39 protein-coding genes, 1 tRNA gene and 1 pseudogene are annotated in these 43,906 nt (G+C 71.9%); 8 read left to right on the plus strand and 33 right to left on the minus strand.

What is annotated here, in order from left to right; all coding sequences use genetic code 11:
* A pseudogene (locus J1M40_RS01785) lies at positions 1-211 on the minus strand (IS256 family transposase); the annotation flags it as partial.
* A gap of 142 nt (positions 212-353) precedes the next feature.
* On the opposite strand from J1M40_RS01785, the gene rfbA reads away from it, so the two are divergent.
* Entirely contained in the window at positions 354-1,226 is an 873-nt protein-coding gene (gene rfbA, locus J1M40_RS01790) for a glucose-1-phosphate thymidylyltransferase RfbA (RefSeq protein ID WP_070708700.1), read from the plus strand.
* Between the two features lie 26 nt (positions 1,227-1,252).
* Here the strand turns inward: rfbA and J1M40_RS01795 are convergent, their stop codons facing one another.
* The 3 genes from J1M40_RS01795 to J1M40_RS01805 form a co-directional block, all read right to left on the minus strand.
* Complete coding sequence (locus J1M40_RS01795) at positions 1,253-1,897, minus strand: hypothetical protein (protein WP_185194668.1); 645 nt, start codon at positions 1,895-1,897, stop codon at positions 1,253-1,255.
* Positions 1,898-2,151: 254 nt separating this feature from the next.
* Positions 2,152-2,910 carry a glycosyltransferase family 2 protein gene (locus J1M40_RS01800; RefSeq protein WP_070708701.1) on the minus strand — a complete coding sequence of 253 codons (759 nt, stop codon included), beginning with the start codon at positions 2,908-2,910 and terminating at the stop codon, positions 2,152-2,154.
* Positions 2,907-3,791: a glycosyltransferase family 2 protein gene (locus J1M40_RS01805; RefSeq protein WP_168167984.1), complete on the minus strand. Its 885-nt coding sequence runs from the start codon at positions 3,789-3,791 to the stop codon at positions 2,907-2,909. The genes J1M40_RS01800 and J1M40_RS01805 overlap by 4 nt, the downstream gene beginning before the upstream one ends.
* A 196-nt stretch (positions 3,792-3,987) precedes the next feature.
* Between J1M40_RS01805 and J1M40_RS01810 the strand changes: the two genes are divergently transcribed.
* Positions 3,988-4,833: a glycosyltransferase family 2 protein gene (locus J1M40_RS01810; protein WP_141762489.1), complete on the plus strand. Its 846-nt coding sequence runs from the start codon at positions 3,988-3,990 to the stop codon at positions 4,831-4,833.
* A 36-nt stretch (positions 4,834-4,869) separates the two neighbouring features.
* On the opposite strand, the gene J1M40_RS01815 is transcribed toward J1M40_RS01810, so the two are convergent.
* From J1M40_RS01815 to J1M40_RS01860, 10 genes are read right to left on the minus strand one after another with little or no spacing between them, the layout of a single operon-like run.
* The gene (locus J1M40_RS01815; protein ID WP_240756407.1) at positions 4,870-5,982 is read right to left on the minus strand and encodes a glycosyltransferase; all 1,113 of its coding nucleotides are present in this window, start codon (positions 5,980-5,982) and stop codon (positions 4,870-4,872) included.
* Between the two features lie 10 nt (positions 5,983-5,992).
* On the minus strand, positions 5,993-6,955 hold the full coding sequence (locus J1M40_RS01820; RefSeq protein ID WP_136940085.1) for a glycosyltransferase family 2 protein: 963 nt from the start codon (positions 6,953-6,955) through the stop codon (positions 5,993-5,995).
* Positions 6,956-6,971: 16 nt separating this feature from the next.
* Complete coding sequence (locus J1M40_RS01825) at positions 6,972-8,009, minus strand: glycosyltransferase family 4 protein (RefSeq protein ID WP_206450404.1); 1,038 nt, start codon at positions 8,007-8,009, stop codon at positions 6,972-6,974.
* Positions 8,006-9,151 (minus strand): acyltransferase, encoded by a 1,146-nt coding sequence (locus J1M40_RS01830; RefSeq protein WP_052007159.1) that lies wholly within the window; start codon positions 9,149-9,151, stop codon positions 8,006-8,008. The genes J1M40_RS01825 and J1M40_RS01830 overlap by 4 nt, the downstream gene beginning before the upstream one ends.
* A complete protein-coding gene (locus tag J1M40_RS01835; protein ID WP_342356872.1) occupies positions 9,148-10,287 on the minus strand; it encodes a glycosyltransferase in 1,140 nt (379 codons plus the stop codon). The genes J1M40_RS01830 and J1M40_RS01835 overlap by 4 nt, the downstream gene beginning before the upstream one ends.
* Complete coding sequence (locus J1M40_RS01840) at positions 10,278-12,521, minus strand: N-acetylneuraminate synthase family protein (protein ID WP_206450405.1); 2,244 nt, start codon at positions 12,519-12,521, stop codon at positions 10,278-10,280. Before J1M40_RS01840 ends, J1M40_RS01835 begins: the two co-directional genes overlap by 10 nt.
* The gene (locus J1M40_RS01845) at positions 12,518-13,309 is read right to left on the minus strand and encodes an acylneuraminate cytidylyltransferase family protein (RefSeq protein ID WP_161787928.1); all 792 of its coding nucleotides are present in this window, start codon (positions 13,307-13,309) and stop codon (positions 12,518-12,520) included. Before J1M40_RS01845 ends, J1M40_RS01840 begins: the two co-directional genes overlap by 4 nt.
* Positions 13,306-14,427 carry an RNA-binding protein gene (locus tag J1M40_RS01850; RefSeq protein ID WP_144820035.1) on the minus strand — a complete coding sequence of 374 codons (1,122 nt, stop codon included), beginning with the start codon at positions 14,425-14,427 and terminating at the stop codon, positions 13,306-13,308. The genes J1M40_RS01845 and J1M40_RS01850 overlap by 4 nt, the downstream gene beginning before the upstream one ends.
* Positions 14,424-15,485, minus strand: a complete 1,062-nt coding sequence (locus tag J1M40_RS01855) for a glycosyltransferase (RefSeq protein ID WP_144820036.1) — start codon at positions 15,483-15,485, stop codon at positions 14,424-14,426. The genes J1M40_RS01850 and J1M40_RS01855 overlap by 4 nt, the downstream gene beginning before the upstream one ends.
* Positions 15,482-16,405 (minus strand): glycosyltransferase family 2 protein, encoded by a 924-nt coding sequence (locus J1M40_RS01860; RefSeq protein ID WP_206450406.1) that lies wholly within the window; start codon positions 16,403-16,405, stop codon positions 15,482-15,484. Before J1M40_RS01860 ends, J1M40_RS01855 begins: the two co-directional genes overlap by 4 nt.
* Positions 16,406-16,605: 200 nt before the next feature.
* Between J1M40_RS01860 and J1M40_RS01865 the strand changes: the two genes are divergently transcribed.
* The gene (locus J1M40_RS01865; protein WP_206450407.1) at positions 16,606-17,700 is read left to right on the plus strand and encodes a PqqD family peptide modification chaperone; all 1,095 of its coding nucleotides are present in this window, start codon (positions 16,606-16,608) and stop codon (positions 17,698-17,700) included.
* Positions 17,701-17,754: 54 nt separating this feature from the next.
* On the opposite strand, the gene lepB is transcribed toward J1M40_RS01865, so the two are convergent.
* The 14 genes from lepB to rsmI form a co-directional block, all read right to left on the minus strand.
* Entirely contained in the window at positions 17,755-18,501 is a 747-nt protein-coding gene (gene lepB / locus J1M40_RS01870) for a signal peptidase I (RefSeq protein WP_070709771.1), read from the minus strand.
* 2 nt (positions 18,502-18,503) lie between these two features.
* Entirely contained in the window at positions 18,504-19,484 is a 981-nt protein-coding gene (locus J1M40_RS01875; protein WP_070709768.1) for a ribose-phosphate diphosphokinase, read from the minus strand.
* Between the two features lie 116 nt (positions 19,485-19,600).
* The gene (locus J1M40_RS01880; protein WP_087114480.1) at positions 19,601-20,638 is read right to left on the minus strand and encodes a nucleotidyl transferase AbiEii/AbiGii toxin family protein; all 1,038 of its coding nucleotides are present in this window, start codon (positions 20,636-20,638) and stop codon (positions 19,601-19,603) included.
* The gene (locus J1M40_RS01885; protein WP_070709107.1) at positions 20,616-21,185 is read right to left on the minus strand and encodes a type IV toxin-antitoxin system AbiEi family antitoxin domain-containing protein; all 570 of its coding nucleotides are present in this window, start codon (positions 21,183-21,185) and stop codon (positions 20,616-20,618) included. The genes J1M40_RS01880 and J1M40_RS01885 overlap by 23 nt, the downstream gene beginning before the upstream one ends.
* An 85-nt stretch (positions 21,186-21,270) precedes the next feature.
* Positions 21,271-22,764 (minus strand): bifunctional UDP-N-acetylglucosamine diphosphorylase/glucosamine-1-phosphate N-acetyltransferase GlmU, encoded by a 1,494-nt coding sequence (gene glmU, locus J1M40_RS01890; RefSeq protein ID WP_144919119.1) that lies wholly within the window; start codon positions 22,762-22,764, stop codon positions 21,271-21,273.
* 37 nt (positions 22,765-22,801) lie between these two features.
* Positions 22,802-22,873: transfer RNA gene (locus J1M40_RS01895), tRNA-Gln, on the minus strand.
* 64 nt (positions 22,874-22,937) lie between these two features.
* Entirely contained in the window at positions 22,938-24,431 is a 1,494-nt protein-coding gene (locus J1M40_RS01900) for a sugar transferase (RefSeq protein WP_159305442.1), read from the minus strand.
* 142 nt (positions 24,432-24,573) lie between these two features.
* The gene (locus J1M40_RS01905; RefSeq protein WP_070709111.1) at positions 24,574-26,415 is read right to left on the minus strand and encodes an ABC-F family ATP-binding cassette domain-containing protein; all 1,842 of its coding nucleotides are present in this window, start codon (positions 26,413-26,415) and stop codon (positions 24,574-24,576) included.
* Positions 26,416-26,481: 66 nt separating this feature from the next.
* A complete protein-coding gene (locus J1M40_RS01910; RefSeq protein ID WP_070709113.1) occupies positions 26,482-27,450 on the minus strand; it encodes a 4-(cytidine 5'-diphospho)-2-C-methyl-D-erythritol kinase in 969 nt (322 codons plus the stop codon).
* Positions 27,447-28,367, minus strand: coding sequence for a 16S rRNA (adenine(1518)-N(6)/adenine(1519)-N(6))-dimethyltransferase RsmA (gene rsmA, locus J1M40_RS01915; RefSeq protein ID WP_170720494.1), 921 nt, complete (start codon positions 28,365-28,367; stop codon positions 27,447-27,449). The genes J1M40_RS01910 and rsmA overlap by 4 nt, the downstream gene beginning before the upstream one ends.
* Before the next feature lie 60 nt (positions 28,368-28,427).
* The gene (locus tag J1M40_RS01920; protein ID WP_070709104.1) at positions 28,428-30,239 is read right to left on the minus strand and encodes an ABC transporter ATP-binding protein; all 1,812 of its coding nucleotides are present in this window, start codon (positions 30,237-30,239) and stop codon (positions 28,428-28,430) included.
* Positions 30,240-30,272: 33 nt separating this feature from the next.
* Positions 30,273-31,226, minus strand: a complete 954-nt coding sequence (locus J1M40_RS01925) for a TatD family hydrolase (RefSeq protein WP_144860572.1) — start codon at positions 31,224-31,226, stop codon at positions 30,273-30,275.
* Between the two features lie 119 nt (positions 31,227-31,345).
* The gene (locus J1M40_RS01930) at positions 31,346-32,833 is read right to left on the minus strand and encodes an NAD-dependent succinate-semialdehyde dehydrogenase (RefSeq protein WP_144860570.1); all 1,488 of its coding nucleotides are present in this window, start codon (positions 32,831-32,833) and stop codon (positions 31,346-31,348) included.
* A gap of 183 nt (positions 32,834-33,016) precedes the next feature.
* Positions 33,017-33,874, minus strand: coding sequence for a 16S rRNA (cytidine(1402)-2'-O)-methyltransferase (rsmI, locus tag J1M40_RS01935; protein ID WP_101967340.1), 858 nt, complete (start codon positions 33,872-33,874; stop codon positions 33,017-33,019).
* A 154-nt stretch (positions 33,875-34,028) separates the two neighbouring features.
* Between rsmI and J1M40_RS01940 the strand changes: the two genes are divergently transcribed.
* Positions 34,029-34,826, plus strand: a complete 798-nt coding sequence (locus J1M40_RS01940; protein ID WP_241251978.1) for a hypothetical protein — start codon at positions 34,029-34,031, stop codon at positions 34,824-34,826.
* A 68-nt stretch (positions 34,827-34,894) separates the two neighbouring features.
* Positions 34,895-36,733, plus strand: a complete 1,839-nt coding sequence (locus tag J1M40_RS01945; RefSeq protein WP_206450408.1) for an AMP-dependent synthetase/ligase — start codon at positions 34,895-34,897, stop codon at positions 36,731-36,733.
* Positions 36,734-36,804: 71 nt separating this feature from the next.
* Here the strand turns inward: J1M40_RS01945 and J1M40_RS01950 are convergent, their stop codons facing one another.
* The 3 genes from J1M40_RS01950 to J1M40_RS01960 are packed head-to-tail and all read right to left on the minus strand — an operon-like array spanning position 36,805 to position 39,980.
* Positions 36,805-38,025, minus strand: coding sequence for a TIGR01906 family membrane protein (locus J1M40_RS01950; RefSeq protein WP_206450409.1), 1,221 nt, complete (start codon positions 38,023-38,025; stop codon positions 36,805-36,807).
* A 47-nt stretch (positions 38,026-38,072) separates the two neighbouring features.
* Positions 38,073-39,632, minus strand: a complete 1,560-nt coding sequence (ahcY, locus tag J1M40_RS01955; RefSeq protein ID WP_228070633.1) for an adenosylhomocysteinase — start codon at positions 39,630-39,632, stop codon at positions 38,073-38,075.
* A gap of 45 nt (positions 39,633-39,677) precedes the next feature.
* The gene (locus J1M40_RS01960) at positions 39,678-39,980 is read right to left on the minus strand and encodes a DUF3499 family protein (protein WP_020628239.1); all 303 of its coding nucleotides are present in this window, start codon (positions 39,978-39,980) and stop codon (positions 39,678-39,680) included.
* 62 nt (positions 39,981-40,042) lie between these two features.
* Here J1M40_RS01960 and J1M40_RS01965 point away from each other — a divergent pair, with 62 nt between their 5' ends.
* Positions 40,043-40,588 (plus strand): hypothetical protein, encoded by a 546-nt coding sequence (locus J1M40_RS01965; protein ID WP_225348318.1) that lies wholly within the window; start codon positions 40,043-40,045, stop codon positions 40,586-40,588.
* Between the two features lie 55 nt (positions 40,589-40,643).
* Here the strand turns inward: J1M40_RS01965 and J1M40_RS01970 are convergent, their stop codons facing one another.
* Positions 40,644-41,165, minus strand: coding sequence for a WhiB family transcriptional regulator (locus J1M40_RS01970; RefSeq protein ID WP_206450410.1), 522 nt, complete (start codon positions 41,163-41,165; stop codon positions 40,644-40,646).
* Between the two features lie 171 nt (positions 41,166-41,336).
* On the opposite strand from J1M40_RS01970, the gene J1M40_RS01975 reads away from it, so the two are divergent.
* Positions 41,337-41,960 carry a hypothetical protein gene (locus J1M40_RS01975; protein ID WP_020628242.1) on the plus strand — a complete coding sequence of 208 codons (624 nt, stop codon included), beginning with the start codon at positions 41,337-41,339 and terminating at the stop codon, positions 41,958-41,960.
* A gap of 27 nt (positions 41,961-41,987) precedes the next feature.
* Here J1M40_RS01975 and J1M40_RS01980 read toward each other — a convergent pair whose 3' ends face one another.
* Positions 41,988-42,548 carry a GtrA family protein gene (locus tag J1M40_RS01980; RefSeq protein WP_206450411.1) on the minus strand — a complete coding sequence of 187 codons (561 nt, stop codon included), beginning with the start codon at positions 42,546-42,548 and terminating at the stop codon, positions 41,988-41,990.
* Positions 42,549-42,710: 162 nt separating this feature from the next.
* Here J1M40_RS01980 and J1M40_RS01985 point away from each other — a divergent pair.
* The coding region (locus J1M40_RS01985; RefSeq protein ID WP_206450428.1) for a 5-(carboxyamino)imidazole ribonucleotide synthase at positions 42,711-43,906 on the plus strand (1,196 nt) is incomplete at its 3' end.

The raw sequence follows: 43,906 nt of genomic DNA on the forward strand, positions 1-43,906 counted from the left end.
CCTTCTCGTAGCCCAGATGGCTGGTCAGCTCGGCCTGCAGGCCCCGCTCGAGCGCGGCCTTGACCAGCGCGGGCACGAACCCGCCGTCACCGGTGAGCTCGACGCCGCCCGCGTCGATCTGCGCGAACAGGGAATCAAGCTGCCCTGAGGCTTTCAGCTGCTCGACCAGGTCCTGGCCCGAGGGCTCGCCTGGGTTCTTCTCGTCGATCATGGTCATGATTCTTACCGTTCCTCTCGGTACGGCTTACACAGACCATCTGACACGCCCTCCTGCGGGAGAGGCCCACTCGTCTCATCTCAGCCCGGTACCCATGTCAAGAACCTCATGACCCACAACACCTAGACTCGACCCCATGAAGGGCATCATCCTGGCCGGCGGCACCGGCTCCCGGTTGCACCCCATCACGCACGGCATCTCGAAGCAGCTCGTGCCGGTGTATGACAAGCCGATGATCTACTACCCGCTCTCCACGCTGATCTTGGCGGGGATCAGCGACATCCTGGTGATCACCACCCCGCACGACGCGCAGCAGTTCCAGCGGCTCCTGGGCGACGGCTCACAGTTCGGGATCTCGCTGAGCTACGTCCAGCAACCCTCCCCGGACGGCCTCGCACAGGCCTTCCTCCTGGGCGAGAAACACATCGGGGGCGACCACGTGGCGCTCGTCCTGGGGGACAACATCTTCTACGGCCCCGGCATGGGCCAGCAGCTACGCCGACACACCCAGGTCGACGGAGCCACCGTGTTCGGCTACTGGGTGGCGGACCCCAGCGCCTACGGCGTGGTGGAGTTCGACGACGCCGGCAAGGCCATCTCACTTGAGGAAAAGCCTAAAGAGCCCAAGAGCAACTATGCGGTGCCAGGCCTCTACTTCTACGACAACGACGTCGTCGAGATCGCGAAGGGCCTCAAGCCGTCGGCGCGCGGCGAACTCGAGATCACCGATGTGAACCGCGCCTATCTGGAACGCGGCACCCTGAACGTAGAGGTCCTCCCCCGCGGCACCGCATGGCTGGACACTGGCACCTTCCACGACCTGAACGATGCGTCCAACTTCATCCGCACCATCGAGTCCCGTCAGGGCCTCAAGGTCGGCTCCCCCGAGGAGGTCGCCTGGCGGCAGGGCCTTCTCACCGACGACGAGCTGCGCGAGCGCGCAGAGCCGCTCGTGAAGTCAGGGTACGGCGCGTACCTGATCGACTTGCTCCGCTCTGGTCAGCACTGACCTCGCGACGGGCTCGTGGCGGCAACTTACTGGTAGTTCTCGAACTCGAGGAGTAACCGATCATCGACGCGGATGTGGTCGAGGTACTTCAATTGAAGGGGCTGGAAGACCTTCCCTAAAATGTCCGTCCAGGACACCGGGTAGCCGACCACTTCTCCTCGGATACCTCCCGGATATTCCACTGCCTGGGGCTCGAAATAATCCAGGCGTCGTTCGACCTCCGCTAGCCACTCTGCAGTAAGAGGAGTGTGAGACCGCACGAGGAACGCGCTCGTTCCCACCAAGCTTCGGTGATTGAGGGCCAGGTCCAGCCCAAGCCGACCCGGGAGACGTGTCACTGCGGCGGACGACAATTCCTGAAATCCGGTGACCCATGTCGACCGGTCCGGTTGCATGGCTCCTAAGACCGGGGCCCAAGAGTGGAGTGGCGCTTTGAGGTCGCAATATCCGCCACCGTGATGATGCATCAGGTACGCGCGCAGATAATCAGATCGATGCACCAGCGAGAGATGTTCATACGCGGAGTGCAGCGGGTGGCCGTCCACGATCCATCGGTGGATTGTTTGAGGTGTCACCAGCTCCACGGGTAGTCCGATAACGCTGCGAAGCCTTTCGAAGTTGCGTATCCGGTTGGGCGTCATCGGGTTCTCTCCGGCCCAGATCACGAACACGCGGGACGGCAACTCCGAGGGGCCGCCCGGCTCGATCGCAACCCGGTTCAAGAAGGATCGCCGGTAGCGGCTTCGGTCAAAGTCATACGATCGAGTGCGCGGGATAACAGTCGCCATTCGAGCAGCAGCGTCTAAACCTACGAATCGGGCCGCACGAGCGGCCCGGTTACCGCTTTTTGTTAAAAGGTATGCGGTGTGCTTTGCCTTCTTTAACGGTGTCAGTATCACGGATACTACCTCTCCGACTTTCGGCGTTAACGACGCGTGAGCCCAGCTAGGCGATGACGGGCCTCACGCAGAATTTCCACACCGCGCAACCACCGATGCCACCACCGAGTCCCCTCTAAATCCGGCAGGATGCGGTCGGCGACTGCTTGCTCTTCGGTGCGTAGCTGTTGCGCTTCCGGGGACTGCGTAGTGGTCCCCATTTCGGTGGCGAACGGGACACCAACGAGCGCTCCCGGAGGTTTTCCCTGCTGCAGGATCAGCCAGTCATCCCCGCCCCAGATGCGCATCTCCTCCGGAATAGGGTGGTAGTTGTCCCGCCGCATGCACATAAACGTCCCGAAGCCGAAGAGCGTCGTGGACCGGCGGGCCAGTCGCAACCGTGGATGTTTCAAACGGCCCAAGGAAAAACAGGAACGATCCGGGCCCACTACACCAAACCAGCGGAGCCCGCGCGCGGCGAGATCGAAGGCTAGGTCATCGAAGCGCACGTCGTCGTTCACGATAGCCAAGAATTCCCCCCGCGCTTCCCTGGCACCGAGGTTCCATGCTGGGTTGACGTAGATGTTGCGTTCCTGCTGCAGGACGCGGACCTTCGCAGACTCCCACACAAGAGGACGCGGCGAGTTGTTGATAACCAGAACTTCAAACACCAAGGGGTGCGCGGCGCACTGTTTCACGATCGCATCGAGGTCATCGGACCGCTGAAGAGTGGGGATGACTACCGAGAATCGCCCGCTCGGGTTCTCGCTCTGGGACGGGCGATGATCGCTACCTGGGTGGCTCATCGCCGTCCGCCCACCAGGGTGCGGATTCTCGATCCCACGCAACGAGCCCGGGAAACAAGCGCCCTCGCCGGAGCCGTACGCCGGCCCCACACGGCCAGCTCGGCCTTCTGTACCTCGAGCTTCGCCTGTGCCTCGTCGAGGGCTTTGAGAGCAATGGCGAGCATCTTGGCCTCGTGTCCGTGGTTGGCCTCCACCACCGCCGCACGCGTGGCGGCCAGATGCACGATTGAACTCCGAGAATTTTCGCGGATCCTCCAGTGGAAGACGGCCGAGGGAACCCGGCGCGCGAAGCCACCGTCGCGGAGCATGCGGGTCCAGAATTCCCAGTCCTCCTGAGCGGCAGGGTCGCCCGTATAGAACCCCCCGATCTCCTCCCAGCGAGACTTCCGGAACGCTGACGGGGGGAAGATGCCCGACCCCCGCAAGGCATCGACCGCATCTACTTCAGGCGCGGTCGGCTGCTCTCCAGCCACGGCACCAAAAGTGACGCAGAATGGGAATGCCACCACTGTGCCCGTCTGCCCCAAAGTGCGGACCGCCTCAGCGACGTAGTGAGGGTCGATCCGATCGTCAGCGTCCAAGCAGACGATGATGTCCCCCGATGCCGCGGCGATTCCCGTGTTCCTCGCCGACCCGACACCTCCGTTGGGCTGGCGAATTACGCGGACCTCGGCCGGCAGTTGTGCCAGGGCTCGCCTGGTGTCCTCGCGCGTGGATCCATCGTCGACGACTATGACCTCCAGGTTGCCCCATGTCTGAACCACCGCTGAATCCACCGAAGTTCGAAGATGCTCCGGGTCGTCGTTAAAAGTCGGGATGACGATGGTGACTCGGTCCACGCCCTCGGGGGGCGACTCACGAGACGGGGCTGATTCGCTCACGGAGCACTCCTGCCTACGGGATTGGCTGGGTTCCAGCCACTTAGCTTTCGCGAGTGGCATCTGACGGGGCTTTTCTACCGCTGTCATGAGTCTACGTTGTAATTGGCACTGCCCCTCAGATTCACATCTGAATCGACTGCACCTGGATACGCCTCGCACGCGCCACGGGTCGTGTCGAGTCACTAGACTCGTGGTCATGGTGACGTCCCCCTGTGACAGCGGCACGATAGAGCAGCGAGTCGGCATCGTGATTCCAGTCTTTAACACAGGTGGACTGGTGTTGAAGGCGGCCCGTAGCGCGTACGTCGCCCTTGGATCCCGCGGTTCGATCATCGTCGTGGACGATGGCAGCACGAACAGTGCCACACGCACCGCACTGGACGAGCTCCGGCGCGAAGGGTTCACAGTCCACCGCCAGCCGAATGGAGGGGTAAGCGCCGCGAGGAACTCCGGGATTGCGCTCTTGTCAACCCCCTACGTCATCGCCCTGGATAGCGACGACGAGGTTTTGCCGTGGGCACCGCGGAGGATGGCCGATGTTATGGATACGGATGACACCGTCGCCATCGTCACGGGGGCCGCGTATGAAGAATGCGGCGGTGTGGAGACCCTCCAGCCAGCCCCTGAAGAGACTGTCACTCGAGAATCCATGCGTGATTACTCCTTGTTGGCCACGGCATCACTGTTTCGTCGGTCAGCCTGGGAGATGGCCAGAGGGTTCCCGGAGGGGTTGAGCATGGGGGAGGACTGGGTCTTCTGGATGCGCATCCTTCGACTCGGAGGCGTCGTCAAAATCCTGGATGAACCGACCGTGCGACGGCATTTGGGCGACCATCAAGTCACAGCGGGGCGCATCGACGTCCGGCAAAGTACGCGGGCGAAAGCACTAGTCCGATCGGAGAACTCTGACCTCTACACGGGGGAAGAGGTATCTCTCATCGAGCAGTTGAACGCGGCCGAGACGCAGTTGGCGTACTACCGCCATTCCTACCGCCATGTCGACCGCGCGAAGAGGACGTTCAAACGTTGGATCCGTCGGTAGGGCGCCATTCGCGGCTCACCACCAGTAGGGCCGTGTTCAGCAGCCCCCGGCTAAATCACGCATACACCGAGCGAACGCGCCCTCGGAGAACCGTTCGGCGTGCGCCTGCATCGCTGCCCGGTCCCAGTCATGCGCCAGCAGACGTTCCACCCCCTCGGCCACCGCCTCCACCGTCGGCTCCTGCACGAACAAGCCGTTGACGCCTTCCACGATGGTGTCCAGGTAGCCGCCGGCCCGCAGCGCCACGGTGGGCACGCCCCACGCACTCGCCTCGAGCGGCGTGATCCCGAAGTCCTCGTGGCTCGCGGCGATCAGTGCCGTCGCGTGCGCGTACGCCCACCGCAGCTGCGCGTCGGTGAGGTCCTGGCCGAACACCACGTCCTCCCCTGCCATTGCCCGCAGCCGGGCCTCCTCGGGGCCCTTACCAATCACCACGAGCGGCCGTCCAGCACGGGCCGCGGCCTCGATCGCCACGTCCACGTGTTTGTACGGCATGAGCCGCGCGACCGACAGCAGGAAACCGTCCTCCGCCAGCCGTTCGGCGCCCGGGATCGGCTCCTGCGGGCCCTCCGTGCTCACGGAGTGCGGCGGGAACACGAGGTCCACGCCGTCGAGCCCGTAGACGACTTCGATCCGCTCCTTCACCACCGTGGAGTTGGCTACATAGCGTGATCGACGCCGAACGGCCGCGCGGTCCCACCTGCGCAGACCCGGGCGCAGCACGCGGGCGATCCGGCCCTTGATGCTGTCCCGGCCGCCCTCGCCCAGGTAGTCGTCCAGCAGGTACACCCAGCGCGCGGGGGTGTGGCAGTAGACGAGCGTGGCGCCGTCGTAGCGGAATCCGTGCGCCCAGCCGGACGTCGAGACGACGGCGATCGGCTCCTTCACGTGCATCAGTGAGGAGGCCAGGGGCAGCAGCGGCAGTGCCCGCCGCGGGTCCTTTCGCAGCAGCCCCACCCGGTTGAGGGGTGAGGTGATGATGTGCGCGTCCTTGAATTCTGGGAACGTGCCTTCGGCGTCGTAGAACGTCGTGTAGATGGGCGCGTCCGGCCACAGCCGATGCAGGGCGAGCACCACCCGTTCCGCCCCGCCCTTCTGGGTGAGGTAGTCGTGGGCGATGGCGATCCGGCCGCGTGTCATGTCGATCATGGTGCTCCCCTCAGAACTGTCGGCGGGCACGTCCCGGCCGGGTGCGTCCGGTCTCCGCGGCGGCTTCGACCTGCAAGGCGATCAGTTTTCGTGCGACCGGGGCTGGCAACACGACAGCGGCACGCTCGACGACGGCGGAGCCGTACTGGATCGTGCGCTCCGTGCTCAGAGCAGCCACCGCCCGCACGGCGGCGCCCCACGGCCCGCCCGGGGCGCGGTCCCCGCCGAGTGCGTCCGCCCCGTGCTTGGCGATGAAGATCTGCCGGGCGGACCCGGAATGCAGAGCCCGGCGCGCCTTGGTGTAGGTGGTGACCGCCGCCGCGTGGTGACGGGTCTCCAGCTCCGGCCGGATCTCCACCGGATACCCGGCGACGTGAAGGCGGTAGCCGAAGTCCACGTCCTCCCAGCCATAGCGGCGGTAGTCGGGGTCGTAACCGCCGATCTGCTCGTGCAGGGCACGGGGGACGGACACGTTGCCCGCCCAGTGCCGCCACTGCTGATCCGCCGGCAGCGCATACGCGTGCTCGCGGTGCAGGACGTCCTGGGCATCACCGTAGACGCGCTGATAGGCGGAGTCCGGGAGGACGTTGGCCGTCAATCCGATCACGCCGCGCGGCCCGCCCGAGTGCGCGGCCACGTGGTCCCGGATGTAGTAGGGTCCGGGCTCGAGATCGTCGTCCGCGCGGATGAGGATGCGTCCGGACGTCGCGTCGGCGCCGCCGTTGAGCGCGGCGACCCGTCCGCGGTTCTCGCCGAAAACGGTCCAGCTCAGGTCCAGCCCCGGATGCTCTGCGGCCAACTGCGCGAGCACCGCTTTCGACCCGTCCACATCCCCGTCCACGACCACGTGGACCTCGAACGGCGGGGCGTCCTCCTGCGCGGCGAGGGCGCCGATCAGGCGCGGCAGCCGCTGGGCGCCGCCCCGGCTGGGGACGATCACGCTGGCCTCGGGGGTCAGGGGCGTCTCGGTCATGAGTCCTCCGCGGGGGTCATAGGGACAGGTCATCCAGGAGCTCGGCGACGGCGGCGCGGCCGGCCTCGGGTGAGAACAGCGACTCCCAGCGGTGCCGCTGGGAGTGGGTTACCGCGCCCAGATCGACCGCGCGCACGGCCCGCAGGCAGCCCGCAAGCGCGGCAGCGTCCCGCTGCGGAACAACGAAGGGGTGCGCGCTGCCGACCACCTCGGGTAGTGCGCCGGCCTCCGACACCGCCACGGGTACCCCAGAGGCCATTGCCTCCGCCGCCACCAAGCCGAAGGACTCCGCCACATGCGACGGCACGGCCAGCACGTCCACGGAGGCCAGGAACTCGCCGGTGTCCTGCCAGCCGAGCACCTGGACGTCCTCACCGGCTGCCTTCAGGGCGGTGGCGAGCCGGTCGGCCTCATCCTCCGCCACGAATCGACTCTCCCCCGCGATGCGGAACACGAAAGCACCCGGGTCGGTCCTCCGCAGCAGCGCGGCGGCCTCCAGCAGGGTGACGATGCCCTTGTCCTCGGACAGTCGGCCAAGGAAGCCCACGGTCACCGGCTCACCGGGATCGCGGGCCCGCACTGCCTGCGGCGCCGTCGGGGCCGGAACCCAGTTGTGGAGCACGCGGGCCCCGCGGATGCGGTCCGCCGCGAATCGGGACGGCACGAGGACCGCGAGCGCGCCGGGACGTGCCAGGGCGGAGAACACGCGCAGAAGCGGCTTCTCGGGCACCTGATGCAGGTGCACGATCCGGCGCGGCCGGCCGGCCAGCGCCGTGGCCGGCAGCAGCCCGTTGCACCACGCGATGTCGTCCTCGCCACGACCACGGTCCCAGGCCCGGAGGGCGCGCAGGTACCCCAGGCGTCCGGGCCCACCCAGTCGGACCACGTCGAAGCCGTCCGCGGCCAGGCGATCGGCGGTCTCGGCCGGGTGTGCCGGGGCCACGACGCCCACGTCCCGCCCGATCTCGCGCAGGGCCGTGGCGAGGTGGTGCAGCATCACCTCGCCGCCGCCCACCTCACCCTGGTTCGCCAGGATCCAGATGCGTCCGTTCATCGGGCCGGCTCCAGGGATCGGGGATGTCCGGTCCGCGCTTCCACGACGGAGCGGACGCGGGTCAGCCCCCGCTTGGCCGCGCGGCCGAGGTGCTCCTCGCCGTACTTCTGCAGGGCCCAGGCGAGCACGGAGACCACGGCCAAGGCCACGAGCATGGCCATGTTCCGGCCTACGTACGGCCATAGAGCATGGATGACCAGATAACCGGGAATGACGTGGATGATGTACAAGGAGTAGCTGATCCGGCCGTAGAACTGGAAGGGCGGCGTTGTGAGGAGCCACGTCCTTCGTCGGAGGGCCACAGCAGTGAACAGGGTCGCTGCTGCCAGCACCCAGAGCCCAAGGGTCATGTCGCGCAAGACGAAGGGGCTCACGACAGCCGATAGATAGGCTGCGGCCACCGCTCGTCGGTGGCGACCCGTCTCCCGTGCCAGGAACACCACCATGCCCAGGACGAACATGGGCGCATACTCGGCAACAGTGATGTTGTTGACGAGTTTGACCCACGTGGGGTCCCCCGCTGGGCGTGGCGCCGCGGCCTGTGACGTCACAGCCACCACCGTCCAGGACAACACAGACCAACCCAGGCATGCCCACAGGACCAGACGGTCCGACAGGCGACACCGGCTGAGGATGAGGAGGGTCAAGACAAGTGCGTAGAACTGCATCTCGACCGCCAGGGTCCAGTAGACGTCGACCACATCGTCGACCAGCAACCATCGTTGGACCATCGTGAGGTTGACGATGATCTGCCCCGGACTCAGCGAGTACCCCGGCACCTGAACGAGGGCGAGGATCACCACGGCGAATGCAAGCGAGAGCCAGTACGGCGGGTACAGCCGGGCGGCTCGGGAGATGACGAAATCGCTGGGACGCGAGGCCCGGCGCGCGGTCATGAGGATCACGAAACCGCTGATCATGAAGAACAGCTGGACCCCCGTGCCACCCCAGACGAAGTCATGAAAAGCGGGGGGATCGTCGCGGTAGTGGAAATTGTGCGTACCGCCGAAGTGCGAGAACACCACGGCCAGCGCCGCGATCCCCCGAAGACCGTCCAGCTCCCGGAACCGAGGTCCCGGCACTCGCTTCTCGGCCGGGGCCACCGAGGCCGCCCCCGGCTCGTTCGGGCTCGCCGCGGTCATCGGTGCCCGCCCTTCCCCACCCGGCGCCCGAGCACCTCGAGGGTCGCCTCGGCGACCGCCCGGGCCATGGTCTCCACGTCACCCACGCGCACCTCGCCCGGGCCTTCGGCGGCGGCACGCACGACGGCGTCGGCGATGGCCGCCGGCGTGGTCTCGTGGACCAGGCGCTCGGGCGGCAGGATCTCCCCGTTGCCGCCCACGTCCGTGGCGACGGCGGGCAGGCCCGCGGCCGCGGCGTCGAGCAGGGTGTAGCTGAGGTTCTCCCACGCGGAGAGCTGCACCAGCACGTCGTGCTCGGCCATGCTCCCCCACGGCTCCACGAAGCCGGGCAGGTCGACGGCGTGCGCCACACCGAGCGCCTCGGCCTGGGCGCGCAGCGCCCCCTCCAGGGGACCCGCGCCGGCCAGCGTCAACCGCGTCCCGGGGTCGCGCTCCAGCAGGGCGGGCAGCGCCGCCACCAGCTGGTCGAGGTTCTTCTCGGGCGCCAGCCGGGAGAGGGAGAGGATCCGCAGCCCCTCCCCCGGTGCGCGCCGCTGCCCCGCGGCCGCGGCGCGCACCGGGGGCACGTCCACCCCGTTGCGCACCACGGTGAGGGGCGCCCCCGCACCCCACTTACGCCGGAGCACGTCCGCGGTGGACTGCGCCACCGCGATCACGAGGTCCGTGCCGCGCAGCCGGGCGCGGTGCGCGGCGTTCTTCACCCGGGCCGCGGCGGCCCGGTTGTACAACCCGTCGTCCGGGGCGATCCCGTGCTCGGTGCTGAGCAGCGCCGGTGCACCGGGCCGCCGCACGGCCCGCTCCGCGCCCAGCGCCGTGAAGGCCGCGAGGTCGGCGTAGGCCAGGTGCGTGTGGACCGCGGCCGGGCGCAGGGTGCGCACCGCCGTCCGGAGCGTCCGCACCGAGGCGGCCAGGCCGGCGTCGGGCCCGACGTCCCCGGTGAACACCGCCGCGCCCTGCCCGCGCAGGCGCTCGGCGAGCGGGCCCTCGGGGCAGAGCACCGCCAGACGCAGGCCGGGCAGGCCCACGCGCGCGACGTCGAGGACGTGCCGGGCCACGCCGCCGAGGTCGGCGACGGGCACCACCCAGAGCGTCAGCGGGGCCGGAGTGGTCCTCGCGGCCTCGGGGATCACAGCCACTGCTCCAGGCGGTCCAGGGCCGTCCAGAAGCCCTCGCCGTTGTTGATGTGGCCCTGCCAGATCTCCGGGATGAAGCTCACCCCGGGGGCCAGGCGGTCCAGCTGCTCGCACAGCACGGGCCAGTCCACGTCGCCCTCGCCGATCTGCGGTCCCTCCCCGTCCACACCGGTGGCGTCCACGAGGTGCAGGTGGATGGTGTGCGGGGCCAGCTTCTCCACCATCTCCGAGAAGGGGATCCCCAGGAACGTGGCCGAGAGCTTGGAGTGGGAGATGTCCAGGCACAGCGGCACCCCCGTGGCCTCCACGAACGCCACGGTGTCGTCCGGGTCCATGAAGAGGTTGTGGTACTGCTGACCGCCCATCAGCCACGGGAACGGCGGCAGCGTCTGCGCGGCGATCCGGATGCCGGAGGTGTCCAGGCGCTGCACGGCCTCGGCGATGCGCTCGTACTTGGGCAGCCGCTCCTCCGGGCGGATGTGCCGGTCCAGGGTGAACCCGCCCATGGTGATGACCATGATGGGCTCATCCTCGTTCGGGAACCAGCGCTTCAGGTCCCGGGTGATGTCGATCGTGCGCTGCACCTCGGCGATCGAGCGCTCCCACACGGCGTCGTCGTCGCTGGCCAGGTCCACGAGGAAGTCGCCGGAGAAGATGTCCGGCAGGTGGGTGGTGAAGCCCATCGGCATGGGCTCGGTGAACACCGAGTCGATGTCGATCTCGAGGTCCTTGTAGGAGAAGTGGAACTCCAGGAAGTCCGGGGTGCAGTCCTTCGTCAGCGCCTCGACGTCGTGGTAGCGCACCGGCAGGCCCCAGGGGCGCCGGAACTGGAACTGGCGCCCGGTGGGCACCGAGTCCGTGAGGTCGCCGGCGAAGAAGAAGTCACCCTCGGCCATCTCGCGGTGCAGCGTGCGGCCGACCAGACGCGGCAGCTCGTTGGGCTGCAGGCCGCGGCCCGGGGACTTCACGATCACGTCATCGGCGGTGATCGTGACGCCGACCCGCAGCGGACGGGCCGCCACCAGGGACTTGGCCAGGTTGATGCGGTTCATCGCCTCGCCCGTGGAGACCACGCGCTCGGTCCCGACGCCGATCGACTCCTCGATGTCCCGGGTCTGCCGGACCATCTGCGCGAACTCCTCCGGCAGGAGGGAGACCTTGTGGTCGTTGCCCTCGAGCCCCCGGTCCACGGTGAAGTGCTTCTCGATGATCGCGGCACCCCGGGCCACCGCGGCCAGCGCCACGTGGAAGCCGCGCTCGTGGCCCGAGTAGCCCACCGGCGTCTGCGCGATCTCCGCGAGCCGGTCCAGGTAGGCCAGATTCACGTCCTTGTAGGGGGCGGGGTACGTCGACTGGGCGTGCAGCATCGCGAAGGGGACGCCGAAGGAGCGCACCAGGGCCACCGACTCGCGGATCTCCTCCTCCCGGGACATGCCGGTGGAGAGCACCATCGGCAGGCCGGAGGCGGCCGCGTCCCGCAGCAGACCGTGGTTCGTCAGATCCGCCGAGGCGATCTTCACGCCGTCCACCGGGTACTCCCGCAGCACCCGCATGGACGGGGCGTCCCACGGGGTGCACATCAGGGCGACGCCGGTGTCCCGGACGTGGTCGAACACCCGCACCATGTCCTCGGCGGAGAGCGAGAACTTGGCCAGCTCGTCCAGGGTGCGCTGGGCCCCCAGGTCCTCGCCGGCGGTGGCCGCACCGGACTGCCGGTACAGGGCGTCCATGTCCCGCAGCTGGAACTTCACGGCGTCCGCGCCCGCCTCGACGGCCAGGTCCACGAGACGGCGGGCCAGGTCCACGTCGCCCTGGTGGTTGTTGCCGATCTCCGCGATCAGGAACGCCGGGTGGCCCTCCCCGATCCGGTGCCCGCCGATCCGCAGCTCCGCCTCCCGGTTGATCGCCAGGGCCGTCAGGCGGCCGCGCTCGTCCAGCAGCGGCAGGTGCAGCGCCCCGGTGGGCAGGGCTTCGCGCATCTCGGCCGGGGAGGCGCCCAGGGGCGCCGTCGCCGGGTCGCGATGGGCGACGTCGGCCGCGGCCACGTCCAGCGACGCCTCCGGATGCTCCACGAGCCAGCGGCGCACGTCCCCGTCCGTCAGGGAGCCGACGAGGAAGCCGTGGGAGTCCACGACGAACACGGTGCGCTCGCGGTTGTCGGTCATCTTGTGCAGGGCGACCAGGAGCGAGTCCTCGGGGAAGACGAGGTAGGGGGTGAGCCTGCGTTCGATGATCACTGCGCGCCTCCGGGGGTGCGGTTCGGGCCGGTGGTGGGGGTCTCAGCGGTGTGCGGGGCACCGAGGCCGGGGCGGTGCTGGAGCACCTTCTGGACCGCCAGGTACTGGTCCATCTGCTGCTCGGCGAGGGCGAAGTCCAGCTCGGTGTCGATGTCCACGCCCTCGAGGTCGTCGAGCTCCAGCAGGCCGATCCGGCCGCCGAGCCGGTTGTGCAGCCGGTCGTAGACCCAGGGGCGCGTCACGTAGAGGGACCCGTTCTCGCGGAACCGCAGGTCGGCGCGCGACATGTCCTGCCGGCGCTTGCGCGCCGTGACGTCGAAGTCCGGGATCGGCTCCCCCTCGGGGTCCTCGGCGTGGCGCCACAGGAACGGGGACACCGGGACGACGCCGACCAGCGAGTCCACCCCCGTCTGTCGGAACTGCCGCACGGCGCGGTCCAGGGTGCCGGGCAGGCGCAGCGGGCTGGTGGCCTGGAGCAGCATCACGCCCTCGGGTTCGACGCCGGCCGCGCGCTCGGCCGCGAGCACGTGCTCGATCACGGGCTCGGTGGGGGTCGAGTCCTGGGCCAGGTGGGCCGGACGCAGGCCCGGCACGTCCGCGCCGTAGCGGAGGGCGACCTCGGCGATCTCGGCCGAGTCCGTGGAGACCACCACGTGCAGGTCCTCCTCCGCCTCGAGGGCGGCCTGGATGGTCCAGGCCACGAGCGGGTGGCCGCCGAGGAGGCGGATGTTCTTGCCGGGCAGCCCCCGGGACCCGCCGCGCACGGGGATGACGCACAGGATGCTCACGCGGACTCCTTCCAGACGTGCTCGGCGATCGCGGCCGCGGGGTCCGCGGTCGGCGAGGCCAGGGGCGGGGTGGGCTCCGGGGTGCGGCCGGGCCGCCACCGGGTCATGCCGTAGCGCCGCCAGAACCCCTCGAGCCAGGCGGGCGGGTCCGGGTGGACGGCCCACGCGGGTCTGCCGGCCTGCGCGGCCTCGAGGATCCCGGTGGAGAAGACGGCGGCCACGGGCCCGCGCGTGGCGACGAGGGGCGCCCCGGCGTCGTCGATCCGCACACCGGCTCTGCGCCAGGCCGCGTGCTGGCCGCGGGAGAGACGGTCCCGCTCGGCCGGGTGGGGGCGGTAGGCGGCGCCGGTGGCCCGCACGTACTGTTCGGCGGCCGCGGCGAAGTCCCGGCGGGGCAGCTCGGCGCCGTGCAGCTGGCCGAGGAACACCCCGGGGCCGTCGTCCCCGGCGCCCGAGAGCGCGGGCGCGGTCCGGCGGGCCTGCTCCAGCAGCGCCGATCCCACCGGGACGGCCTCCACATCGGCGCGGCCCTGGGTCCACCAGTCCGCGTCCGCGCTCGTGAAGGCGTACAGGGTGGCGTCCTGCGGGACGGGCGGCGTGGACACGGCCAGCAGCCCGTGCTGGACGACGCCGATCTGCGCCCCCCGCTGCCGGGCCCAGCGCACGGCGGCGCGACCCGAGGGCAGGTACTCCCCCGCCACCAGGACGCGGCGGAGCCCGGACAGGCGATCCCTCACGACGTCGGCGGTGGCGGCGTGCTCCCGGTGGCCTGCGGCCCCGGGCAGGGCGGGTGCGTCACCGGCGGGCAGCACCCAGCCGACCCCGGCGGCGGCCTCCGGCCGCACCGTGGCCAGGGCGGCCACGGGCGAGGCCAGCGCGGCCAGCTGCGTGGGGCCGAAGGACTCCAGGGCGACGAGGGTGTGCACGTCCCCCGCCGGCAGGAGCAGGCGCGGGACGTCGTCGCCGGTGAACCGGCGGCGTGTCAGGGCGCCGGCCACGCCGCGCACGGTCGAGCGCGCGGTGTCCGCGGCCCGCCGGGTCAGTGGCCACTGGGCGCGCTGCCACGCGTGCCAGCGCGGCAGGTCCTCGGAGCGCCAGAAGAGGGGCGCGTCGGTCATGCCCACCACCCCTGGGCCATGGCCGCCCGGTGCGCGAACGTGTGCTCCGCGTGCGACCGGCGGCGGCCGGCCTCCCGGATGCGCGCTCCCCAGGCGGGATCCGCGACGACCCGGCGGCCCAGCTCGATGAGGTGGTCCGCGTCCTCGAAGACGAGCACCTCCTCGTCCGGGACGTAGAACTCGGCCACGTCGGCCCGATCGACGAGCTGGAGACCGCCCATGCCGGGCACCTCGAAGGTCCGCATCGCGTGGCCGGCCTGCAGGCCGTGGATGTTGATGGCGCCCGCGGCGGCCGCCTGCACGGCGTACGCCTCCTCGAGGGGGATGTCCCGTTCGGCCGGCAGGTCCGGCCGGGTCAGCTCCCACGTGCGCAGGCGGTCCACCGGGTGGTGGCTCCACTGACGCCCGTAGGCGCGCACCGGCACCCCGGCCGCGGCCAGGCGCGAGAGCAGCTCCACGCGGTTCGGGTAGCGCGAGCCCACGAAGACCAGCTCGTCGCGCCGCGGCACCTGGGGCAGCGCCATGGCCGGGTCGAAACCGTTGGGCATGTAGTGGGCGTCCACGCCCCCGCCGGCCAGCAGCTCGGCCTCGGAGCGGGCGTAGCTGAGCACCGGCCCGACGGAGCGCAGGAACTCCATCGAGTAGTCGTGCCGCGCGAGGTCGTCGTACAGCCAGAGCATGCGGGGCAGGCCCGCTTCGAGGATCTCGGACCAGAAGGCCTCGCCCAGCGAGTCCCCCTTGATGACGAGCACACGGTCCGGCCGGGCCTCCCGCAGCGCGGCCACGGCCCGCCCGGTGTCCCAGACGACCCGCGCGGCCGTGCGGTCCACGCCCGCCTTCTGCGGCAGCTCGAGCAGCCCCTTGTTCCGCAGCTTCATGCCGAGCGTGGCGTAGGCGTCGTAGCAGTGCACCGTGACGTCGAAGCCCTGGGCCGCCCACGCCGCCGCGATGGAGCGGTGGTAGCCGTGGAACGCCGGCGAGACGAGGAACAGCCGTTCCGGTGAGCGGCCGCCCCGCGCGTCGGGCGGCGCGGGCACGGTGTAGCCGGTGGCGCTCATCGGCGCTGCCCCTTCCAGACCAGCGCGTGCTCGTCCCGGAGCACGGCGCGGGCGTCCACGTCCACACCCCGGGCCTGCCGGAGCGCGTTCACGGCGAAGTTCGCCCCCGTCGCCGCGGTGAGCGCGGCCTTGAGGACCCGGGGGTGACCGAACTTCCGGGCGTAGCGGTACCGGGAGTCCACCAGCCAGCCGCGCCGGCGCAGCGGGTCCGAGGAGCCGTGCAGCCCGTGCGGCACACGGACGGCCGGGACCACGATCGACGGCACGCCGCGCTCGCGCAGGCGGCGCTGCAGGTCGACCTCCTCGGAATTCATGAAGTACTCCTCGTCGAACCCGCCGACGGCGCGGACCTGCGCCATCGGCAGGAGCAGCACGGCGCCCATCACCCAGTCGACCGCCACGGGCGAGGCGGACCGGGCCGCCGCGACGTCGTGCCCCACGGCCTCGTGAAGCACGTCCAGGTGACGGAAGCGGGCCAGCGGCGTCAGCCACTCGACGGTCTGGTGCAGGACCGTCGGGAAGTGCCGCCCGGACCACTGCGGCGTGCCGTCCTCGTTGACGACCTGCGGGCTGACCACGGCCGGCTGATACGGGGCGGCTGCCACCACCAGCGCGTCGATCTGCGCCCCCGTGATCTCGGCGTCCGAGTTGAGGACCAGGGCCAGCTCGGTGGTGACCGCGGCCAGGCCGGTGTTCACGTTCGCCCCGAAGCCGCCGTTGCGCTCGCGGCGCACCACGGTCAGACGCGGATCGTGCGCCTCGGGGTACCGGGTGGGCGAGGCGTCGTCCGAGACCACGACGGCGACCAGCGCGTCTCCGGGATCGGTCAGCAGGCGGTCGACGAGGGCGAGGGTGGGGGCCGGATCGCCGTAGTGCGGGATCACCACGGTCACCGCCGCCGTGGGCGACTGGGCTGCCATGCGGGCTCCTCCCTCAGCTCGGATGGACGGCGCACTCAGCGCCCGAGAACCTGTGTCGAGTATAGGGAGGCTCTGGCGAAGACCCGTGCCAGCCAGTGGGGCGGCGCCATGGCCGCCCGCACGGCTCTCAGTACACTGACCGGACAGCCACGGGATGGAAGGGGTGAACCATGCCCGGCGCCCAGGGGGAGGACGAAGCCATGAGCGAGACCACCGCGTTGCGCATCGGCACCGGTCTCGATGCCGTGACGGTGAGCGGCCTCACAGGAGACGAGCGCGCGGAGGTCATCGCGTCCTGGGCCCGGTGCGGTGTGGAGGTCGTGCAGCCGCCCGCCGACGCGGATGCGCACCGGGGCGCCGGCGCCGCGCGTCCGTGGCTCCAGTGGCACGAGGACCTGGTGTTCCTGGCGACCTCACGGGCGATCGAGTCCGCCCGCGGCACCCACCTGCTGTTCCATGCCGCGTGCCTCGCCGCACCGGACACCGGGGCGGCGATGGTCCTGGTGGCGGCGTCCGGGACGGGCAAGACGACGGCCACGCGCCGGCTGGGACCCCATTTCGCCTACCTCACCGACGAGACGGCGATCATCGCCCCGGACGGCCTGGCCGTCACCCCGTACCCCAAGCCGCTGTCCGTGCTGGAGGCACGCGGAGTGCGGCCGAAGACCCAGCGCGGCCCGGACGACCTCGGTCTCGGCCCGACCCTTCCTGACGCCCGACTGGCCCGGATCGCCATGCTGGACCGCGTGCGGGATCCGGCAGGCCCGGTGACGCCGCGAGCGGAGGCCATGGAACTCGTGGCCGCGCTCGCGGCGCTCGTCCCCCAGACCTCCTCCCTCTCCCTGCTCCCCCGCGGCCTCGTGACGCTCTGCCGCGTCCTCGACGCGGTCGGCGGCGCCCAACGCCTGGTCTACGCCGAAGCCGAGGACCTGCGGGGCGTCGTCGACGGCCTCCTGGCGGCCCCGCCCACGCCCGTCACCCCCGCCTGGGAGGCACTCACCGAGGAAGAGCTCTCGGCCTCCGTCGGAGTGGCAACCCCGGGCGCGGTGTCCCGCTGCGCCGTCGACGACGGCATCCTGACCGACCACGGCCGCCTGGTCCTGCTCGCCTCGGACCGCCTGGTCGTGCTCGAAGGTCTGGGCCCGTCCGTCTGGCTCCTGCTGGACGAGCCGCGGACGGCCGCCGACGTGGTGGCCCGCCTCCGCACCGAAGGACCCGTGCCCGAGGACGCCGAGGCCCGGGTGCACGAGGCGATGGACGCCCTGGTCACCGCGGAACTGGCCAGGACCGGCTGAACCGGCCCGGCCCGGAGGCGGCCGGCGCCCAGGACGCCCCGCCCCCTCAGGAGATCAGTGTCCGCCCCAGTGCGTGGGCGGCCAGACGGTCACGAAGACCTCGCCCACGATGTCCTCGCGGGTGACGAAGCGGGCGCAGTCCCCGGCCTGGTCGGCGGGGATGCCGCGGCACGCGATCACGGAGTCGGCCGAGTTCGAACGGTGGTCGCCGAGCACGAGCATCGAGTCGTCCGGCACGGTGACCGGGCCGAAGCAGCGCGCGGACATCACCTCGGACTCGCAGTCCAGCTCGTCCCGGATGAACGGCAGGTCGTTGTGGATGTATGGCTCGTCCACGGGCTCCCCGTCCACCGTCACCGCGCCCTCGGCGGTGCAGCACTCCACGGTCTGCCCCGCGGTGCCGACCACGCGCTTGACCAACGCCTGCTCGTGCGAGCGGCCGATGCCGGTGAGGTCGCCGAACGTGCGGACGGCGTTCTCCACGGCCCCCTCCGGTGGCATGGGGTGCGCCCAGTCCTCGTTGGCCGTGAAGACCACCACGTCCTGGGAGTCGGCCATCCCGTCCGGGTAGGCGGTGCGGTTGACCAGCATGCGGTCCCCCACCTCGAGGGTGTTCTCCATCGAGCCGGACGGCACCGAGTACACCTTCACCCACAGGGCCTGCACCACGGCGACGACCGCGATGGCCACCACCACGTTCAGCAGCAGGGAGGCCCAGAACGGCAGGCGCGGACGGTGAGGCTGCGGCGCGGCGACCGCGCCGCCGTGGTCCCCGTGGGCCGGCTCGACGCGCTCGGCCATGGTCAGGCGACGCCGTCGAAGAGGCTGGTGACCGAGCCGTCCTCGAAGACCTCGCGGATCGCGCGGGCGATCAGCGGGGCGATCGAGAGCACGGTGAGGGTCTCGAAGCGCTTCTCCTCCGGGATGGGCAGGGTGTTGGTCACCACGACCTCACGGGCGCCGCACTCGCCGAGACGCTGGGCGGCCGGGTCCGAGAACACCGCGTGCGTGGCGGCGATGATGACGTCCTTCGCGCCGGCGTCCTTGAGGATCTGCACGGCGCCGGCGATGGTGCCGCCGGTGTCGATCATGTCGTCGATCAGCACGCAGACGCGGCCCTCGACGTCCCCGACCACGGTCTTGGACTCGGCCTTGTTCGGAACGGTGAGGTCCCGGCTCTTGTGCACGAAGCCCAGCGGCACGCCGCCCAGGCGGTCCGCCCACTGCTCGGCCACGCGCACGCGACCGGTGTCCGGGGAGACCACCGTGACCTCCTCGCCCTCCACGCTGGAGCGGATGTGGTCCGCCAGCAGCGGGATGGCGAACAGGTGGTCCACCGGGCCGTCGAAGAAGCCCTGGATCTGGGCGGTGTGCAGGTCCACGCTCATCACACGGGAGGCGCCGGCGGTCCTGTACAGGTCCGCGACGAGACGGGCCGAGATCGGCTCGCGGCCGCGGCCCTTCTTGTCCTGGCGAGCGTACGGGTAGAACGGCGAGACCACCGTGATGCGGCGGGCGGAGGCGCGCTTCATGGAGTCCACCATGATCAGCTGCTCCATGAGGTGGTTGTTCAGCGGCGCCGGGTGCGACTGGATGATGAACACGTCCTTGCCACGCACCGACTCGCCCGAGCGCACGTAGATCTCGCCGTTGGCGAAGTCGTAGGCGCTCATGGGGAGCAACTCGGTGCCCAGCTCCTCGGCGATCTCCTGCGCGAGCTCGGGGTGGGCGCGGCCCGTGGCCAGCACCAGTCGCTTGTCCTCGCTGCGGCTCAGCTCCGTCATGACGTCCTCAACATCCTTCGTGGTTGCACGTTCCATGCCCGGCGGCGGCGCGCGGCCGACGTCCAGCGGGCCGCCTGAAGGGCCCGGTCCTCGCACCCATCCTAGGGCGCGCGGGGTCAGCCCTGAGCGCCGGAGCCCTCCGCGCCGGCGGCCCGCGCGATCCTTGTGATCAACGACTCCAGCCAATCCGCCGCGTCGGACACGCGCGGCTGCAGGAGCCTGGCCTGTCCCTCCGCACCCACTCGTGTCTCCTCCAGCGCATCCAGGTACCCCTGCTCGAGAGTCCGGACGTGAGCGACCGGAGGCGGCCACTCATGCGGTGTGTGTCCTGCCGCAGTCCGGCCGGGTGACCGAAACATGAAAGTACGGCTGACGAGATCTGCGAGCAACGGGATGTCGACACCACCCTCGGCCTCCGCCCCATGCCAGAGCAACTGGATGTCCACGAGATCGTGGCCTCGCGTCTGATGTGGATCCGTGACGGCATGGATCTTCTGTGCGAGCTGCTGCTCGACAGCCATCACGGCCACAGACCGCGGTGTTCCACATCCCAACGCGGTGACCGCCTCCGCGACCTGGGGTGCCACGACCTCGACTGGCTGCGCCAGCGTGCTGCCCTCGAATTCGTCGCGCCCGATCTCGATCGGGACCGACACCCAACTTGTCCTCGGGGAGAGAAAATGCAGGGTCACCTTCGCTCGTGACAGGACGTAGGGATCGGGCACTCCGAGAGGCTCCGCAGGATCGTCCTCATGCACCGTGCCGAAGAAGGCCACCCGGGTCGCAGCCGGGTCGGCCTTGAGTTCTCTCTTGCTCCCGGGCGCGGCCCCCCATCCCCGGTCGACGAACCCGGTCAAGTCCTTCAGCGCCTGCTGGGGATCGCGAGCCAGTAGATCGAGATCCCGGGTCGCCCGCGTCCCGGTGGCTCCATGTCGGAGTCGAACGCCATTTCCACCCTTGACTACGACGCCTTCCGGCAACATCTGCGCCACGATCACTGCTCCCAGCAACCGGCGCGCCCGGTCCACCGGAACGCCCATCGCGTCAGCGATCGCCTCCAGTCGACGGTTGAGTTGGCCTTCGCTCCTGGGCGCACCTCGAGCTCCCAGATCGCCCAGGCCCACGACCACGTCATCGACCGCCACGATGTCCACCGTTCTGCCGCGCCTCCAGGTCCTTCTTCAAGCTCCTCGCCTCGCCCACCGTGAGCAGCCCGCGCGCGCGGGCCTCCTCGATCGCAGCGGCGACGCGCTCGAGAGGGATGCGGTCGAGTGCCTCACGAAGGGCTTGGTTGATCGTGAGGCCTCGCACGCCGCCGTGAAAGGTGAGGTCCTCGTCGCCCGGCGGGGGACGGCGTCGTGTCACTCGTACATGCGCGCGCGGCGAGCCGCGGTACCGCCTCGTCACGCCCACCCGTACGACGGAGGGATCGACCAGGGCGAGGTCGTACAGTGACAGCACTGCGTCCCAGTCCAGGAATGCATCTTCACCGACCGTGGCCACGGCCTCCGCCGCGTCCGTGAACCGGTCGCGGGGAACCTGGCGATGGAGGTACACCCCGTGGGCCAGCCTCCGCAGAACGCCGCGCTGGGCGAGCTTGCGGACCTCGACGGCGGGCACGCCCGCCTCCTCCGCTTCCGTAGTGGCGATGACCCCGTGGTTCCCCGCAGCCACGTCCCACAGATCGTCACGATACGTCACGGGATCACCACCTCATCTCTGGTGTCACAACCGTACCGGAATCGGTACGGTTGTGACACGCCGACCTCTTGTCGGGCGCGCGGGGTCACCCCTGAGCGCCGGAGCCCTCCGCGCCGGCGGCCCGCGCGGCCTCGGCCGAGGAGGTGCCCGGGCGCTTGGCGGGCACCCAGCCCTCGATGGTGCGCTGCGCCACGGCGTTCAGCGCCAGGGCGCCGGCCGGGACGTCGTCGCGGACCACCGCGCCGGCACCGGTGTAGGCGCCGTCGCCCACCGAGACCGGGGCCGTGAACACCGTGTTCGAGCCGGTGCGCACGTGGGCCCCGATCACGGTGCGGTGCTTGGCGACGCCGTCGTAGTTGGCGGTGATGTTGCCGCAGCCGATGTTGGTGTACTCGCCGATCTCGGCGTCCCCGGCGTAGCCCAGGTGGGAGAGCTTGGCGCCGCGGCCCACGGTCACGTTCTTGGTCTCGTAGAACGCGCCGATCTTGCCGTCCTCCCCCAGCACCGTGCCCGGGCGCAGGTAGGTGAACGGGCCGACGGTCGCGCCCGCGCCGATCACGGCCTCCGTGGCGTCGGTGCGCTTCACCACGGCGCCCTCCCCCACCTGCGTGTCCGTGAGGGTGGAGTCCGGGCCGACGACGGCGCCCGTGGCCACCGACGTCGCCCCATGCAGCTGGGTGCCGGGCTTGAGCGTGACGTCCGAGGCGAGGGAGACGGTGACGTCCACCCACGTGGAGGACGGGTCGACGACCGTGACACCCTCCTTCATCCAGCCGCGCAACACGCGGTCGTTGAGCTGGCGGCCCAGGTCGGAGAGCTGACGGCGGTCATTGGCGCCCTCGACCTCCCACACGTCGTCCGTGCCCACCGAGGCGACGCGGCCGCCCTCGGCGCGGGCCATGCCGAGCACGTCCGTGAGGTACTTCTCGCCCTGCACGTTGTCCGTGGAGATCTCCGGCAGGGTGCGGCGCAGCAGGGCAGAGTCGAAGGCGTAGATGCCGGAGTTGACCTCGCGGATCGCCACGAAGGAGTCGTCCCCCGTGGACTCGGCATGGGCGAGGGCGTCCTTGTGCTCCATGATCCGCTCCACGAGGCCCTCGGCGTCGCGGACGATGCGGCCGTAGCCCGTGGCGTCCTCGAGGGTGGCGGTGAGCACGGTGACGGCGTTGCCGTCCGCCTCGTGGTCCGCGACGAGCCGGGCGAGGGTCTCCGGGGTCAGCAGCGGGACGTCACCGTAGGTCACCACGACGGTGCCCTCGAGGTCCGCGGGCAGGGCGGCCAGGCCCAGCTCGACGGCGCGGCCGGTGCCCGGCACGTCGTCCTGGTCGGCGATCGCCAGCGCGTCGATACCCAGCTGGGCCGCAACCGTCTCGATGTGCTCGGCCACGCGGGCCCGCTCGTGCCGGACCACGGCCACGAGGTGCTCCGGCGCGAGCGACCAGGCCGCCGCGAGCGCGTGGCCCACGAGGGAGCGCCCCCCGATCGCGTGCATGATCTTCGGCGTCGTCGACTTCATGCGGGTGCCCTGGCCCGCGGCCAGGACGATCACGGCGGAGGGACGGGCGGACGGCTGGGACATGGGGGCTCCTGCACCGGTGGGGGTCAGAGGACGGGGGTTCCGCCCCTAGGATTCGAACCTAGACCGCACGGCTCCAAAGGCCGGCGTGCTGCCATTACACCAGGGCGGAGCGCCGGACCCCAGGGGGCGGCGACGACGGCCCATTCTTCCACACAGGTCGCGCGGATCCGGGGTCAATAGGCGCCGTCGGCGGCGACCACGGCCTTGACGGTCCGGCCCAGGATCACGAGGTCGCCCAGGATGGACCAGTTCTCCACGTAGTAGAGGTCCAGGCGGACCGCCTCCTCCCACGGGAGGTCGGAGCGGCCGGAGACCTGCCAGAGGCCCGTGATGCCGGGCTGCACCAGGAAGCGGCGGTGCACATACTGCTCATAGGCCTCGACCTCGTGCGGCAGGTGGGGCCGCGGACCCACGAGGGACATGTCCCCCCGCAACACGTTCACGAGCTGGGGCAGCTCGTCGATGCTGGTGCGGCGGATGAGCTTGCCGACCCGGGTGATGCGCGGGTCGTCCTTCATCTTGAACAGCACGTCCGCATCCCCGCCGTCCGAGACGAGCCGCTCCCGGATCTCCTCGGCGTCCACCACCATGGAACGGAACTTGAGCATGGTGAACGGCCTGCCGCCGAGACCGATCCGCTCCTGCCGGAACAGCACCGGCCCGCCGTCCGTGGCCTTGACCGCGATCGCGACGGCGATCAACAGCGGCGAGATGGCGATCAGGCCCAGACCCGACGCGACGACGTCGAACGCCCGCTTGGCGAACGCCTTGCCCTCGGAGAGGCGCGGGGTGGAGAGGTGGATGAGCGGCAGACCCGCGAGGGGCTGCGTGTGGAGGCGGGGTCCGGCGACGTCCACGAGCGCGGGCGCCATGATCAGGGAGACGCCGCGCTCCTGCAGCTCCCACCCCAGTCGGCGGACGTCCCCGGGGACGAACGAGTGGCCTGAGGTGATCACCACGGCTTCGACGTCGCGCACCTCCACGAGGGCGACCACGTCCTCCACGGTGTCCAGGTCCGTGGAGACCGGTATCGGGAGGTAGTCCTCCCGCCGGGCCTTGTATCCGGGGAGAGCCGCCGCCACGGGGGCATAGCCGGCGCCGGCCTCGGAGTCGAGGGTCTGGAAGATGTGTCGGACCGCCTTCGGGCCGCCGACGAGCAGGAGCCGCCGCCGGAACCTGCCGTGGTGGCGCTGCCGCGCCACCCACCCGCGCACGAGGAACCGGCCCAGCAGGAGCAGGAGCACGCCCAACGGCAGAGCCAGACCCACGTAGCCGCGCGCCACTTCGAGACCTGCCGCATAGGCGAGGATCGCGACGGTGCCGAAGAGGTACAGGGTGCCCTGCAGGACCCGCTTGTACTCCTCGCTGCCCACCCCCAGGATCCGGATGTCCCGCGAGCCCTGGATGCTCAGCGCGAGCACCCACGCCGCGCTCAGCGCGAGGCTGATGACGCTGTAGTCGATGACTTCGGCGCCGGGGAGGGTGGTGCGCCGCGGTCCGCCGAAGCGGAGCTGGGCCGAGACGAAGGTGGCGAGCAGGACCGCGACCACGTCCACGATGAGGACGAGCAGCGGGAGGCCCCGCTCCCAAGGCCGGCCCAGGACACGGCCGCGGGCGGTCGAGCCCATGCGGAGCGCGGTCGACTCATCACCGGGACTCCCGATCACGCTCTGCTCCTCCGTCCTGACGCGGGGGGATGGTCCACGTCATGTGGGGTCAGGCATGGTGCTGTGCCCCGGCCCCCGATTATAGGGCGGAAATTGTGAATGGCTGTGACGGCCGCCGCACCCTCCTGTGCGCGCCCGCCGGTCAGTCCCCTTCGGCGAGTTCGGCAGCCTGCAGCCACTCCTCTTCCAGGACGTCCAGCTGTGCGTCGAGGTCCTTCAAGTCGGCGGAGGCCGCGGTGAGGGCATCGAAGTCCTGCGCCTGCCCCAGCTCGGCCATCCGCGCCTCGAGGCCGGACCTGCGGTCCCGCAGCCGGGTCATCTGCTTCTCGAGCCGGGCCATCTCCTTGCGGGCCAGCCGACGCTCCGCCTCGGTGGGCCCGGTGTCCTCCTCCGGCCCGCCCATGCCCGCGCACGTCCCGACGACGTCGTTGCGGCCCCGTACCGCGCCGGCTCCCCGGGCCGGGCCGCCGGCCTCGGCCATCGCGGCGCGCAGCTCGAGGTACTGATCCACCCCGCCCGGCAGGCCGCGGACCTTGCCGTCCCCGAGCAGGGCGACCTGGTGGTCGGTGACGCGCTCGAGCAGGTAACGGTCATGGGAGACCACCACCAGGGTCCCCGGCCACCCGTCCAGCACGTCCTCGACGGCGGCCAGGGTGTCCGTGTCCAGGTCGTTGGTCGGCTCGTCGAGCATGAGGACGTTGGGCTCACCCACGAGCAGGCGCAGCAGCTGCAGGCGCCGGCGCTCGCCACCCGAGAGCTCCGAGACCTGAGTCCACTGCCGGGAGGTGCCGAAGCCGAGCATCTCGAGCAGCTGGCCGGAGGACATCTCGCGGCTACCGACCTGGAAGGACGAGCCTTCGCGGGCCATGACTTCGGCGACGCGCAGGTGGGCGACGTCGTCGAGCTCCTTCACGTCCTGGGTGAGGGTGGCCGAGACCACCGTCTTGCCGCGCTTCACCCGCCCCGAGTCCGGGGCGATGCGGCCGTCGAGCAGGCGCAGCAGGGTCGACTTGCCCGCACCGTTGACGCCGACCACGCCGAGCCGCTCGCCGGGTGCCAGGCGCAGGGTGACGTCGTCGAGGATCGGCTTCTCCCCCAGCGTCAGGCTCACGTGCTCGAGGTCGAGGACGTCCTTGCCGAGCCGGGCCGTGGCCATCTTCGCCAGGGACACCGAGTCGCGCGGGGCGGGGACGTCCTCGATGATGGCGTTGGCCGCCTCGATGCGGAACTTCGGCTTGGACGTACGCGCCGGGGCGCCACGGCGCAGCCAGGCGAGCTCCTTCTTCACCAGCTGCTGACGCTTCTGCTCCGTCACCGCCGCCTGCCGGGAGCGCTCCGCGCGCGCGAGCACCCACGCCGCGTAGCCGCCGTCGAACGGGTCCACCGTGGCGTCGTGCACCTCCCACGTGCGCGTGCAGACCTCGTCGAGGAACCACCGGTCGTGGGTGACCACCACGAGGCCGCCGTCGGTGGGGCGCCAGCGCTGCTTCAGGTGGCGGGCGAGCCACGCGACGCCCTCGACGTCCAGGTGGTTGGTGGGCTCGTCGAGGAAGAGGACGTCGTCGTCCCCGGCGAGCAGACGGGCCAGGGCCACGCGACGGCGCTGGCCGCCGGAGAGGCCCCGCACGGGCTGGCCGAGGTCGAAGCCGTCGAGGAGACCGCCCAGGACGTCCCGGGCCTTGGGGTCCGAGGCCCACACGTGGTCGTCCACGTCCCCGACCACGGCCTGACGCACGGTGTGCTCCGGGTCGAGCCGGTCCTGCTGGTCCAGCACGCCCACGCGGACGCCGCCGCGGCGGGTGACGCGGCCCGTGTCGGGTTCCTGGAGGCCGGCGAGGATGCGCATGAGCGTGGACTTGCCGTCGCCGTTGCGGCCCACGAGTCCGATCCGGTCCCCCTCATCCACGCCGAGGGAGAGGCCCTCGAGGACGGTGCGGGTTCCGAAGGCGATGCCGATGTTCTCGGCGCCGAGCAGGTGGGCCATGGAGGGGGTGGTCCTTTCCGGACGGAGGAGGGGTGGTCAGGGTGCGGCGGGGTGCGCCGCCGGGTGTCACAGCACGTGGGCGCCGGGCACGGGGCCGTGGACGGGGAGGGCGCGCACTCCCGTGCGCTCCTCGATGGCCGAGGCCAGCCGCAGCGCGGAAGCCTCGTCCTGGGCCACGAAGAGCAGGGTGGGGCCGGAGCCGGAGACCATACCGCGCAGCGCGCCCTCGTCCAGGCCGAGGTCGAGGACGTCCGAGAGCTCGGGGAACAGGACGACGGCCGGGGTCTGCAGGTCGTTGTCCATGGCGGTGGCGAGTTCGAGCGGGTCGGCCGCGGCGAGGGCCCGCAGGACGGCCTCGTTCACCTCCGGGCGCGCCGGCCCGTCGGGCAGGTGGCCCTCCCGGCGCAGCTCGTCCAGGGTCTGGAACACCACGGGGGTGGACAGCCCGGCGTCCGCCGGGACGAGGACGAGGTGCACCGGGGTGCGGGCCGCGACGGGGGTCAGCTCGGCCCCGGTCCCGAGCCCGACGGCGGCGCCGCCCAGCACGCTGAAGGGCACGTCCGCGCCCAGCGGGGCGGCCAGCTCGGCGAGCTCGGCGCGGGTGTGCCCGGTCTCCCACAGGACGCTGCACGCGAGCAGCGCGGCGGCTGCGTCGGCGGAGCCGCCGCCCATGCCGCCCGCGACCGGGACCTGCTTGGCGACCTCGAGGTGCACGCCGTGGCTGTCAGGATCGAGTCCGAGGGTGTGCCTCAGGTGTGCGGCGGCGCGGTGCGCGAGGTTGCGCTCGTCCCAGGGCACGTCCTGGGTGTCCACCAGACTGATGTGGCGGCCCGACGGGCCGACGGTGATCCTCCCGTCCGTGCGCGCGATCGCCGTGACGGTCTCCCGCAGGCTGACGGCCAGGTACACGGTGGCCACGGGGTGGTAGCCGTCCGCGCCGGGCGGCCCCACCCGCAGGGACAGGTTCACCTTGCCGGGGGCGCTGACCGTGACGTGCCGGGCCGCGGGGTCGAGGCCGAGGTCCTCCGTCGTCATGCGCTCACCTCCGCCGCACGCCGCGGGCCGTGCTCGGCGATCCGCGCGAAGGCCGCGATGTCCAGGGCCTCGCCGCGGGCGCGCGGGTCCACGCCGGCGGCCACCAGGGCGTCCTCCGCCGCCTGCGGCGACCCCGCCCAGGAGGCGAGCGCGGCGCGCAGGGTCTTGCGGCGCTGGGCGAAGGCGGCGTCCACCACGGCGAAGACCTCCCGGCGGGACGCGCTGCCCGCCGGCGGCTCGCGCCGGGTGAAGGCGACCAGCCCGGAGTGGATGCGCGGAGCCGGCCAGAACACCTGGGTGCCGATGGTGCCCGCCTTGCGCACGTCCGCGTACCACGCCGCCTTGGCGGACGGCACGCCGTAGACCTTGGAGCCGGGCCCGGCCGCGAGACGGTCCGCGACCTCCTCCTGCACCATCACCAGGCCGTGCCGCAGCCCCGGCAGGACCGCGAGCGCGTGCAGCAGCACGGGCACGGCCACGTTGTAGGGCAGGTTCGCCACGAGCGCGGTGGGGCCGCCGGCCGCGGCAGCGGGCCGGACCTCAGCCAGGGACTGCTCGTTCAGCGTCATGGCGTCCGCGTGCAGCACGGCCAGGGCGTCCTCGGCCCCGGGGCGGAACTCGGCGGCGGTGCGCGGCAGGCGGGCGGCGGTGACCGGGTCGATCTCGACGGCGGTGACGGCGGCGGCCGCGTCCAGCAGGCCGAGGGTGAGCGAGCCCAGACCGGGGCCGATCTCCAGCACGTGCTCGTCCACGGTCACGTCCGCGGCCTGCACGATGCGTCGGATCGTGTTCGGGTCGATCACGAAGTTCTGGCCCCACTGCTTGGTGGGACGCAGGTCCAGCTCGGCGGCGATGCGCCGCACGTCCGCGGCGCTCAGCAGCGGGGCGGGAACGGGGTGCGGGGAGGGCTGGACCATGCCCGCGAGTCTATCGGGGCGCCGGACAGGGTAGCCGGGACGCAGCGGCGCGGGCTCCGCTCAGGTGGAGAGGTCACCGAGCCGGACGAGCTCGCGGAACTCGGGGCTCGTCTCCTGCAGCCCGGCGAACGTGCCCTGGCCGATGATCCGCCCCTGGTCCATCAGCACGATCTGATCGCAGCGCTTGACCGTGGAGAGACGGTGGGCGACCACGATGACCGTGATCCGTCCGCGCAGCGACTCGATCACCTCGGTGACCCGGCGTTCCGTGAGGTTGTCGAGGGCCGACGTCGCCTCGTCGAGCACGAGGAGGCGGGGGCGCCGGAAGAGCGCGCGCGCGATGCCCAGGCGCTGGCGCTGGCCGCCGGAGACGCCCACGGCCCCTTCGCCGATCACGGTGTCCAGGCCGTCGGGGAGCTCGTCCAGCCACTGGCCCAGCTGGGCTTCGCGCAGCACGCGCTCCACCTCGGCCCGGTCCGCCGTCTGGGTGGCCTCGACGTCCAGGAGCACGTTGTGCAGCACCGTTCCGTTGACCACGGTGACGGACTGCGGGACGAACGCCACGTTGTCCCACCAGCCGCGCGGGTTGGCCTCGAGCTCCACCCCGTCCACGTAGACCCCACCGCGCTGGGCGTGGTGGAAGCCGATGACCAGGTCCACCAGGGTGGTCTTGCCGGCACCGCTGCCGCCCACGAAGGCGTACGAGGAGCCGAAGGGGATGCGCAGGTCGATGTCGCGCAGGACCGGTTCGGCCTTGCCGGGGTAGGTGAAGGACGCGTCCCGCACCTCGATGGACTCCTCGAACGTGATGCGCTCGTAGGGCCGGTCCGCCGCGTGCAGGACCGGCTGCGCGGCGGCGAGCTCCGCCGTCGTGCGCTCGAAGGCCGGCCAGGAGGTGCGGATCTCATTGGTGGTGGCCATGAGCGCGGCCATGGACGGCAGCACGCGGAAGCCGGCCATCGCGAGCAGGGCGAGCGAGCCGAACGCCTCCCCGCCGCGGCCCTGGATGAAGGCCACGGCCACGAGCGCCGCGATGGCGGCCACGAAGGCGACCTCGAGCACGTAACGCGGCATCATCGTGAGGATCATCTTGAGCCGCGTGGCTTCGGCGCTCTCCATGCGGGCCGCGCGGTACTCCTCCATGAAGGCCGAGTCGTTGCCGCGGATCTTCACGTCCTTGTAGTTCTCCAGGCCCTGCAGCGCCGCCGTGTTGGCCCGCTCCCCCGCGGTCACCAGGGTCCAGCCCAGGCGGGAGGCCGGGCGGCGGATCACGGTCTTGATCACCCAGGCGACGGCGAGGAAGTACAGGGCCATCCCGAGCCCCGTCAGCGGCATGGCGACGCCCACCACGACCGCCACCGCGACGAGCGTCACCGCCTCCGTGAGGAACGTGACGGACGCGTTCACCACGCCCGTGTAGGCCATGCTGGAGGTGCCGGTGACGTTGTTGACCAGGGTGCCGACCGTGCGCGTCAGGTGCAGGCCGTAGTCGGCCCGCAGGTAGTAGCGCAGCAGCGTGGCAGACGTGCGGATGAGGTTCTGGTTGGTGAACCCCATGGTCCACCAGCGGAACGCGAGCACCAGGATCGCCTTGAGCAGGAAGGCCAGCACGATCACGACAGCGAAGGCCACCGTCTGCTCCGGCACCGTCACGGCCCCGAACCGGGCCAGCAGCCCTTCGAGCGCCGGGGAGCCCAGCTCACCCGAGGTCAGCAGGCTGACCAGCGGGAGGATCGAGGCGAGCGCCACCATCTCGAGGCCGGCCACGAGGACGGACCCGAGGACCACGAACACGAGGCGGATCCGCATGGGGCGGTCCACCAGGTACTGCGTTCCCTCGGGCAGCCGGGCTTTGAGGAGTCGGGTCAGCACGTCGCCCATCCTAGGGGCCGGGTCTGGATCGGCTCAGAACGAGCCGTACACCCGGGCGGTGTTCTCGCTCACCGCGCGGGCGAGGGCCGCCACGTCGTCTCCGCGCGTCTCCGCCATGCCCCGCAGCGTCAGCGGGATCAGGTAGGGCGCGTTGGGGCGGCCCCGATGCGGATGCGGTGTGAGGAAGGGCGCGTCCGTCTCCACGAGCAGCAGCTCGGCCGGGGCGATCCGCAGCGCCTCGCGCAGCTCGTCGTTGGCCTTGAAGGTGACGGGACCGGCGAAGGACATGTGCCAGCCGTGCTCGGCGCACGTGCGGGCCAGATCGGGCCCGCCGGAGAAGCAGTGGAACACCACGTGCGGGGGCAGCCCGCCGTCGGCCGCCTCCTCGAGCAGGATCCGGACGACGTCGTCGTGCGCGTCCCGATCGTGGATCTGCAGGGCCGTGCCGAGTTCGCGGGCGAGTCGGATGTGCCGGCGGAAGGACTCCTGCTGCGCGGCGTGGCCGGCCTCGTCCTGCGTCCGGAAGTAGTCGAGGCCCGTCTCGCCGACGGCGCGCACGCGGGGGTGGCGGGCGAGCTCCGCGATCTGCGCGAACGCCTCCTCGAACTCGCCGCGCTCGGCCAGGCGGGCCGCGTCGTTGGGGTGCAGCGCCACGGCGCCGAGCAGGCGGGGCTCGGCCTCGATCGCCGCGATCGTGAACCGGGCCGAGGCGACGTCGCAGCCCACCTGGACCGCACCGACCACGCCCACGGCCTCCGCCGCGTCCATCGCCTGGTGGACGTCCACGCGGACCAAGCCGTCGCGGAAGTCGAGGTGCGTGTGGTTGTCCACGACGGGCACCGGCAGCGGCTCCGGCGCGGGCGGGTACTCGAGACGACGCTTGCGGCCCGACTTCTCCTCGTGGGCGTCCCGGCGCGGGCCGCCGTCGTCGTCCGGCTGCGGGGCGGGGGCACGGTAGGCGAGGGGGGTCTCGGATGCGTGGGCCATGCACCCCACTCTAGGGAGCCGAACCCGGGCTCCCGACACGCCTCGGGGGCGGTATCGGGTGGTATCCACGTCGGATACCACCCGATACCGCCCCCGGAGGACACGGCTCGGCGCGAGGGTCAGGCCTTCGTGGCCGCCCACGGGTCGGCGATGCCGATGTACTGCACCGAGGAGTACTCCTCGATGCCCTCGGCGCCACCCTCGCGGCCCAGGCCCGACTGCTTCACGCCGCCGAACGGCGCGGCCGGGTTGGAGATGACGCCCACGTTGTAGCCCATGAGGCCGAACTCGATGCTCTCGGCCACGCGGTACATCCGGGCCTGATCCTTCGTGAACACGTAGGAGGCGAGGCCGTAGTCGGTGTCGTTGGCCATCTCGATGGCCTCCTCCTCGGAGGAGAAGGTCACGATCGGGGCCACCGGGCCGAAGATCTCCTGCTGGAGGATCGGGTTGCCCTTCTCCACCTTGATCGCGGTCGGCGCGTAGAAGTAGCCGTCGCCCTCGATCTTGTGGCCGCCGGTGAGCACCTCGCCGCCGGCCGCCACGGCGTCCTGGACGAGCTGGTCGATGTCGTCGCGCGCGCCCTCGTCCACGATCGGGCCGAGGGTGGACTCCGGGTCGGTGCCGCGCAGGGGCTTGAGCGCCTCGAGCTTGGCCACGAACTTCTGCGTGAACTCCTCGGCCACGTCCTCGTGCACGAGGAAGCGGTTGGCGGCGGTGCAGGCCTCGCCCATGTTGCGCATCTTCGCGGCGAAGGCGCCCTCGACGGCGGCGTCCAGGTCCGCGTCCTCGAAGACGATGAGCGGGGCGTTGCCGCCGAGCTCCATGGAGGTGCGCAGCACGTTGTCCGCCGCGTCCTTCATGAGGCGCACACCGACCGGCGTGGAACCGGTGAAGGACACCTTGCGCAGCCGCCGGTCCTGCAGGATCGGGCTGGAGATCGACGAGGCGGAGGAGCCCGCGACGACGTTGAGCACGCCCTTGGGCAGGCCGGCCTCCTGCATCACCTGCGCGAACAGCTGGGTGGTCAGCGGGGTCAGCTTGGCGGCCTTGAGGACCATGGTGCAGCCGGCGGCGACGGCGGGGCCCACCTTGCGGGTGGCCATGGCCAGCGGGAAGTTCCACGGGGTGATCAGCAGGCACGGGCCCACCGGGCGATGGTGCACCTGCATGCGCAGGGTGCCCTCCGGCACGGTGAGGGTGCGGCCGTAGTGGCGGCCGGCCTCCTCGGAGAACCAGCGCAGGAAGCCGTTGCCGTACGTGACCTCGCCGCGGGCCTCGGCGAGCGGCTTGCCCATCTCGAGGGTCATCAGCAGCGCGAAGTCCTCGGCGCGCTCGTTGATCAGGTCGTAGGCGCGGCGCAGGATGTCGGCGCGCTCCTTGGCCGGGGTGCGGGCCCAGTCGGCCTGCGCGGCGCAGGCGGCGTCGAAGGCGGCCAGGGCGTCGTCGGAGTTCGCGTCCTGCAGGCTCGCGATGACCTTGCCGGTGGCCGGGTCCTTCACGTCGAAGGTCTTGCCGGAGGAGGCATCGCGCCACTCGCCGTCGATCAGCAGGCCGGTGGGGACGGACTCCAGCAGCGCCTTCTCGCGCTCAGCGGTCACGGTCATGATGCACCTCTTTCGGGGTCGGTGGTCGGAGGCGGCACGCCCCGCGTCCCTCAGGGGAACGGGTGGACGGCCACGGGTATTCCGACGCCGTCCGGCGGCGGTCGGCAGCGGCTCCACGGCTGATCCTAGCCAGGCCCCGGGGCAGCGCCCCCGCGCATGAGCATCTGTGTAGCCGGGGACGTGTCAGCCCCGGGCCGCGAGCACCGCCTGGTAGAGCTCCCGGCTCCGCATCCCATGGGCTCCGGCCACCGCGGCCACGGCCTCCTTCAGCCGGGTGCCGGACTCCACCAACACCGCCACCTCGGCGACGGCGTCCGCCTCGGACGCCTCGCCCTCGGCGCCGGGCGCGGGCGGCCCGATCACCAGCACGATCTCCCCGCGGATCCCCTCCCCCGCGTGCCGCTCCGCAGCCCAGGCATGCACCTCGGCCGCGGTGCCGCGCACCACCTCCTCGTGCAGCTTGGTGAGCTCGCGGGCCACGCACACCGGCCGCTCCGCACCGAGGACCTCCACGACGACGGCCAGCGCGTCCGCCAGACGCTGCGGCGACTCGAAGGCGACCACGGTGCGGGCCTCGGTCAGCAGGGAGGTGAGCCATCGCCGTCGTTCCCCGTCCTTGCGGGGGACGAAGCCGTCGAAGGCGAACCGGTCCGTCGGCAGGCCGGAGAGGGCGAGCGCGGTGGTCACGGCGGAGGGGCCGGGCGCGCAGGTCACGGGCAGCCCTGCGGACACCGCGGCCGCCACGAGCCGATAGCCCGGGTCCGAGACCGTGGGCATGCCCGCGTCCGAGACCACCGCCACCGTGGCACCGCCGCGCACCTGGTCCAGCAGCCCCTGGGTGGAGGCCGCCTCGTTGTGCTCGTGATGGGCCACCACCCTGCCCGTCGGGGTGACGCCCAGACCGGCGCACAGGCGCCGCGCGGTCCGGGTGTCCTCGGCGGCGATCACATCCGCCTCCGCCAGCAGCTCACGCAGGCGCGCGGACGCGTCCCCGAGGTTGCCGATGGGGGTGGCGGCCAGGACGATGCGGCCCTCGGGCATGGGACGACCTTTCGACGGACGGACGGCTGCCCCGAGCCTACGGCCCCGGCCACCGTGCACGTCTCGCGGTCCACCCGTCCCCCTAGCATGGAGCCCGTGCCCGCCACCGCCCTCGCCTCCCGCCCCGCCGCCGAGGACCACGGTCCTGTGGGACATGTCCGCGCGCCGGACCGCCGGGGTGCGGCACTGGGCGTGGGCCGGCGTCGAGAAGGACGGCCTGTACGCGTTCGTGGCCGTGGTGGGCGGCGGCCTGGTCGCCTACCTGGCCTCGTGGACCGGCTGGTTCGTCACGGAGGGCGGCTACTACCGGGACTGGCACCGGGACAACCCGCCGGAGGGCCTGCTCGCCGGGCTGGTCCCCGGCCCGCTGCGCTCCCTGTGGCACTACCACGTGGAGTCCACGACCTTCCACCAGGGCCTCACCAGCCCCCACGACTACGCCGCCAACCCGTGGACCTGGCCGTTCATGGGCCGGCCCGTGAGCTACTACTACGAGGGCGCAGAGCCCGGCGAGGGGATCTGCCCGGCGGACGCCGCGGGCGCGTGCTCGGCGGCCATCACGGACATCGCCAACCCGTTCGTGTGGTGGACGGGCCTGGCCGCCGTCCTCGTGTGCGTGTGGCTGCTGGTGCGCCACCGGGACTGGCGGGCCGGCGCCCTGCTCAGCGCCTACGTGGCCGGGCAGCTGGTGTGGTTCCTGTGGCCCGAGCGGACCATGTTCTTCTTCTACACGATCGCCTATGAGCCCTTCCTCGTGATGATGATCGCCCTGGCGCTCTCGCTGCTGCTGCGGCCGGGTCGCCGGCCCGGGCCCCGCTGGGGCTCGGCCCTGGTGCTGGCGTACGTGACGATCGCCGTCGCCGTGTCCCTGTTCTTCCTGCCCGTCTGGATCGGCGACGTCATCTCGTACGACCAGTGGCGCTGGCGGATGTGGTTCAGCAGCTGGATCTGACGGCCGCGTCCCGGGCGCGGGTGTGCCCGACCGCGCGCCGCACGTCCGGAAATGGATACGCTCGGACCGTGCAGAACCAGAGCCCCGTCCATGAGTCCGCCACCGAGCTCGTCGGCATGCCGCCGGCGGACTCCAACATCACGGACCTGATCGTCGCCTCCTGTGCCGACCGGCCGGACGCGCCCGTGTACGCCGTGCGCAACGGCGCGGGCGGCTGGGTGGACGTCCACTTCACCGCGTTCCTCACCCAGGTGCGCGCCGTGGCGGCCGGCCTCATCGCCCGCGGCGTCCAGCCCGGGGACCGGGTGGGCCTGTTCTCCCCCACCTCCTACGCGTGGGCCGTCCTCGACCAGGCCGTGTGGTTCGCCGGCGCCGTCTCCGTGCCGATCTACGAGACCTCCTCGGCCCACCAGGTGGAGCACATCGTCACGGACTCGGGGCTGCGGGTGGTCGCCGTCGGCAGCGAGGAGCTCGACGAGCGTGTCGCCGAGGCCGCCGGGCACGCGGGCGTGGACGTGGCGACGTTCCCGCTGACGGACGCGGGGCTGGCGGAGCTGGCCGAGGCCGGCGCGTTCGTGTCGGACGACGCCGTCGAGCACGCCCGCTCCCTGGCGACCCTCGCCAGCCCCGCCTCGATCGTCTACACCTCCGGCACCACCGGCCGCCCGAAGGGCGCCGTGATCACGCACGGCAACTTCGTGGGCGCGGCCATCAACGTGCTGCACTTCGCGCGCGAGGTGGTCCAGTGGTCCCCGGAGACGACAACGTCGCGCACCCTGCTCTTCCTCCCGCTGGCCCACGTGCTCGCCCACGCCGTCCAGGTCATCTGCCTGTACGCCCGCATCCAGGTGGCCCACTCCGGTTCCCCGGCCACGCTGCTCGGCGACCTCGCCTCCTTCCACCCCACGTGGCTGCTGGCCGTGCCGCGCGTGTTCGAGAAGGTCGAGGCCGGCATCGAGGCCAAGGCCCAGAAGAGCGGCACCGGGCGGATCTACGCGGCCGCCAAGCGCACCGCCATCGAGTGGTCCACGGCCGTGGACGAGGCCGAGTTCGGGGACGGCCCCGGGCCTTCGGCCCTGCTGCGCGCCCGGCGCGCGCTGTTCGACCGGCTGGTCTACCGCAAGATCCGGGAGGCCCTCGGCGGCGAGGTGATCTCGTGCGTGTCCGGCGCGTCCGCCCTCTCCCCGGAGCTGGTGCACTTCTTCCGCGGCGCCGGCATCCCGATCGTGGAGGGCTACGGCCTCACGGAGACCACCGCGCCGGCCACCGTGAACATCCCCGGCGCGCACCGGGTGGGCACCGTGGGCCTGCCCGTGGCCGGGGTGACGGTGAAGATCGCCGAGGACGGCGAGATCCTCATCCGCGGCCCCGTGGTGTTCGACGGCTACCACGGCATGCCCAAGGCGTCGGCGGAGGCCATGGAGGACGACTTCTTCCGCACCGGGGACATCGGCGCGCTGGACGAGCACGGCTTCCTGCGGATCACCGGCCGCAAGAAGGACGTGATCATCACCGCCGGCGGCAAGAACGTGTACCCCACGCCCATGGAGGAGGCGCTGCGCCAGCACCGGCTCATCGAGCACGTCGTGGTGGTCGGCGAGAACCGCCCGTTCGTGGGCGCCCTCATCACCCTGGACACCGAGGCCTTCACCCAGTGGGCCCTGGACCGCGAGCTCAGCCTCACGCCGGCCGAGGCCGCGACGGACCCCACCGTGCTGGCCTCGATCCAGGAGGCGGTGGACCAGGTCAACGCGGGCGTCTCCCGCGCCGAGTCCATCCGCCGCTTCCGCATCCTGGACCACCCGTTCACCGAGGACTCCGGGCACGTCACCCAGTCCCAGAAGCTCAAGCGGGCCCAGGTGATCGAGGACCACGCCGAGGACGTCGAGGCCCTCTACCGTCGCTGACCCCGCGCCCCCGGACGACGACGGGCCGGGAGGACGCCTCGTCCTCCCGGCCCGTTCCCGTCCGGCGGCGGTCAGCGCACCACGGCGTCGTCCTCCCGGGCCCACCGCAGGCGGGTGCGCAGCAGCTGCTCGCGGCGGTCCGCGCTCAGCTCACGACGGCGGCGCGTGGGCCACGTGAGCACGAGCGTCACGAGGGACGCCAGCAGGGTCACCAGCCCGACCACCACGGCCGCGTCCACCCAGAACTGCTCGGGGTAGAGGCGGATGAGGGCGTCCCGCACGGAGAACGTCCACGTGCCGTCCGCGAAGAACAGCGAGTGGAACCCGGCGAAGAACGTCTCCCAGCCCAGCACCGCCATGACCGCAAGCGCGATCACCGCGAGCGGCAGCCACACGGCGCCGGCGAACAGGCCGCGGCGCACCCCGCCGGGGCTGGTGCGCAGCAGGGACGCGATGAGCAGGGCGCACACCACCACGAGCGCCACGAGCACCGCAGTGGCGATCCACAGCACGGTCTTCACATCCGTCATGTGGTCGACCTCGACCTCGGTGAACAGGGGCGCGCCCTGGTGCGTGAGGCTGCTGAGGTATCGCGGCCCGGCCAGGTTGGTCACGTAGTCCAGCCCGGCGGAGCCGTAGTGCATGCGGTCGGCGAGGGTGAAGCCGAACCGGTCCGCGGGGAACCCGGGCCGGTGGTACTCCAGCCACAGGAACACCGGGCTCGCCACGAGGCGGACGGCGGCCAGCACCAGGGCGAGCGGGGCGAGGATCGCCAGCAGCACCTGTGCCAGGCGCGGACCCGCCTTGGGCAGGCGCGCGCGCTCCTCCGGCGTGGGGCCCTGCAGGGCCGCCGCCTGGGCCACGGGGGCGGCCGTGCCGTCCTCGGGGTAGCGGTCGACCGGGGCGGCGGCGCTCGACCCCGCCGCGCGGGCCCCGACGGCGGCGCTCAGCGGGCCGAGCTCGTCGGCGCCGGGCAGCGGCCGCCGGCCGCCCTCGGGCACGGCCCGGGAGGCGACGATGTCGCGGTCGGCGTCCGCGGCCGGGCGGCCGGCGTCGCGCCGGTCCGCGGCCGCCGCGTCCCCGCCGCGCAGCGCGGCGAGGTCCTCGGGGCTGAGCGCCGAGGTGTGCTGGGCGCCGCCGTCGTCGTCCCGGCCCATGGCGGGCAGCGCCTGGGTGCGGTTCGGGTCGTCTGCGGCGTCGTCCTCGACGAACGCGCCGTAGTCCAGCCCGGAATCGAAGTCCTCCGCCCCGGCGCGCTCGTCGCGCCCGCGGCCGGCCTGATGGGAAGCCATGCTCGTGCCTCTCTCGAGTGGGTCCGTCCGCCCGCGGGCGCCGGGGATCAGTAGCGGTAGTGGTCGGCCTTGTAGGGGCCGGCCACGTCCACGCCGAGGTACTCGGCCTGGGCCTTGGTCAGCTCGGTCAGCCCGACGCCGAGGGCGTCCAGGTGCAGGCGGGCGACCTTCTCGTCCAGCACCTTGGGCAGCGTGTAGACGCGCTTCTCGTAGTGCTCGCCGGTCAGGGCGCCGGTGCCCGTGGAGCCGCCGAAGAGCTCGATCTGCGCCATCACCTGGTTGGTGAAGGACGCGCTCATCACGAACGAGGGGTGGCCGGTGGCGTTGCCGAGGTTCAGCAGGCGGCCCTCGGAGAGCACGATGATGCTGCGCTCGGCCTCCGTGCCGCCGCCCAGGGTCCACTCGTGGACCTGCGGCTTGATCTCCGTCTTCACGACGCCGGGGATGCGGGCCAGGCCGGCCATGTCGATCTCGTTGTCGAAGTGGCCGACGTTGCCCACGATGGCCTTGTCCTTCATGGCGGCCATGTGCTCGGCCATGATGATGTCCTTGCCGCCGGTGGTGGTGACGAAGATGTCGCCCTCGCCCACCACGTCCTCGAGGCGGGCCACCTGGTAGCCGTCCATCGCGGCCTGCAGCGCGCAGATCGGGTCGATCTCCGTGACGATCACGCGGGCACCCTGGCCGCGCAGGGCCTCGGCGGCGCCCTTGCCGACGTCGCCGTAGCCGCAGACCACGGCGACCTTGCCGCCGATCAGCACGTCCGTGGCGCGCATGATGCCGTCCGGCAGGGAGTGGCGGATGCCGTACTTGTTGTCGAACTTGGACTTGGTCACGGCGTCGTTCACGTTGATCGCCGGGAAGAGCAGGCGGCCCTCCTGCGCCAGCTGGTAGAGGCGCAGCACGCCCGTGGTGGTCTCCTCGGAGACGCCGCGCAGGGTGCCGGCGGTGCGGGTCCAGTGCTGCGGGTCGCGGGCCAGCGAGCGGCGCAGCGTCTCGAGGATGATCCGGTACTCCTCGGGGTCGTCCTCGGTGGCGCTGGGCACGGCGCCCGCGGCCTCGAACTCGACGCCCTTGTGCACCAGCAGGGTGGCGTCGCCGCCGTCGTCCAGGATCATGTTGGGGCCGCGCTCCGGATCCTCGTCCGCGCCCGGCCAGGTGAGGATCTGCGAGGCGGTCCACCAGTAGTCCTCGAGGGACTCGTTCTTCCAGGCGAACACCGGCACGCCCTGCGGGTCCTCGGGGGTGCCCGAGCCCACGACGACGGCGGCCGCGGCCTCGTCCTGCGTGGAGAAGATGTTGCAGGAGGCCCACCGGACCTCGGCGCCGAGGGCGATGAGGGTCTCGATGAGCACGGCGGTCTGCACGGTCATGTGCAGGGAGCCGGCGATGCGGGCGCCCTTGAGCGGCTGGGCCTCCCCGTACTCCTCGCGCAGGGACATCAGCCCCGGCATCTCGTGCTCGGCCAGGCGGATCTGGTGGCGGCCCGCCTCGGCCAGGGACAGGTCCCGGACCGTGAAGTCGAACGAGGCACCGGGCACGGTGGTGCGGTTGGCGAAGGCCGGGTCGACGTCGGGGGTGCGGAACTCTGCGGAGGTCTCAGTCATGCCCTCCAGCCTAGCGAGGCCCCGGACGGCACGACACGTGCCGCCTCAGTCCCCGTCACGCACCACGCGCAGCCCGGGGCGGGCCGGCGGGACGGCCATGGGCCGGGTGGGGACCGTGCGCACGCCGCCGTCCGCGTCGACGGCCTCGTAGTGCTCGGGCAGCTCCAGCCGCAGCACCTCCCAACCGCGCGGGGCCGTGGTGCGTCGAGCGTGCTCGCCGCAGAGGTCGTACGTGTGCGGCTCCGCCCGGCGCGACAGGGGCCCGATGACCACCTGCGAGTCCGCGTAGTTGTACGTCAGCGTGGCCAGGGCAGGGCTCTGGCATCCGGTCTTGCTGCAGCGTCGCATGGGTCCCACGCCCGCCACCCTACTCGGCGGACGGCCCGGGGCGGTGGCCTACCATGGCGCGCATGACCGCGTCCGCCTCCTCCGATCCCCTCGACCCCCTGCCGTTCCGGGCGGGCGACGCCGCGGGGGCCGAGCCGGGCGTCGAGGGCGGCCCGGCCGAGGCCGGCGTCTCCTCCCCCACGGGGCGCGGCGGCCGGGACCGCCGTGGCCGAGGGCTGCGGCATCCGCGCCCGTTCGGTGCACGCTCGGAGCGGGGCCGGGGCGAGGCGCTGCTGACCGCCGTCGAGAAGGCGGTGGACCGGCTGGGCTCCCTGGACGCGCCCGGGCTGCGGCACGTGACCGCGCGGGTGGAGCGCATCCCGGACCGGCTCGACGAGCGGCTGCGCGAGCTGCACGCCGGCCGGGAACGGGATGAGGAGGCGCTGTTCGCGCGGGCCGAGCGGCAGGGCCGGGACGGGGTGCTGATCACCCTGTTCGAGCGGCCGCTGCGGGACGCGGCCGACCCGGCCGACCTCGAGGGGGCCGTCTACGGGGTGGCGCTGAGCCGTTGCGCCGACGCGCTGGGCGTGGACCCGCAGGTGCTCGACCCCAGCTGGGGCCGCGGCTGAGCCCGGACCGGGCGGTCCGCGCCGGGCACCGCGCCCGACGGACGGGCGCCGTGCGTCAGGCGCGGGCGCGGCGCAGGCGGCGACGCTCGCGCTCGGAGAGCCCGCCCCAGATGCCGAAGCGCTCGTCGTTGGCCATGGCGTACTCCAGGCACGCGTCCTTGACGGTGCAGGCCTCGCACACGCGCTTGGCGTCCCGCGTGGAGCCGCCCTTCTCCGGGAAGAACGCCTCGGGGTCCGTCTGCGCGCACAGGGCGTCCGCCTGCCAGGCCAGCTCGCCCTCGACGGGCTCGGTGGTCACGCCCGGGATGGCGGCCCAGTCGGCGGAGACGGGCGCGGCCTCGACCGGACGCGCGTCACCGGGGAAGAGGGCGGTGACGGTGGCGGCCGGGGTGCCGGTCTCGCCGTCGAGGTCGTGGGCGGTGAGGAAGGCGGTCGCCTGATCCTCGAGGCTCGCGCCGGACACGCCTGCCTGCGGGTCGGCGGGGTCGAGGAACCAGTCGCTGGGGACGCTCCGCGGACGAGGCGCCGGCGCGGGATCGGCGTGGTGCGCGTCCTCGACTCGCTGGGGCTGCTCCATGTGTGACGCCTCTTCCCGGGATCGACGTGGCGGCTGTGGGCCGGGTGACCATGCGGTCCGCGCGGGTGCCGGGCAAGCCGGCGGGCCCCTCCTGGCGGGACCGTTGGCCCGGGTTCATTACATCGGTGTGATTCGTGCCGAGTCAAACCGAGCGGGTGCCACACTGGGCCCATGGTCTCCCTCTCCGCACCCCGGTCCACCGGCCCCCTCGTGCTCCGCCTCGCCTCCTCCCCGCGGCCCGCGCTCGTCCAGGAGCCGGGGGCCCCGGACGAGCCCGGCGCGGTGGACCAGCGCATCGAGCTCTCGGGCCGCGTGACCGTGAACTGGGCCGCCAAGTTCGCGGGCCTGCTCGGCGCCGAGGGCATCGGCGCGGGCGACGCCGTCGCCCTGGACCTGCCCGTCCACTGGCTCTCCCACGCCCTCGCCCTCGGCGTGCTCTGCGCCGAGGCCGAGCCCGCCCTCGAGGGCGACTCCCCCGCCGCCGTCCTCACGGACCGGCCCGAGGCGTGGCCGGACCCGTCCGTGGCCGTGTTCGCCGTCGCCCTGCCGCGCGGCCTCGAGCCCGAGTTCGACGGCCCAGCCGTCGACCCGGCCGTCGTGGACGTGGCCGCCGAGATCCGCGCCCAGCCGGACGCCCTGCCCGGCCCCGTGGACCACGTGCGGCCCGCGTCGATCCCGGCCGGGGCCGACGTCGCCCCGGACGACGACGGCCCGCGCCCCCGCCTGACGTGGGCGGGAGTGCGGGCCGCGCTGGAGGCGTGGGACGCGGGCCGGGCGGTGACCGTGCGCCCCTGACGGGGCGGCGGGGTCAGGCGGGGACGCTCAGACCCCGGCGTCGGGGGCGCGGTGCCGGCCGTGCGGAGGCAGCTGCTCCTCGCGCAGCACGGGCATCTGGCCGGTGATGATCGCGAGGTCGTTGGCGAAGCCGGGCTCCACGTCCAGCTTCTCCTTGAACACCCAGAACCGGTAGGCGAAGTAGCGGAACACGGTGCCGAAGAACAGGCCGATCACGTTGCCGGCGATGAACAGGCCGGTCGGGTCGGTCACGCCCATCAGGTACTGCGCGATCGCCACGCAGCCGGCCTGGATGCCCAGCCCGATCGCGTTCATGATCAGGAACATCACGAGCTCGCGCGTCTTGTTCGAGGAGCGCTTGTCCCGGAACGTCCAGTAGCGGTTGGCCACCCAGCTGAACAGGGTGGCGACGACGCCGCCCACGATCTTGGCCTTGACGTTGGACCCCTCGAGCGGGCCGGTCATCATCCACCAGAAGACGAGCGAGTCCACCACGAACGCGGCCGCACCGACGGTGCCGAACTTGGCCACCTCCCGCCACAGCAGGGAGACCATCCCGGTCAGGCGGCCCCAGAGATCGGACAGCATGGGCGTGGACTCCTCGGTTCGGGACGGGGGTGTGCACGCGGGGCGGACCCGCGCAGGGCTGGGGAACACTGTAGCCGCGCCCCCGGCGCGCGACCTCCCCGGATCCGGCATCGGCCACCCCTCCGTGACGGAGTTCTCAGCCGGTCCGACTACCCTGTCCGGGTGACTTCCCCTCGACTCGGTGTGATCGGTGGCGGGCAGCTGGCCCGCATGATGGCGGGCGCCGCCGCGGAGCTCGGCGTGCCCTTCCGCGTGCTCGCGGAGGCCCCGGACGCGTCAGCGGCCCAGGTCGCCCCCCACGTGGTCGGCGACCACGCGGACCTGGCGGACCTGCGCGCGTTCGCGGCCACGGTGGACGTGGTCACCTTCGACCACGAGCACGTGCCCACCGAGCACCTGCGGGCCCTGCAGGAGGCCGGCGTCGCCGTGCGCCCCGACCCCGAGGCGCTGCAGCACGCCCAGGACAAGCTGGTCATGCGCGCCGCCGTCGAGCGGCTGGGCCTGCCGAACCCGGCGTGGGCGCCGGTCGACGACCTCGAGGCCGTCCTCGCCTTCGGCGACGAGCACGGCTGGCCCATGATCCTCAAGACCGCCCGCGGCGGCTACGACGGCAAGGGCGTGCTCACGCTCGACGACGCCGACGACGCCCGCGCCTCCGCCGCGGACGGCACCCTGGCCGCGTGGCTCGGCGCCGGCATCACCCCGCTGCTGGCCGAGGCCCTCGTCCCCTTCTCCCGTGAGCTCTCCGCGCAGGTGGCGCGCACCCCCTCCGGTGAGGTGGCCGTCTACCCCGTCGTCGACTCGGTCCAGGTGGCCGGCGTGTGCGACCTCGTGGTCGCCCCGGCCCAGGACCTCGACCCGGCCGTCGCCGCGGCCGCGACCGCCGCGGCCGTCCGCCTCGCCGAGGAGCTGGACGTCACCGGCATGCTCGCGGTCGAGCTGTTCGAGACGCCGGGGGTCGGCCCGGGCTTCCAGGTGAACGAGCTGGCCATGCGCCCCCACAACTCCGGACACTGGTCCATGGACGGCGCCGTCACCGGCCAGTTCGAGCAGCACGTCCGCGCCGTGCTCGACCTGCCGCTGGGCGAGACGGCCCCCCGCGGGGCCGGCGTCGTGATGAAGAACGTCCTCGGCGGCGCCCGCGAGGACCTGCACGCCGGCAGCGTCGCGGCCCTCGCCGCCCACCCGCAGGCCAAGGTCCACCTCTACGGCAAGGACGTGCGCCCGGGCCGCAAGGTCGGTCACGTCAACGTCGTCGCGGACCACGGCCTCAGCCTCGAGGAGGCCGTGCGGACCGCCGAGTCCGCCGCCGCACTCCTGCGCGACGACGCCCCCACCACCGGCACCGAGACGGAGGC

Origin of the sequence: Micrococcus sp. KRD026, assembly GCF_017168445.1 — a bacterium.
Taxonomy (GTDB): domain Bacteria; phylum Actinomycetota; class Actinomycetes; order Actinomycetales; family Micrococcaceae; genus Micrococcus; species Micrococcus luteus.

Bases quoted from the DNA above. Each gene is read 5' to 3' on its own strand.
- rfbA (WP_070708700.1), top strand. From the start codon at position 354: ATGAAGGGCATCATCCTGGCCGGCGGCACCGGCTCCCGGTTGCACCCC.
- J1M40_RS01800 (WP_070708701.1), bottom strand. From the start codon at position 2,910: ATGAGCCACCCAGGTAGCGATCATCGCCCGTCCCAGAGCGAGAACCCG.
- J1M40_RS01810 (WP_141762489.1), top strand. From the start codon at position 3,988: ATGGTGACGTCCCCCTGTGACAGCGGCACGATAGAGCAGCGAGTCGGC.
- J1M40_RS01815 (WP_240756407.1), bottom strand. From the start codon at position 5,982: ATGATCGACATGACACGCGGCCGGATCGCCATCGCCCACGACTACCTC.
- J1M40_RS01820 (WP_136940085.1), bottom strand. From the start codon at position 6,955: ATGACCGAGACGCCCCTGACCCCCGAGGCCAGCGTGATCGTCCCCAGC.
- J1M40_RS01825 (WP_206450404.1), bottom strand. From the start codon at position 8,009: ATGAACGGACGCATCTGGATCCTGGCGAACCAGGGTGAGGTGGGCGGC.
- J1M40_RS01830 (WP_052007159.1), bottom strand. From the start codon at position 9,151: ATGACCGCGGCGAGCCCGAACGAGCCGGGGGCGGCCTCGGTGGCCCCG.
- J1M40_RS01850 (WP_144820035.1), bottom strand. From the start codon at position 14,427: ATGACCGACGCGCCCCTCTTCTGGCGCTCCGAGGACCTGCCGCGCTGG.
- J1M40_RS01855 (WP_144820036.1), bottom strand. From the start codon at position 15,485: ATGAGCGCCACCGGCTACACCGTGCCCGCGCCGCCCGACGCGCGGGGC.
- J1M40_RS01860 (WP_206450406.1), bottom strand. From the start codon at position 16,405: ATGGCAGCCCAGTCGCCCACGGCGGCGGTGACCGTGGTGATCCCGCAC.
- J1M40_RS01865 (WP_206450407.1), top strand. From the start codon at position 16,606: ATGAGCGAGACCACCGCGTTGCGCATCGGCACCGGTCTCGATGCCGTG.
- lepB (WP_070709771.1), bottom strand. From the start codon at position 18,501: ATGGCCGAGCGCGTCGAGCCGGCCCACGGGGACCACGGCGGCGCGGTC.
- J1M40_RS01875 (WP_070709768.1), bottom strand. From the start codon at position 19,484: ATGACGGAGCTGAGCCGCAGCGAGGACAAGCGACTGGTGCTGGCCACG.
- glmU (WP_144919119.1), bottom strand. From the start codon at position 22,764: ATGTCCCAGCCGTCCGCCCGTCCCTCCGCCGTGATCGTCCTGGCCGCG.
- J1M40_RS01905 (WP_070709111.1), bottom strand. From the start codon at position 26,415: ATGGCCCACCTGCTCGGCGCCGAGAACATCGGCATCGCCTTCGGAACC.
- J1M40_RS01910 (WP_070709113.1), bottom strand. From the start codon at position 27,450: ATGACGACGGAGGACCTCGGCCTCGACCCCGCGGCCCGGCACGTCACG.
- rsmA (WP_170720494.1), bottom strand. From the start codon at position 28,367: ATGGTCCAGCCCTCCCCGCACCCCGTTCCCGCCCCGCTGCTGAGCGCC.
- J1M40_RS01925 (WP_144860572.1), bottom strand. From the start codon at position 31,226: ATGGCCCACGCATCCGAGACCCCCCTCGCCTACCGTGCCCCCGCCCCG.
- J1M40_RS01930 (WP_144860570.1), bottom strand. From the start codon at position 32,833: ATGACCGTGACCGCTGAGCGCGAGAAGGCGCTGCTGGAGTCCGTCCCC.
- rsmI (WP_101967340.1), bottom strand. From the start codon at position 33,874: ATGCCCGAGGGCCGCATCGTCCTGGCCGCCACCCCCATCGGCAACCTC.
- J1M40_RS01940 (WP_241251978.1), top strand. From the start codon at position 34,029: ATGTCCGCGCGCCGGACCGCCGGGGTGCGGCACTGGGCGTGGGCCGGC.
- J1M40_RS01950 (WP_206450409.1), bottom strand. From the start codon at position 38,025: ATGGCTTCCCATCAGGCCGGCCGCGGGCGCGACGAGCGCGCCGGGGCG.
- ahcY (WP_228070633.1), bottom strand. From the start codon at position 39,632: ATGACTGAGACCTCCGCAGAGTTCCGCACCCCCGACGTCGACCCGGCC.
- J1M40_RS01960 (WP_020628239.1), bottom strand. From the start codon at position 39,980: ATGCGACGCTGCAGCAAGACCGGATGCCAGAGCCCTGCCCTGGCCACG.
- J1M40_RS01965 (WP_225348318.1), top strand. From the start codon at position 40,043: ATGACCGCGTCCGCCTCCTCCGATCCCCTCGACCCCCTGCCGTTCCGG.
- J1M40_RS01970 (WP_206450410.1), bottom strand. From the start codon at position 41,165: ATGGAGCAGCCCCAGCGAGTCGAGGACGCGCACCACGCCGATCCCGCG.
- J1M40_RS01975 (WP_020628242.1), top strand. From the start codon at position 41,337: ATGGTCTCCCTCTCCGCACCCCGGTCCACCGGCCCCCTCGTGCTCCGC.
- J1M40_RS01980 (WP_206450411.1), bottom strand. From the start codon at position 42,548: ATGCTGTCCGATCTCTGGGGCCGCCTGACCGGGATGGTCTCCCTGCTG.